39 protein-coding genes, 1 tRNA gene and 1 rRNA gene (1 of these 41 cut by a window edge) are annotated in these 48,219 nt (G+C 40.7%); 24 read left to right on the top strand and 17 right to left on the bottom strand.

The window, feature by feature from the left end:
• Positions 1-93 (bottom strand): 16S ribosomal RNA (locus V7K50_RS23475); the annotation flags it as partial.
• 670 nt (positions 94-763) lie between these two features.
• Between V7K50_RS23475 and rsmA the strand changes: the two genes are divergently transcribed.
• The 6 genes from rsmA to V7K50_RS23445 all read left to right on the top strand — a co-directional run bounded on the left by rsmA (position 764) and on the right by V7K50_RS23445 (position 5,466).
• A complete protein-coding gene (gene rsmA / locus V7K50_RS23470; RefSeq protein WP_334964228.1) occupies positions 764-1,612 on the top strand; it encodes a 16S rRNA (adenine(1518)-N(6)/adenine(1519)-N(6))-dimethyltransferase RsmA in 849 nt (282 codons plus the stop codon).
• Between the two features lie 93 nt (positions 1,613-1,705).
• Positions 1,706-2,680 carry a 4-(cytidine 5'-diphospho)-2-C-methyl-D-erythritol kinase gene (gene ispE, locus V7K50_RS23465; protein ID WP_334964226.1) on the top strand — a complete coding sequence of 325 codons (975 nt, stop codon included), beginning with the start codon at positions 1,706-1,708 and terminating at the stop codon, positions 2,678-2,680.
• A 157-nt stretch (positions 2,681-2,837) separates the two neighbouring features.
• A complete protein-coding gene (locus tag V7K50_RS23460; RefSeq protein WP_334964224.1) occupies positions 2,838-3,167 on the top strand; it encodes a DUF3082 domain-containing protein in 330 nt (109 codons plus the stop codon).
• 296 nt (positions 3,168-3,463) lie between these two features.
• Positions 3,464-4,069, top strand: a complete 606-nt coding sequence (locus V7K50_RS23455) for a sporulation/spore germination protein (RefSeq protein WP_334964222.1) — start codon at positions 3,464-3,466, stop codon at positions 4,067-4,069.
• A 172-nt stretch (positions 4,070-4,241) separates the two neighbouring features.
• A tRNA-Gly gene (locus V7K50_RS23450) sits at positions 4,242-4,313 on the top strand.
• 934 nt (positions 4,314-5,247) lie between these two features.
• Complete coding sequence (locus V7K50_RS23445; protein WP_334802008.1) at positions 5,248-5,466, top strand: hypothetical protein; 219 nt, start codon at positions 5,248-5,250, stop codon at positions 5,464-5,466.
• 580 nt (positions 5,467-6,046) lie between these two features.
• Here the strand turns inward: V7K50_RS23445 and ftsH3 are convergent.
• From ftsH3 to V7K50_RS23425, 4 genes are all read right to left on the bottom strand, one after another.
• Positions 6,047-7,888 carry an ATP-dependent zinc metalloprotease FtsH3 gene (gene ftsH3, locus V7K50_RS23440; protein ID WP_334964220.1) on the bottom strand — a complete coding sequence of 614 codons (1,842 nt, stop codon included), beginning with the start codon at positions 7,886-7,888 and terminating at the stop codon, positions 6,047-6,049.
• 111 nt (positions 7,889-7,999) lie between these two features.
• Positions 8,000-8,794, bottom strand: a complete 795-nt coding sequence (locus V7K50_RS23435; RefSeq protein WP_334964218.1) for an aminotransferase class IV — start codon at positions 8,792-8,794, stop codon at positions 8,000-8,002.
• A gap of 17 nt (positions 8,795-8,811) precedes the next feature.
• Positions 8,812-9,237 (bottom strand): GNAT family N-acetyltransferase, encoded by a 426-nt coding sequence (locus V7K50_RS23430; protein WP_334964216.1) that lies wholly within the window; start codon positions 9,235-9,237, stop codon positions 8,812-8,814.
• A 23-nt stretch (positions 9,238-9,260) separates the two neighbouring features.
• Entirely contained in the window at positions 9,261-10,049 is a 789-nt protein-coding gene (locus V7K50_RS23425; RefSeq protein ID WP_334964214.1) for a hypothetical protein, read from the bottom strand.
• 336 nt (positions 10,050-10,385) lie between these two features.
• Between V7K50_RS23425 and V7K50_RS23420 the strand changes: the two genes are divergently transcribed.
• The 5 genes from V7K50_RS23420 to V7K50_RS23400 all read left to right on the top strand — a co-directional run bounded on the left by V7K50_RS23420 (position 10,386) and on the right by V7K50_RS23400 (position 15,035).
• Positions 10,386-10,859: a hypothetical protein gene (locus tag V7K50_RS23420; protein WP_334964212.1), complete on the top strand. Its 474-nt coding sequence runs from the start codon at positions 10,386-10,388 to the stop codon at positions 10,857-10,859.
• Between the two features lie 102 nt (positions 10,860-10,961).
• Positions 10,962-11,813: a hypothetical protein gene (locus V7K50_RS23415; RefSeq protein ID WP_334964210.1), complete on the top strand. Its 852-nt coding sequence runs from the start codon at positions 10,962-10,964 to the stop codon at positions 11,811-11,813.
• Positions 11,810-12,760 carry a hypothetical protein gene (locus tag V7K50_RS23410; protein ID WP_334964208.1) on the top strand — a complete coding sequence of 317 codons (951 nt, stop codon included), beginning with the start codon at positions 11,810-11,812 and terminating at the stop codon, positions 12,758-12,760. Before V7K50_RS23415 ends, V7K50_RS23410 begins: the two co-directional genes overlap by 4 nt.
• A gap of 302 nt (positions 12,761-13,062) precedes the next feature.
• Entirely contained in the window at positions 13,063-14,118 is a 1,056-nt protein-coding gene (locus V7K50_RS23405; protein WP_334964206.1) for a glutathione S-transferase family protein, read from the top strand.
• 32 nt (positions 14,119-14,150) lie between these two features.
• Entirely contained in the window at positions 14,151-15,035 is an 885-nt protein-coding gene (locus V7K50_RS23400; RefSeq protein WP_334964204.1) for an aspartoacylase, read from the top strand.
• 220 nt (positions 15,036-15,255) lie between these two features.
• Here V7K50_RS23400 and V7K50_RS23395 read toward each other — a convergent pair whose 3' ends face one another.
• Positions 15,256-15,660, bottom strand: a complete 405-nt coding sequence (locus tag V7K50_RS23395) for a response regulator (protein ID WP_334964202.1) — start codon at positions 15,658-15,660, stop codon at positions 15,256-15,258.
• A gap of 141 nt (positions 15,661-15,801) precedes the next feature.
• Positions 15,802-16,197, bottom strand: coding sequence for a PPC domain-containing DNA-binding protein (locus V7K50_RS23390; protein ID WP_334964200.1), 396 nt, complete (start codon positions 16,195-16,197; stop codon positions 15,802-15,804).
• A 134-nt stretch (positions 16,198-16,331) separates the two neighbouring features.
• Here V7K50_RS23390 and V7K50_RS23385 point away from each other — a divergent pair, with 134 nt between their 5' ends.
• From V7K50_RS23385 to V7K50_RS23355, 7 genes are all read left to right on the top strand, one after another.
• Entirely contained in the window at positions 16,332-18,731 is a 2,400-nt protein-coding gene (locus tag V7K50_RS23385; protein WP_334964198.1) for a dynamin-like GTPase family protein, read from the top strand.
• Positions 18,732-18,919: 188 nt separating this feature from the next.
• Positions 18,920-20,917: a GAF domain-containing sensor histidine kinase gene (locus V7K50_RS23380; RefSeq protein ID WP_334964196.1), complete on the top strand. Its 1,998-nt coding sequence runs from the start codon at positions 18,920-18,922 to the stop codon at positions 20,915-20,917.
• 143 nt (positions 20,918-21,060) lie between these two features.
• Positions 21,061-22,080 (top strand): S66 peptidase family protein, encoded by a 1,020-nt coding sequence (locus V7K50_RS23375; RefSeq protein WP_334964194.1) that lies wholly within the window; start codon positions 21,061-21,063, stop codon positions 22,078-22,080.
• 344 nt (positions 22,081-22,424) lie between these two features.
• Entirely contained in the window at positions 22,425-24,044 is a 1,620-nt protein-coding gene (locus V7K50_RS23370) for an NAD(P)/FAD-dependent oxidoreductase (protein ID WP_334964192.1), read from the top strand.
• Positions 24,045-24,153: 109 nt separating this feature from the next.
• Complete coding sequence (locus V7K50_RS23365) at positions 24,154-24,531, top strand: DUF1823 family protein (RefSeq protein WP_334964190.1); 378 nt, start codon at positions 24,154-24,156, stop codon at positions 24,529-24,531.
• 579 nt (positions 24,532-25,110) lie between these two features.
• Positions 25,111-26,769, top strand: coding sequence for an alpha-amylase family glycosyl hydrolase (locus V7K50_RS23360; RefSeq protein ID WP_334964188.1), 1,659 nt, complete (start codon positions 25,111-25,113; stop codon positions 26,767-26,769).
• A gap of 362 nt (positions 26,770-27,131) precedes the next feature.
• The gene (locus tag V7K50_RS23355) at positions 27,132-28,190 is read left to right on the top strand and encodes a 3-deoxy-7-phosphoheptulonate synthase (RefSeq protein ID WP_334964186.1); all 1,059 of its coding nucleotides are present in this window, start codon (positions 27,132-27,134) and stop codon (positions 28,188-28,190) included.
• Between the two features lie 124 nt (positions 28,191-28,314).
• On the opposite strand, the gene V7K50_RS23350 is transcribed toward V7K50_RS23355, so the two are convergent.
• Positions 28,315-28,818: a 2TM domain-containing protein gene (locus V7K50_RS23350; protein WP_334964184.1), complete on the bottom strand. Its 504-nt coding sequence runs from the start codon at positions 28,816-28,818 to the stop codon at positions 28,315-28,317.
• Between the two features lie 416 nt (positions 28,819-29,234).
• Between V7K50_RS23350 and V7K50_RS23345 the strand changes: the two genes are divergently transcribed.
• Both V7K50_RS23345 and V7K50_RS23340 read left to right on the top strand, forming a co-directional pair.
• Positions 29,235-29,951, top strand: coding sequence for an ROK family protein (locus V7K50_RS23345; RefSeq protein WP_334964182.1), 717 nt, complete (start codon positions 29,235-29,237; stop codon positions 29,949-29,951).
• Positions 29,952-30,526: 575 nt separating this feature from the next.
• Positions 30,527-30,811: a hypothetical protein gene (locus tag V7K50_RS23340; protein ID WP_334964180.1), complete on the top strand. Its 285-nt coding sequence runs from the start codon at positions 30,527-30,529 to the stop codon at positions 30,809-30,811.
• Between the two features lie 327 nt (positions 30,812-31,138).
• Here V7K50_RS23340 and V7K50_RS23335 read toward each other — a convergent pair whose 3' ends face one another.
• The 4 genes from V7K50_RS23335 to V7K50_RS23320 form a co-directional block, all read right to left on the bottom strand.
• Positions 31,139-33,889, bottom strand: a complete 2,751-nt coding sequence (locus V7K50_RS23335; RefSeq protein ID WP_334964178.1) for a DUF3769 domain-containing protein — start codon at positions 33,887-33,889, stop codon at positions 31,139-31,141.
• Positions 33,890-34,186: 297 nt separating this feature from the next.
• The gene (locus tag V7K50_RS23330) at positions 34,187-34,303 is read right to left on the bottom strand and encodes a photosystem II reaction center protein I (RefSeq protein WP_041566417.1); all 117 of its coding nucleotides are present in this window, start codon (positions 34,301-34,303) and stop codon (positions 34,187-34,189) included.
• A gap of 370 nt (positions 34,304-34,673) precedes the next feature.
• Positions 34,674-35,369 carry an acyltransferase gene (locus V7K50_RS23325; RefSeq protein WP_334964176.1) on the bottom strand — a complete coding sequence of 232 codons (696 nt, stop codon included), beginning with the start codon at positions 35,367-35,369 and terminating at the stop codon, positions 34,674-34,676.
• Positions 35,370-36,082: 713 nt separating this feature from the next.
• Complete coding sequence (locus V7K50_RS23320; RefSeq protein ID WP_334964174.1) at positions 36,083-36,211, bottom strand: hypothetical protein; 129 nt, start codon at positions 36,209-36,211, stop codon at positions 36,083-36,085.
• A gap of 748 nt (positions 36,212-36,959) precedes the next feature.
• On the opposite strand from V7K50_RS23320, the gene V7K50_RS23315 reads away from it, so the two are divergent.
• Positions 36,960-37,283, top strand: coding sequence for a hypothetical protein (locus V7K50_RS23315; RefSeq protein WP_334964172.1), 324 nt, complete (start codon positions 36,960-36,962; stop codon positions 37,281-37,283).
• A gap of 564 nt (positions 37,284-37,847) precedes the next feature.
• Positions 37,848-40,412: an alpha-glucan family phosphorylase gene (gene glgP / locus V7K50_RS23310; protein WP_334964170.1), complete on the top strand. Its 2,565-nt coding sequence runs from the start codon at positions 37,848-37,850 to the stop codon at positions 40,410-40,412.
• Positions 40,413-40,933: 521 nt separating this feature from the next.
• Here the strand turns inward: glgP and V7K50_RS23305 are convergent.
• From V7K50_RS23305 to V7K50_RS23290, 4 genes are all read right to left on the bottom strand, one after another.
• Positions 40,934-41,644: a YdcF family protein gene (locus V7K50_RS23305; protein ID WP_334964168.1), complete on the bottom strand. Its 711-nt coding sequence runs from the start codon at positions 41,642-41,644 to the stop codon at positions 40,934-40,936.
• A 44-nt stretch (positions 41,645-41,688) separates the two neighbouring features.
• On the bottom strand, positions 41,689-42,171 hold the full coding sequence (locus V7K50_RS23300) for a pentapeptide repeat-containing protein (protein ID WP_334964166.1): 483 nt from the start codon (positions 42,169-42,171) through the stop codon (positions 41,689-41,691).
• A gap of 67 nt (positions 42,172-42,238) precedes the next feature.
• Positions 42,239-44,005 carry an ABC transporter permease subunit gene (locus tag V7K50_RS23295; RefSeq protein ID WP_334964164.1) on the bottom strand — a complete coding sequence of 589 codons (1,767 nt, stop codon included), beginning with the start codon at positions 44,003-44,005 and terminating at the stop codon, positions 42,239-42,241.
• A 43-nt stretch (positions 44,006-44,048) separates the two neighbouring features.
• Positions 44,049-44,999, bottom strand: coding sequence for an ABC transporter ATP-binding protein (locus tag V7K50_RS23290; protein ID WP_334964232.1), 951 nt, complete (start codon positions 44,997-44,999; stop codon positions 44,049-44,051).
• A gap of 229 nt (positions 45,000-45,228) precedes the next feature.
• Between V7K50_RS23290 and V7K50_RS23285 the strand changes: the two genes are divergently transcribed.
• On the top strand, positions 45,229-45,837 hold the full coding sequence (locus V7K50_RS23285; protein ID WP_334964162.1) for a hypothetical protein: 609 nt from the start codon (positions 45,229-45,231) through the stop codon (positions 45,835-45,837).
• 491 nt (positions 45,838-46,328) lie between these two features.
• The gene (locus V7K50_RS23280) at positions 46,329-48,110 is read left to right on the top strand and encodes a M61 family metallopeptidase (protein ID WP_334964160.1); all 1,782 of its coding nucleotides are present in this window, start codon (positions 46,329-46,331) and stop codon (positions 48,108-48,110) included.
• A gap of 21 nt (positions 48,111-48,131) precedes the next feature.
• On the opposite strand, the gene V7K50_RS23275 is transcribed toward V7K50_RS23280, so the two are convergent.
• On the bottom strand, positions 48,132-48,219 hold the 3' portion of the coding sequence (locus V7K50_RS23275; protein WP_334964158.1) for a hypothetical protein. 80 nt of this gene lie beyond the right edge of the window; the window shows 88 of its 168 coding nt (coding positions 81-168); its start codon lies beyond the right edge, outside the window; its stop codon occupies positions 48,132-48,134.

Raw genomic sequence — 48,219 nt, 5'->3', positions numbered from 1 at the left:
TCCGCCACTAAATCCCGAAAGATTCCGTTCGACTTGCATGTGTTAAGCATACCGCCAGCGTTCATCCTGAGCCAGGATCAAACTCTCCGTTTTGTTGTGTTTCGAGTTTGTGGCTCTGAAAAAAATATTTTCCAGAATCCTATTGACAATTTCGATTATCTTTTTGGGAAATCCCAAAACTAAAATCTTTTGACGAGGATTGGTTTTTTTCTTAAGCTTTCAAAGTATTATGTTTTTTAGGTTCAGCGGTCGTTTGCGTTCTTTCGCTTCCCGACTTAACTAGAGTAACTAGTCATCCCCTAGTTTGTCAAGGGGTAAATTTATTTTTTTTTCTAAAAGGGCAAATCCCTTGACTGGCACTACTTTCAAGTCAATGGCTTGAGCAACGGGAGGGAGGCAAAAATAAAGTGGCTAAACTTGACTGTGTGAATAATGCACGTTGCTTGTCCATAAATGGGATCTGATGCAGGTTGAGTGATTATCGAGAAAGTCAGGAGGTGGCCTTCCTTGAGGGATTTATCCTGAATCCAAATGCTCAAACTAACTATATATAAGAGCATAATTGTTGCGGAGCTTGCGGTTTAAGACTTCCATCCCATAGGTGGAGCTTATATGGACATTTACGCGATCGCCACCTGTGCATTTCTAGAGCGTTCGGAATGGAAGATAGGCGTTACAGTGAGTCTAGCGCTGTAGAGGGGCTTCAAAATTTATCATGAATTTTTGAGAAAAAGCTAAAAACTAGACTAGGCAATAAATACAGATGATCCGACCGCGCAAGGTCTTTGCTCAACATTGGCTCAAAAGTGAAAAGGCGCTCAACGCAATTATTCAAGCAGCAGAGTGTACGGAAAGCGATGGCTCCGCCAACGCCAAAGGCGATCGCATCCTGGAAATTGGCCCCGGAACCGGGATTCTGACTCGTCGTTTATTACCCTTGGTGCAATCTCTGATTGCAGTTGAAATAGACCGCGATTTATGCCAACTGTTGTCAAAGCAGCTTGGTAAGACTAAAAATTTTTTACTGCTGCAAGGCGATTTTCTCAGTCTAGATTTACCATCTTATCTGGCAGCCTTTCCCAATTTCCAAAAGCCAAATAAGGTAGTAGCCAATATTCCCTACAATATTACGGGGCCAATCATTGAGAAACTACTGGGTACGATCGCTAACCCCAACCCCGAACCATTTGACTCTATTGTATTGCTGGTACAAAAAGAAGTAGCAGAAAGGTTGTATGCTAAAGCAGGATCAAGAGCTTTCGGAGCGTTGAGTGTGCGGGTACAGTATTTGGCTGAGTGTGAGTTAATCTGCACAGTTCCAGCGGCCGCATTTCAGCCACCGCCAAAAGTTGATTCAGCAGTGGTGCGATTGCGCCCCCGAAAAATCGAAATACCAGCACTTAATCCCCGACAGTTAGAGAATTTCTTAAAGTTGGGGTTTGGTGCCAAGCGCAAAATGTTACGAAATAATTTGCAATCAGTTATAGAACGCGATCGCTTGAGCCACTTACTGGAACAATTAAAAATAAATCCCCAAGCTAGAGCCGAAGACCTCAGCGTTCAGCAATGGGTAATTTTAGCGAATGAGTTAGGAGTTAAGAGTGAGGAGTGAGGAGTTAAGAGTGAATATGTAGATGATTGCTTTGATTCAAAACCCAAAATTCATCCATTCATAACTAGCAACCCATAGCTTCTACCTTTCAAAATGCGTTCCTACAGCCTAATTGCCCCTGCTAAAATAAATTTGTATCTGGAAATCATTGGCGATGCCTCTGGCGGGCTACGCCAACGCTCCGATGGCTATCATGAGTTAGCCATGATACTTCAAAGTATTGGACTTACAGACCATATTGATGTGCGTTCCATCAGCACTGAGAATATCTGTGTTCACTGCAACCACCCACAAGTACCGACGGATAAAACTAATCTGGCATACCGCGCAGCCGAATTAATGGCGAGGCAATTTCCTGAAGCCTTTGCTAAATATGGGGGCGTGGAGATTACTATTAACAAGCAGATTCCTGTCGCTGCTGGGTTAGCTGGGGGTTCGACGAATGCAGCAGCTGTGTTGGTGGGGATAGATTTACTGTGGAAATTGGGGCTAACTCAGTCAGAATTAGAGGAGTTGGGAGGTACACTCGGTTCAGATGTACCATTTTGTGTAGCGGGTGGAACTGCGATCGCCACAGGTAAAGGTGAGCAGCTTTCTCCCCTGCCAAGTTTGGATAGTATATATATAGTCTTAGCAAAATACCGCAGTCTGGAAGTTTCTACCGCTTGGGCATACAAAACCTATCGACAGCAGTTTGGTCATTCTTATATTAGAGATAGCGGCAACTTGGAAGCGCGTGCTAATGCAGTTCATTCAGGAGCAATAGTGAAAGCTATCCTGGATAAAGATGTGGGAGAAATTGCCCAAAAACTGCACAATGATTTAGAGCGGGTGGTATTGCCAGTCTATCCCCAAGTTTTGCAACTGCGAGAAGTGTTTGCAAATCAAGAAGGTGTTTTAGGAACTATGATGTCTGGTTCTGGACCAACTGTATTTGCTCTTTTTAAGTCTCAACAGGAGGCTGAACAGGTTAAGCTGCAAGTCAGAGAAGCAATTATTGATGAAGACTTAGAATTGTTTGTGACTCGGACAATTACACATGGGATTCAGGTAGCATCTTCGGTTTAAATAAATTTTTCTCGTTAATGGAGTATAAGGAATAAGCTGATGAGTTTTTAAGTTGCATAATTCAAATCGCTAGTAAAGATGCAGAAATGCAATTTGAATGACGGTTACCTGATGACAGTAATTATTCTTAATACTTCAATTCCAAATCTAAAATGTTATGAATGACCAAAATCTAACGCCACAAACAGATACTAAAGAACAGGTTACAGCGAGTCCGTTACGCTGTTTTGCTGGGGCGGTGATTTCGGGAGGAATGGGATTTGCAGTGTATTCGCTGATGATTGCGATCGCAACAAATTTTGCTACTAAACCTATTCATTCAATTAATCCATTGGTGGTGAAGATTTCTTCTGCTGTCCGTACTCTGGTTGTTGGTGTATTTGCTTTAGGAAGCGTGATATTTGGTATAGTGGCAATTGGTTTGTTGGCTTTGGGAGTGCAATTATTAGTGCAGCAATTGATCAAGCAAAAAAGTAGTGAAAACTAGTAATTTGCTTTAGAGTAAACAACCTAAAGGCATAACTAGGCGATCGCAACTACAAAGCTTGGGCATTATCGTCGTTAGTAAGTCTGACTTTTTTACACACACTTATTTATACCTTGTAGTTAAAGCTGGTATATATGCCATTATACTTGGTGAGTCTCTCTGTATAGTATTATCCTTGACTTTAACAGATTTGGGGTTGACACTTTATAGACTGGCTCAATATTCAAAAATTTATGCGGAATTGATACCAGCGACACTGAAATTGATAGCAGCAACATTATTTATAAGCAAAAATTATGAACACAACCAAGAAATATTTTTTACCTCTTATTTTTGTGATAATGGTCGTCAGCCTAGGCAGTTGTAGTTCTAACCCCATCGCTCGTAATATTGATAGCGGAACGCCATCGCCTGCCACAACACCGCCGAATAGCTTATCATCTCAGACTCCCAGCCAAATTCCTAGCATAGCTCAGTTGAGAGAAAAATCTCCTAATCAAAAATCTCCTAAGGAAAATACGCCCTCGCCATCAACTTCTGAAGCTACCATTAGCAAAACTACCAGTGTCACACTATACACAAGTGATACTCAATGTCAAAAACTAATTCCAGAAAAGGTTTCAGTACCAGCTGAGGAACCAGTGACAAATGTAGTGAGTAAAATTTTAGAAAAACGAGATACAAGCGACTTTAGCCTGTCTGGGTATCGTGTCAACATCAAAAATGGCATTGCTACAGTTGATTTGCGAATATCTCCTGAGTCAAAGCGGCAAATAGCTTCTCTTTCTAGTTGTGAACAGTTTGCTCTGTTTGGCAGTCTTCGTAAAACCCTAACGAGTAATGCCCAATGGAATATTAAAGAGGTTCGCTTTACCGAGCGAGGAGAGGACATTGTTCTTTAGTTAAATATGGTAGTAAGTGCCGTCATCAGATAGCTAAAAAGATTTCCCAATCTGAACACACTGACAGAACTCATACATCAGCAGTTGCCCCATCAGGTATGTTGTAGCCAATTGAAAACATCTGTAAATAGTGGTATGGTTAACTTTAATGCTAAGTTTATGGCAGCAATTAGCGGGTGTAATTCAGTGGTAGAATGTCACCTTCCCATGGTGAACGTCGTGGGTTCGAGTCCCATCTCCCGCTTTAAAATCTACGTGGTATTTATTACTCGAAATCGAGTTTAGTGGAACTTGCAGCTTATATTAGCATCCGCTTTAAAATCTACGTAGTATTTATAGGAATCATATTTGATTTCTGAAAAAATCTCAGTAGTCTTGTAGTGTTACGGCTGACCTAACGCACCATCCGAAGGTTTTGGTGCGTTAGCCTACGGCATAACACACCCTACGTATATTTCAAAAATCAAATACTAGTCCTATATTACTCCAAATCGAGTTTAGTGGAACTTGCAGCTTATATTAGCATTCCCGCAAAACCCAGTAGGTGCGAACATCTTTGCATTGGTTCCAACTTCGAGCCAGGGTGAAGGTCATTCTCGGCTACGCAAACGGAGCTTTCCTCCGTGGGCTAAGAGAAAATTAAGGTTTTTTAACCCAGGGGGGTGGGTTTCGCCTGTGTAGACGAGCCAGTGGGTTGGCTGGCTCCGCCGATTTGTTCGCGTAGCCTCTCTTTTTGGGAGAAGCAATTGGCGTTCGGTTTCTAAACGCCCTTTTAACGTTAAGTTGACACCTATGAGAGATGTACGCCCCTACGAAGTGAAGTATCCATGCAATTAAAATCTGAGGATTTTATTGAAATGCATCTATCCTATAGAGGATTTTCTAAGAAGTATAAATAAATATTTATATAGTTATTTAAAGATAATGTAATCTCAGCATTCAAACGCGACGCTGTAAATCTCATAACTCAACGCATTACCATCTTTCAGAGGTAGCAAAACCAAAGGAGGAATGTCATGATTATGAGATGTACCTTTGGGCAATGATGTCAAGTAGGTGAAATATTTATTAATATTATTAATAGGAAGTGTAAATTCAGCGTCAGGAGTCCGAGAAAATTCCTAATGGCAGGTATTTCGCATCAATCACCAGATTCTTCACTAACGGAGCAGAAGATCATGAACGACCAGCAACCATCAGACTCTAATAAATTCGTCGGAAATCTCAAGAATGGGATTTGGCTGTTTGGGCTGTCATCCTGGGTATTTGGCATTACCGATCGCAGTATTGCTTCATTTGCGGATGGCTATCTATCTGCTTTGGATTTGACGCAACTATTCACGGCGGCGACGTTCTTTGTGGCGTGGCTATTTTTGAAACCGACATCCAGAGTTTAAGATCGGCGACTGGTTGAGTATCCAGTCACTTTTGACGATAGTCTTAGTAAAGAATTTAGAAAGTTATCTATTTGATCGCCATAAGGGGTGCGGCACAGAATGCATAGATTCTTTTGCATTGATTACAATCAGGGTAATTCGTGAAATCTCCGAATTACCCTGATTTCTAGTTTTACCGAGAGAGAATCAGGATCTATACCAAGTTTGGGCAACCTGAAAATTTTTCTAATTTTCCGAAATTGATTATCCTCAAGTGGTAGTCTCTATTAGACTAACGATTTATACTGAAACTCTATAACGAACCTTCGGGGAATATAACCCCATTTTGGATTAAAAGCCCAGTCTTTATGGCTGGGCTTTTGACAAGGAACTTAAAATAATTCGTAATTCGTAATTCGTAATTACGTTTTGTTACGGGGATTTAGCTTAGGCGTTCAATTCGCGCTGCCTTTAGAGACAGGGGACTTAAACCCCCAAAGTTCCTTAAAAAAATTGGGATAACTCTGGGAAATCCCAGAATCACCCCGAATTTTAAAAGTTAGAAGTTAGGAATTTTTTTAACTCATCACTTCTGATTGAATTAGGCAAAGGCGGCGGTTGTCACATCGTTATTCGAGAGAATTTCTTGCAATTCCTCGGCATCTACTGTTTCTTTATCAACCAACATTTGCGCTATCTGATCTAAAATGTGGCGGTTACGCACCAAAACTTCTTTAGCACGTGTATAGGCTACATCTACAAGTTTGCGGACTTCTTCATCAATGGCGGCGGCGGTTTCTTCAGAAAAATCACGCTCTGACATGATATCTCGTCCGAGGAACATATTACCTTGTTGACGACCAAGGGCGACTGGTCCTAAGCGATCGCTCATGCCAAATCGGGTGATCATCTGACGGGCAACCCGGGCTACTTGTTGGAGGTCGTTAGAAGCACCTGTGGTAACTTCTTCTTCACCAAAGATTAATTCTTCAGCAATCCGACCACCCAAAGCCACAGCCATCTGATTTTCTAGATAAGCACGGCTGTATAAACCAGTGTCCATCCGGTCTTCGCTGGGGGTAAACCAAGTTAAACCACCTGCACGACCCCGAGGGATGATACTAATCTTCTGCACAGGATCGTAGTCTGGCATTAAAGCACCAACTAAGGCGTGACCAGCTTCGTGATAAGCTACCAAGGTTTTGCGCTTTTCGCTCATTACTCGGTCTTTCTTCTCTGGCCCAGCTAATACGCGATCGATCGCGTCATTGATTTCATCCATCGAAATTTCAGTCAAATTCCGGCGGGCTGCCAGAATTGCGGCTTCATTCAACAGGTTGGATAAATCTGCGCCAGTAAATCCAGGGGTACGACGGGCGATTTTATCCAAGTCCACATCTTTAGCCAAGGTTTTGCCACGGGCATGAACCTTGAGAATTTCGCTGCGTCCGGCATAGTCGGGACGGTCTACCACAACTTGACGGTCAAAGCGACCAGGACGCAACAGGGCTGCATCTAGGACATCAGGACGGTTGGTAGCGGCAATAATGATGATGCCAGTGTTGCCTTCAAAGCCGTCCATTTCTGTGAGCAACTGGTTGAGGGTTTGTTCCCGCTCATCGTTACCACCACCTAAACCTGCACCTCGTTGACGACCTACAGCGTCAATTTCATCGATGAAGACGATACAAGGAGCATTGGTTTTAGCTTGTTCAAACAAATCGCGGACGCGGGATGCACCCACACCGACGAACATTTCCACAAATTCCGAACCGGAGATGGAGAAGAAGGGTACACCAGCTTCACCAGCAACAGCACGCGCGAGGAGGGTTTTACCGGTACCAGGAGGGCCAACTAACAACACACCTTTAGGAATTTTTGCACCAACGGCGGTAAAGCGATCAGCGTTTTTCAGAAAGTCTACGACTTCGTTTAATTCCAACTTGGCTTGGTCGATACCAGCGACATCGCCAAATGTCACTTGAGTTTGTGGTTCCATTTGGACTCTGGCTTTGGATTTGCCAAAGTTCATCGCTTGGCTACCGGGGCCACTTTGAGCGCGACGTAGTAAGAAGAATAAGCCAACCAAAAGCAATACAGGGAAAAATAAGCTGCTCAGTGCCTTAAACCAAAAGCCTTCATCGGTTTGGGGCAAAACAGAAATATCAACGCCATTTGAAGACAGAGTATTGATCAGGTCTGGATCGTTAACTAAGGTGACAATCCGTTTCGCTGGGTCATATTTGGGTGTAACCAGTGCTGTAGAACGATCTGCACTCAAACTGACTTTTTCGACTTTGCCTTGTTGAACTTCTTGAATAAACTTACTGTATCGCCATGTCTCTCTGCTTTGGGGTTGTTTGTCAAAAAATGCTGTTCCCAGCGCAATGACGACAATAAACAGCAGCGCGTACAGCCCTGCATTTCTCCATTTTTTATTCACTAAAGTCTATCCTCCTGTATTTTTCGCGCCATCGCTTACCGTCTCTGCTCGGAAAGGTCATTATTAAGAATTATGTTAACTTATCTTAAGTGTAACAAGTTGCCGTGGCTGTCATCCGACAAAAAGCTCCCTGATTTGCCCAAAGCTAGGATGGTAGGGATTATATTGTAGCGACCCGGAAGGCTGATGCACGGTATGAATGGGAATAATTTCCACGACACTATTAGTGTAGGCGATCGCTTCAAATCTCTGGACTAACTTGACGCTCCAAGTTTCTTCTTGCACAGGCTGCTGCTGGTTTTGCAACCAGTTTACAAGTTGCGATCGCATAATTCCCGGTAAAATTCCTGCCTTTTTTGGCGGCGTGTACCAACTGCGATCGCACCACCCCCAAAGGTTGCCTGTGCTGGTTTCTAGCCAATTTCCTTGAACATCCACTAATATTGCTTCTTGAGCATCTAAACTAGTTTTTGCCAACCAAGCACTCAAATAGTTTCCAGTTTTATGAGAGGGGAGAGCGCGAGAAAATTCTGAACTAGCAACGGCGCATATTATACCACCTTTTTGTTTTTCTGTCAAATTATCTGGTAAGAATCTGCCTGTTATCCATTCCCGTCCATCAGGAAAGATGGTAATTCTGAGAACGGGGAAGTGTGTGAGGAGAATTTGGGCACCTTGACGCAGACGGTTCCAATCTGGTTGCTGCCAACCAAAAGATTGTACTGAGAAGAGTAAGCGATCGCAATGTGCTTGCCAATTCGTTAAATTACTATCTAGCGAGTTCTGATAAACCCGCAATGTTGTAAAAACAGTTGCCCCATAAAGTAAACCCGGATCGTTAATATCTAATTCTAGAGTTTGAGAGTGAACTAATTTACCGTCATACCAAAAAATATTATTTTTCACAACATGATTGTTTCTCGCTACAACTCTATTGAAAAGTGATGACTTGTAATGCTCATACGCTGTATGAGATAAAACCTGTGAGCGGCAAATCGCTGAACACCAGAATCAAGACTCAGGTGTTTACATTCATGATTTCTGGCATATTCAATTAGCCACTGAAATAACTGTTGACCGTAGCCATGTGACCGCTTAAACTCATCAACAACCAAATCATCAATATATAAAAACCTCCCTGATGATAAACAATTATAAATGCGAAATCCAGCGATCGCTACGGCTTCTTTTTCTACTTCCAAGAATACAAGTTGATATCCTTCTTTCATTTGATATCGAACTTGTTCTACAAACTTAGACTGGATAATCTGAGGGCGTAGCTGGGAAATAACTGGAAAACACCCTAATATTTGAAAGTCCGATTCTGCCAATTGGATTGACACTAGCATTACTCCAGAAATTACGAATTATTCTAATCCTTTTGGGGAAATAAAATTTTATGAGCGCCTTCAGGAGTTGTAATTACTTTTCCTCCCAAAGCTTCAATTTCCCTAATTGCTCGTTTCCGATTTTTCTCATCAACTTGATTATTTAAAACCATTGACCAGCTAGAAATTTGAGCATATTTACTGTGAGGGTTTCGAGTCAGAAATTCAGCAGTTTTTTGGGAAGTATTAGCGATCATCTGACTCTCTGGATCGGAAAATTTACTAGCCCAGGTTGCCGCCATTGCAAAAGAATGTTGGGCAGCTTTAGCATTGCCTAAAAATAATAACTCATCAACTCCTTTATAACGCCAGACGTAATAAGACTTTTCGGGAACCCAAGGAGATAGTGATTTTAAGCCTTTTTCTGATATTGCGATCGCCCGTTCTGGCATGGCAGCATACAATGAAGTACTGACAGAAAGACTCTGATAGGCTGCTAAAAATCGCGGGTCACGTTCTAGAATAACTTCAAAATATTCTGGACTTAAACTGTAACCTGTTTTATCCCGAACTTCATCGTCTCCGAAATATTGTGAAAAATCAAGATATACTAAATCTGCAATCAAGTTATTATAACCAAAAGTAGGCATTTTTTGGAGAAAATCAAGACGGATATTTTCAGCTTTTATTTCTTTCTCTAGAGTTTCTATAGAGGCAGATTTTTTGCTACTTATCAGTTTTTGCAATTGCGGGAATTGAATCAACCCAACTCCTAATACACAGGCACAAATTACAAAAGGTGTAACAATGGCTTTACGCGATAACAACAACATATTTTTATTGTTTTTCCAGGGATAACGAACTCATTGTATACAATGTACTTATTCTAAAAGTACCGTTTTTGACTGCTAACTAAGTACTTTTTTATACAAAAATATGCACTTATGCTAGTGTATACTTTGCGCCACCTTGTTTGCAATAGTAGATAAATTATTTTCTCTTATGAGATGAAATTAGCTCCGGGAAATCCCAGCTTGATTTTTATTGATAAATACTTTCTTCAATGATTAAGTTGTTGAGATTTTGCTTAGTTTTATTAAGTAAAGACGGGAGAATTTTAAACATCATCTACAATGAGACATTGTTGAGATTTAAACCTTCAGAAAATTATGGTAAATACCGCAAATCCGATAATTACGGATAACTTAGAAAGTAATAGACTAGCTATTAGTACAAAAAATAGTGATTTCAGAACAATAGTTACTAATCTTAATGCTGATAAAAAGGGACTGGATGTTGACCAAATTATTGATGCTATTAAAACAGCAATAGTTGAAGTTGTTGATTTAAAAATTACCACTTGGGTTGTAGATTCATCTGAGCAGTCACAAAATGAGATAACATCGGCAGATCCCAAACCAGGTAATCGAATATATACCCGAATTAATCTTGTTAATGGCGATATCGACAATGAAATTGGTAGTCAATTTACTGATAGTGGTACTTATAAAGAAATTCGGGAATTTCATTTAACTCAAATTAAAGACGGTCGAGAGATCATTCACAAGAACATAGAAAGTGTAGAAAAATTGTATAAACTTTTTATGGAAATTGTGAAAAATCGCAAAAAGTCAGAAATTTAAGTACTAGTTTGGGAATTGCGCCTAATTTTTAGGTTTATTTGCTTCTACCTATCATATAGAAGCCTAAAGCAATCTTGGTCAGAATTATAATAGGGTTACACTATGTCTAATGATATTCAAACTAAAGACCAAAATGGTACTAAACATCCAGATATTCAAACCCAAGCTAGAAGCTTGATCAACAATTTAGTATCATCTGTACAGACATTAGTTTCTGACATCACAGCTTTAGAAGTGAATACGATGGTTGTGGATAGGATTAATGCTTCCAAATTTAATGCTTGGGAGGCATATCAAGAAATTTATTCTATACATGATCCAGATTACTTTGATGCAAAAGATATTCCAGAAGAAGGTTATCAAGCTCAAGAACTACGTAAGCGTTATAGAAGTCTATTCGACCAAATTGAAAGAGAGTATTTTTACCTTCTTCTTGAGGAGGGTTCAGATTTTTATAATCCCCAGGATGAGAGGATAAAACGATATCGTCGGAGGCTTGAATATGCGAAGCAACATCAAGAAAATCTAGTTGAAAGCGATGAAGAAAATGTGAAACTAGCTGAACCAATACTCCCGGCTCCAACTCCCGTTCTTGATGACAAAGATAGTAACAAGCAAGAAGATTGGATTGACAATTTTAAAGAAATTCAAAGGCTTTTAAATAATGCTAGATTTGTTCGTACCCTACGTAAAATGTATGAGCTGAAAGCTGCACTTGATAGTAGTAACGTTAAAAGTACTAAAACTGATATTATTTATGCTCAAACTGTCATGCAGTTAGATGGAGATATTATCACTCGTTACCATAAAGAGCTTTTTAATCTATCTGAAGAAGCAAAGAATTTAATTATTAATACACACCATGAAGGAGTGGTTTCTGGGGAGAAACAGTGGCGTGGAACATTTAGTTTTTTGATTAATTTGATAAAAGGTATCGCAAATTTATCTCAATGATGAACGCCGATATAATAAAAAAAGGTAATAATCAAGCTGATGTTACGCTCTCGATTTCTCTACAAGTTCCTCAGGGCGATCGCTTGGAACTGAAGGTTGAGCAATCACAGTGTAGTTTCTACCTTAATGAGACAGTTGTACAGCAGATTCAGCAAGCACAAAAAACTGGTCTTTCTCTGTACATTCCACCCAAGTTGGTAATTCCTTTCTGGTATTACACTTGCTTCAGCAATAATGATGTACTTGTCAAGAAGAAAGAAACTATTGAAAAGCAGTTTAATCAAGCTTTTTACGTTATTGTTATAGTTAATATTTTAAAATTTTTTCTGATTAAAAACACAACAGGTAAAACAACCTTCCAGCCGGGAATCACCTTTAATTCTTACTATAAGCAAACTCAATCATCTTCAGATAGTTATGAAGAAGAAGACATCATTTTGCAAAGCGCTATCCTTATTCATGGTGATATATTTCACAAAATCAAGTTGGATTTTATGGAAAATTCCAACTGTTCAATAATTGTATCGGCTCATTATTGGCTGACAGAACAAATACTAAGTTCTTTTCGGACTAATCTAAATCTGCTAGTTTGGGAGCTAGCTTCGCTGCTTCCTGCTGCTTTAGTAGTTTACAATCTCTATTTACCAAATTGGGTACTATCAATATTTGCTTGGATAGGCTTCACTGTATTATTTGTGACTACTCGCTATTTTCTTGTCAATCAACTCCAAAAACGCACTTCTATCAACTCTAAATCTATAAATCGGTTGATATGGACGCTGATTTCTTTTATCCCTAGCGTTGTTGTTGGTGCTACTAGTAGCTTTAGTAATATTAATGCCTTATTATTGCCATTTTTGTCACTTCTTTCACCAAAACTTGCGGAGTATATTTTAAATTTTATCGGGCCACGACTGGGGAAACTGATCATTCGCAGATTCGTGTGATTTTGAATATAGCGGTTCTTATTTGGATGCAATACACTTTGACCTCTCTCCTTTTAGGAGAAAGGCTTTGAATCTTACTCCCCAACGCTCGTAGGGAAGGGGCTGGGGGTTAGGTCTGTATTGCAAACCGAGAAGCGCTATATATCAGAACTTAGACAAAATAATGAAAAATAGTTCAGGCAAAGCGTAGTAGAGTAAAGTAATAAATCTCAAGGTGCGTGTAGATATGGAAACCTACCCGCGATAAATTAAACATCACATCACTGTGGTAATGTCAATCATTCCAAAGCAAGATTGTCGCCATGAGCAACTCAACTCCAATGGATGACGATAAAAATCTCCCCAAGAAAAAGGGCAGGGCACTTCCCCCCAAGCTGATCATTTGGCTGGGAAAATTTGTCTGGACGACTATGTGGCAAATAATGATGTCCAAACTTGCTCCTAGCAATCAGTCAGGAGCATATATTCGTCCTAATAGCCAATTTCGGAATTTCATCGGTATAGAGTCAGGGAATCCACACCCACCAGCATCGGGGCGCTACAAACTCTATGTTGGGCTGGGCTGTCCTTGGGCACACCGAACCTTGGTTGTGCGATCGCTAAAAAAACTCGAAGCGGTAATATCAGTATGTATCGTCTCTCCTTCTCCCATTGAAGGCGGTTGGATATTTAACCAAGAAGAAGAAGGTTGCCGCACATTAGCTGAATTTTATCAACGCGCACAACCAGGCTACACGGGACGGGTTACAGTTCCAATTTTATGGGATAACCAAACAAAAACTATTGTTAATAATGAGAGTTCAGAAATTATCGTCATGCTGAACTCTGAATTTAATGAGTTAGCCGACAATCCGACGTTAAATCTTTACCCAGAAGAACTTAAAGAAAAAATTGACTGGTGGAATGAGAAGATTTATCACGCGGTAAACAACGGTGTGTATCGCTGTGGCTTTGCCCAGACTCAAGAAGCATACAATGAAGCTTGTAATGAACTGTTTGCAACTCTCGATGAGATTGACATAGCATTGCAGACTAATCGCTATCTATGCGGAGAAAATCTCACACTCGCAGATGTACGTTTATTCACAACATTATTTCGGTTTGATAGTGCCTACTATGGGTTGTTTAAGTGCAATAAGCAGCGAATTCGAGACTATCAGAATCTCGGAGCTTATCTGCGTGATTTGTATCAGCTTCCAGGTGTGGCTGACACTTGCGACGTAGAAACGGTGAAGCGGGACTATTACGGGAACCTATTCCCACTCAATCCCGGCGGGATTATTCCTAATGGGCCTGATATGTCCTATCTTAATCAACCACACGATCGCGATCGCCTCGGCAAAGTTAATGCTTCATAAAGTACTCGCTGCATTGTAGAGTTGGTGTAATTGTGAACCAGATTAATCGAGTTGCAATTGTTGGCGGAACTCATGGCAATGAATTTACAGGGGCTTACCTGATCCAAAAATTTGCCCAGTTTCCCGATTTAATTACTAGAGCAAGTTTTGAGACAGTCACCCTGTTAGCAAATCCTAATGCTTTTGCAGCAGCGAGGCGATATATAGAGAAGGATTTAAATCGCTGTTTTCTTAAGCAAGACTTACAAGATCCGACTCTGAACAGTTACGAAGAATTGCAAGCTAAATTAATCCAGAACACCCTCGCATCAAATAGGGATAAACAAGCAGATTTCATCTTAGACTTGCACAGCACTACAGCTAACATGGGTCTGACAATTATTATAGACAACGGTCATCCCTTAAACTTAAAATTGGCTGCTTATCTGAGCCATGTCAGTCCTTTAGTGAGGATTTATCGCTGCTCTTTTAAATCAATTGAAGAAAACCCATTTGTAAATTCTCTCTGCGAATTAGGCTTTGCGATCGAAGTTGGCCCCATTGCCCAAGGTGTTTTAAAAGCAACGCTATTTCAGCAAACAGAAGAACTTGTTCATGCGGTTCTGGACTACCTAGAACAGTTTAACCAAAGTGAAATTCCGTCAACTAACGAAACATTGATTGTCTATGACCACTTATCAACAGTGGATTATCCAAAAAAGCCTGATGGTACAATCTTTGGGATGATTCACCCAGAGCTTCAGGATAAAGATTATCAAGCCTTGAATCCAGGAGATCCAGTTTTTATAACTTTTAATTATAAAACAATTGTTTATGAGGGTACATCTACCGTTTGGCCTATTTTTATTAATGAGGCTGCTTACTACGAAAAGGGAATTGCAATGTGTTTGACTCAGAGGCAGCAAATCAATATCTAGGATGTGGAGATTTTTTTATAGTCGCTTTTTATTGAGAGTAATAATATATAGGAATCCGGTTTGATTTCTGAAAAAAATTAAGTATTTGTAGGGTGCGTTATGACTTTAGTCTAACGCACCAAACCCTTGAAAATGGTGCCGTACTCTCGGCGATAACACACCCTACGTGTTGTTCAAAAATCAAATAGTAATCCTATAAATTAGGTGAAAATATCATCTATTACCAATTACAAGAAGCAAATAAATTAGCGACAATCTCAACTAGTTCTCCTGGAGAGACTGGTTTAGATACATGAGTCTGAAAGCCAGCTTCCAAAGCGCGAATCCGATTTTCGCTATCGCTATAAGCAGTTAAGGCAATAGCTGGAACTTGTCCACCCATATCTGGCTTTAGCGCCCGTATTTTTCGGATAAAAGTATAGCCATCTTCACCAGGCATACCTATATCACAAATTAAGACATCAGGTTGCAATTGGGGTAACACTTCCCGTGCTGCTGGCGCTGATGGAACTGCTACAATGGTGGCTCCATCTGCTTCTAATACTGTAGTAATAAAAAAGCGAATATCATCATCATCTTCAACTACAAGAATATTTAAGCCAGCAAGAGGCAGAGAAGGTTGCATAACAAATTACATTTTAATTTTGTCTGACAACAATGCCGACTTAAAGATTTTGTTTTACTCTAGCTGTAATCACAACAATCTTGTAGCTAGCAATAGCTTTCAACAATTTTATATTGTATCTCTATACTCCATTATATAATATTAATATTTGTGTATTTCTAGTTCTTGATAACCTGTTTGTTGGTCAAAAATTCTATTAAAAGTAAATTCCTCACTTGCACCAATAACTATTTCAGCAGTTGTGTAAATAATGCATCCATCGTCGAGATGTCCACCGATAGTTTTGCCTTCTCGATCAGAAATAGCAATATGCAAATGCACACCTGTAGTCGCTATTGTACCGTTGAGAGCGATGATTTCAAATTTTTCGGTTAATACTGTACTCGTATCTTGATTAGCAAAGCGAATTTTTGCTTTTTCTAGACTACCAATGGCACTTAATATAAACCCGGCTTTGATGTCTTCCTGTTTGACAAAGTTCTTTAAGCTTTGTCTTAAATCGTCGTGGGGTTTTAATCGGATCGCGAAAACTTTCATTAGTCAATATTCATTAATTAGTTGTTTAAGTAATATCCAGCAATTAACCAGGATGAAATTATCAGGAATTTTACTGAACCGCCAAGACAATAAATATTACTAATATATACATAATTATTGTCAGGATGCCCAATATGTCAGATTTACCGCCTCAATGCAAAAATTTGAAAGAGCAGGTTGAATCTATATTACAACTTTTGCAACAAGAAACAACGCTGCGTTCTCAAGATATTACACCTGTACAAACTTCCTTAAGTAAGGCGATTTCTCCCAAGTTTGAGATTGTGTTTGCAGGTGCGTTTAGTGCTGGGAAATCAATGTTAATAAATGCACTATTAGAAAGGGAATTACTTTACAGTGCAGAGGGACACGCTACAGGTACAGAATGCAAAATTGAGTATGCAGAAGTAGATAAAGAACGTGTTGTCTTGACGTTTTTAAGTGAAGCAGAAATTCGGGAACAAGCAGTTTCTTTGTGTCAGCAGCTAGGATTTAAGACAGTACCTAATATTAACCAAACTGATGTAATTAACTTGCTACGTGAAGGTTCTGAAGTTATTATTCAGCAGGAGGGTGGTGAGAGTAAATCAGAACGTGCAAAACAGGCGAAGGCGTTAATCTTGTTGCTAGAGGGATATATGGCAAACCGCGATCGCATCAACACGGTTAATAATGCTACATACTCAATGGAACAATTTAACTTTTCCAACCTTAAGGAAGCGGCTGGATATGCCCGTCGTGGTAGTAATAGTGCAGTATTGAAGCGGATAGAATATTACTGTAATCATCCTCTGCTAGAAGATGGAAATGTAATTATTGACACACCTGGCATCGATGCACCAGTAGAGAAAGATGCACAGCTAACTTATGCCAAAATTCAACATCCTGATACCTCGGCGGTGGTGTGTGTGCTAAAACCTGCTGCGGCGGGTGAGATGACAAAAGAAGAAACAGAACTTTTGGAACTCATGCGGGAGAATGGGGGAGTACGCGATCGCGTTTTCTATGTCTTCAACCGCATCGATGAGACTTGGTACAATACCCAGCTACGGCAACGATTAGACGATTTAATTAGTGGGCAATTTCACAATACAAGCAAGGTTTATAAAACTAGTGGATTATTAGGATTTTACGGCAGTCAGATTAAACAGACAAGTGGACAAGATAGATTTGGTTTAGATTCTTTCTTTGCTGAAAGCGTCAAAAGTTTAGACAGTCAAGAAGAAACACCACAATTTGTCTATGCGTTTAACAACTACTGTGTAAATTCAGGGAAACTTGCATCCACTAAATTCCGTGTCTCTGTCAACGGCTTTGAAACCCCAAATCAAAATTATGTGCGGATTCTGGGAGATTGGGGAAATGAACTGATAGAAAAGCTAATTCAAGATAGTGGTACTGAAGAATTTCGCACAGCTATTACTCGCTATCTGACACAAGAAAAACGTCCCCAATTATTTAAAAATCTTGCTGATGATTTGGAAGATGTTTGTATTAAACTGAAGAAACATTATCAGAGTGTCCAACGCAATTTAGATAGTCAGCCTCAAGAAATTGAGACGATGAAGGCGCAAGAGTTGCAACGCCTAAATCAGCAACTTCAGCAAATTGGTAGAGAGTTTAGTGAGCATATCACAGAAGAAGTTAACCAAATAATTAATAATTCCTGTGATGCTTTTGAAGCAGATTTTAAGCAGTTGCAATCACGGATGATTCGCCGTCTAGATGAATTGCTAGATACTTTTTCTGTAGCTGATGCTTATCGACGCGCAACCATTAGCCATCCTCGCAATGCTACAGCACCTTTAATTGCGATTTTAGTAGAGGCATTTTATTATTTAGCAAATCAATTAGAAGATATTCTGATTGAATCTTCTCAGCAAGTAGTTGCAAGTTATTTCCAGCGATTGATTGAAAAGATTCGGAAGTCAGAATATTATCGTCAATTGTATCGTTTATTAGATCATGATGGTGGAATTGAACAAACAATAAAGACTGTCGAAAAAGTAGTTACTCAAGCATTACTGAGTGCTGCTAGTGTAGAGTGCGATCGCTTTGTGCGAGAAAGTCCCAGATTTTACGATGAAGGCACTTTTTCTATATATCAATTTCGCCAGACTTTATCACAAACTTCTCAAGGTTACGACGCTGAAAGTATTGTGGAAGCAGAGCCAGCAATTAGGCAGTTATTGAAGTTAGATTTTGAGCCAAAAGTTTCTCAAACTATTCGTAAATCTTTCCGTCAAACCATTAATCAAACTCTTAAAACTCAGTTGTTGCCAATGGCAGATCAGCAAGCAGATGAAATTTTGCAGCAATACCCACAGGCGCGTGCTTATTTAGAGAAAACATTAGAACAAGAAGCTGAAGAAAAAATTGCGAACAATCGCCGATTATTGAATGTTGTTGAAGAAAATATTGCCGCATATAATTCAGCAGTTTTCAGTATTAATACTTGTTTACAGGCGATGCAATTATATGACAATCTTTTGCCTGTAATTGGTAATACCGATTTATATAGGAATTCAGTTTAGTTTTTGAAAAATATTAAGAGGAAATACGTAGGGTAAAATATGTCTAACAACTGAAAATGTATTTTACCTGCTCCCTACTTTATCTTTGATTTATAAACATTCTGTTTTCTTAAATTTATTAAGAGCAGGTTAAACTTAAAGCTTTTTTATGTGATCATTAGATACACACATAAAATAACACTTTGTTTATGAACTTAAATTTAGAAACATCAAGCAAAACAACTGAGTCAAATAACAACTGGTATAAAAATGATAATTCATCAATGAGTTTCAGCTATCAAGCAGCAGTCAATGCACTAGGACAAAAAGCACTTTCAGGGATTGAATTGTTGTATTTGTTCCAAGACGCAGTTGTTTCAGTAGCTCAAATACTTAACATCAAATATAGTCGAATTTGGCAAATACTTTCAGATAGTAATTCTTTGTGTCAAGTCGCTAGCAATGGGGAAAAACCTTTAGAAACAGACTCTGCTGAGATTAATATCAAAACTAATCAGCAAGTACAAAAATTTTTGGAGAATACTCAGCCAATTATTAAGCGCAACACGCCCTATTGTCACATAGATGATTTCACTATTCCTTCTCCTCCAGATAGCGTTACTGGTTTGAGTGTGCTAATTCCTGGTGCAACTAAACCTTTAGGTTTCCTAGAAGTATATGCTACCGAGGAAAGGAATTTTTCTCCTGACGATATGCATTTTTTGCAATGTGTAACCCATATCTTAGCAACAGCGATTGAACGCAAGCGTTCAGAAGCCTTAATGTACACCCAAAGTAAAATTTTAGAACAAGTGACATTTGGAGTTAACCTATATGAAATTTTTAATAACCTTTGTATTTTGCTAGAGCAAGAATTACCAGGGGCGTATTGCTCAATTTTAGTTGTAGATCAAGAAAATCAACGACTACGGGGAGGAGCCGCACCAACTTTACCACAAGAATATGCTAAGGGTGTTGATGGTTTGATGATTGGTGAATGTTCTGGTTCTTGTGGAACTGCTGCTTATAGAGGAGATTCAGTATTTGTTACTGATATTGCTACTGATGTTTTATGGGCTGATTTTCGAGATTTCGCTTTGAGTTACAATATTAGAGCTTGTTGGTCATCACCTTTTACTTCACAAACTGGTGAAGTTTTAGGGACATTTGCTATATCTCATAAATCCCCTTGTCATCCCACTCCCCATCATCTAGAAATTCTAAAAACAGCCACCCATATTGCTAGTATTGCAACAGAAACTGTCAGAGCCGCAGAAGCTTTGCAAAAGGCTAACAACGAGTTAGAACAAAAAGTTGCAGAACGAACAGCTGAATTAAGAAAGGCTCTGTTTGATTTACAAGAGACACAAGCCCAACTGGTTCATAGTGAAAAAATGTCCAGTTTAGGACAAATGGTAGCAGGGGTTGCCCATGAAATTAACAATCCCATTAGTTTTATTGCTGGGAATCTCGAATATGCAAATCAGTACATCAATGATTTACTAGATTTAATTGCAGTTTATCAAGAGCAATATCCCCAGTTAAATCCGAGCATAGCAGCCAAAATAAAAACTATTGATTTAGAGTACTTGTGTGATGATCTACCTAAGTTAATGACATCTATGAGAGTAGGTAGTGAGCGAATTACAGAAATTGTTTTAGGCTTACGGAACTTCTCACGACTAGATGAAGCAACAATGAAGTCTGTGGATATTCATGAAGGCATAGATAATACCTTGATGATTCTGAATCATCAGTTGACACAACCCAACAATTTACCTGACATCCAGATAGTTAAGGAGTATGGTAAACTACCCAAGTGTAAGTGTTATGCTAACCAGTTGAATCAGGTTTTTATGAATATTCTTAATAACGCGATTTATGCCTTAAAGGACAATATGCAAAATTTGCAGTCGGCAAATCAGATGCCAATTATTCAAATTCAAACTTTCCTTATAGATAAGGAGACGATTTTGATTAGTATCAAAGATAATGGCTCTGGTATGAATTCAGAGGTTCAGGAACACATCTTTGATCCTTTCTTCACTACTAAACCTGTTGGTCAAGGAACTGGCTTAGGGTTATCAATCAGTTATCAGATTGTTGTCGAAAAGCACCAGGGAAAACTTAGTTGTATCTCTGCATTAGGTAAGGGGACTGAGTTTAAAATCGAAATTCCTATTCAGATTTTAAGTAGTCAGCAATAACATCAATATTTTATTCTCTATTAATGCTATTTGATTTTAAAAAATCGAAAGCTTTTGATTCCTGACTTCTTCAATAAGTCAGGAATTTTGTTGTTGTTGAACTCATATTAATAAGACAGTCCCTACTCCCCAACTCAGTGATTATGACTATCAAACGTCGGGAATTTCTCACAACCTGTGGACTTGCTACCTTCGCTACCCAGATACCATCATTTACCGCCCAAGGTAAGCCATCCCCAAACACCATCTGCAAGCCGCCCCGCCTGCAAGTTGGGGATACCGTAGGATTGATTTCCCCTGCGGGTATCGTTGATGCTAAAGACATCGAAGCAGCACAGCAATCAATTGCACAGTTAGGGTTAAAAGTCAAGCTGGGGAAGCATATTTTAGACCGTTACGGCTATTTAGCAGGTAAAGATGCCGATCGCGCCGATGATGTAAACTTGATGTTTAGCGATCGCACCATCAAAGCAATTATTCCCATGCGTGGAGGTTGGGGCTGTAATCGCATTTTACCCCTACTCAACTACTCGCTAATCCGCTCCCATCCGAAAATTATCATCGGTTACAGCGATATTACGACGCTGTTGTTAGCAATTAATGCCCGTAGTCAAATGATTACTTTTCATGGGCCAGTTGCTACGTCTACCTGGAATCAATTTACAGTGGATTACTTCAAGCGCATCCTATTTAATGGTGAAGCAGTAACTATGCAAAATCTCAACCCTAGCGAAGTGCGGGTGGAGATAATAGCACCGGGAAAGGCGAGGGGTAAACTTGTGGGTGGAAACTTGTCAGTGCTATCAGCGATGGTGGGTTCACCTTACCTACCTTCTTGGAATAAAAGCATTCTGTTTGTGGAAGAAGTTGGCGAGGATGTTTATCGTGTAGATAGGATGCTGACGCAGTTAAAAACTGCTGGGATACTTAATCAAATTGCTGGCTTGATCTTTGGGCAATGTACTAAGTGTAGTCTTGGGGATGAACCATCATTTACTTTAATGCAAGTCTTGCAAGACCACATACTTCCTTTAGGTATTCCTGCTTGGCATGGTTCAATGATTGGTCATATTAAGGATAAATTTACTTTACCAATTGGTGGGGAAGTGGAAATAGATGCTGAACTTGGGACAATCCGAATGTTAGAGGCGGCTGTTAAATAATTTTGGATTTTGGATTTTGGATTTTAGATTTATTCACCTAGCTTAATACGCTTGGGTTAATTCATCTCTTGCACCTAGCCCTAGCGATTAGAAATCGCGGCTATACAAACGAAGTCCGCCTACGCGGACTAATAAATTAAGGTTTTCAACCCGCGCAGGCGGGTTTTGCCTGTGTAGCCGCGATTTCTAATCACCTGGTGCAAAATATAAGTTAAGGCTTAACTCCTTGTCAAAGTTAATTTTTTTTAACGAACCGCAAAGGACGCAAAGGAAGAGAAGAAAGAAATCCAAAATTAGCTGATTTTGATTAATATTTTGATAGATAGTATGAATTTCTCCTCGCTATGTTACGACTAACAGAAGTAAAGCTCCCGCTCGATCATCCTGAAGATGAGATCAAGTCTGCCATCCTCAAAAAGCTGCAAATCACAGACGAAGATTTGATCGGCTATTCTATCTTCAAGCGTAGCTATGATGCCCGTAAGAAAGGAGAGATTACCCTTGTTTATATTCTAGATGTAGAAACTACTCAGGAAACTCATCTACTCAAGCGTTTGAAAAAAGATCCTCATGTGATGACTACGCCAGACATGAGTTATCGCCCAGTGGCACAAGCACCGAGCAATTTGAAGATTCGCCCCATCGTGATTGGTACTGGGCCTTGTGGCTTATTTGCGGGTTTGATGCTGGCGCAAATGGGCTTTTGTCCCATCATTTTAGAACGTGGGAAAAAAGTTCGCGATCGCACCGTTGATACTTTTGGCTTTTGGAAGAAAAAATCAGATTTCAACCCAGAATCAAATGCCCAGTTTGGCGAAGGTGGGGCAGGTACATTTTCTGATGGCAAACTCTACAGTCAAGTCAAAGATCCTCAGCATTATGGACGTAAGGTGTTGACCGAATTAGTCAATGCGGGAGCCTCACCAGAAATTCTCTATATTAATAAACCGCACATTGGCACCTTCAAACTAGTCGGAATCGTCCAAAGTATGCGTGCCCAAATCGAATCCCTGGGCGGTGAAATTCGCTTTCAAAGTCGGGTGGAAGATATCAACATCGAAAATGGACAGGTGCGGGGAGTCACCCTTGCCAGTGGGGAATATATCGCCAGCGATTATGTAGTTTTGGCGGTAGGTCACAGTGCCCGCGATACCTTTCAAATGCTATTTGATCGTGGGGTTTACATAGAGGCAAAACCTTTTTCCATCGGCTTTCGGGTCGAACATCCCCAGTCTCTCATCGACCAATGTCGTTTCGGCGCTCAAACTGGTCATAAGCTTTTAGGTGCTGCCGATTACAAACTGGTTCACCACTGCCAAAATGGTCGTTCCGTCTATAGTTTTTGTATGTGTCCGGGGGGCTTGGTGGTTGCAGCCGCATCAGAACCGGGGCGACTTGTCACTAATGGCATGAGCCAATATTCTCGCAATGAGCGTAATGCCAATAGTGCGATCGTTGTGGGCATCACACCCGAAGATTATCCAGGTAATGCCTTGGCGGGAATTGACTTCCAACGGCGCTTGGAAGAACGGGCTTTTGAATTGGGCGGTGGGACTTATGAAGCGCCAGGGCAGTTGGTGGGAGATTTTCTCAACCATCGCCCTTCTACAGCATTGGGCACAGTTAAGCCGTCTTATACACCGGGGGTACATTTGGTTGATTTGAGTCAGAGTTTACCAGATTATGCGATCGCCGCCATCCGTGAAGCCCTTCCCGCTTTTGACAAACAAATTAAAGGTTTTGCGATGAATGATGCCGTGTTGACTGGGGTGGAAACCCGCACATCATCACCGATTCGGATTAAACGCAAAGAAGATTATCAGAGTTTAAATATAGTCGGTCTTTATCCGGCTGGGGAAGGCGCGGGATATGCAGGGGGAATCCTCTCGGCTGGTATCGATGGGATTAAGGTGGCGGAAGCGGTGGCTTTAAGTATTTTGCAAAATTGTGATCGTCAGCCCTAAACCAGAAAAAATCGGTCAGGTGGTTACCACAACATTGCTAACAGTTGTTAACAAAACTGCTGTAATTTAATCAGTAGTCGATTTTTCAACTTAGAATTTTGAATTTATTATGTCTAACCTACCACCACTCAATACAGAAACAATTTGGGCAATTCTTGACGAGAAACTTGATGATGCCACAGTTAACGAATTGCTATGGCATTATTTAGGCTATAGCTTTGATTCCTCAATTGGACAATGGGACACTAGCCAAGTTGCACCAGAATGGCAGAATGAGTACCCACAACCACCAGATTTCATTGAATCTCGTCCCGCAACAGTCAAGTTGACTCGTTCCATTCCTGCTGAAAATAAACAAATGCTAAAAGAAAAACTGGGCTTCAAAGGGTACAAAATTGGTGAATTTGGGCCTCGTCAAACTCGCAGGGCAACGGCGGCGAATTGGTTATTAAGTTATCTGCAACAAACTAACGGCAAAATAGATTAATTTTATCAGGAGATATTTGGCAAAAAATATCCTAGTTTTACCGAATATCTGCTGTATGAGAATTTCATAAAAAACTATTAGTTTATTGCAGTTGTATCCAATGGTATTTAAAAATATTAGTTTTAAGTAGGTAGGCGTAAATAAATTAAAGTTTGTAGTAAGGACTTTAGTCCTGATAATTGTTCTTTTGAGCGATGAATCGCTCACTACGAACTAGGATTTTATTTTATGTTTAATTACAGCAGATTTCAGCTAAATGAAGTACATCTATAAAAGCCAAAACCTTGTAGAGACGTAGCAGTGCTACGTCTCTATGTGTATTCGATTAAAGCGCACTCTGCTGTATGCCTACCTACTTATAGGCAAAATTTACAATATAGCAAATCTATCTATTAGTCAATTAATAAATGCTACAAAAAGCTAAAAACAAAAGAAATACAGTTAATTTTTATAAAGTATTTATCAATTATTCCTGAAGATAGAAGCGCTCGTGATCTAATTATTTCTCTAGAGCGATTTGCAAATTCAATTGACCATCAGAGAATACTTCTATCAACCCTTGATATTACAAACACTTCTATGGCAAAGCCAATTGAATTTAATTTATTTGCACCTTACAACAAAGGAGCCGCATTAATTGGTTCTTTTTCCGATTGGCAAGAAATCCCAATGGAAAGAGGTGATGATGGTTATTTCCGTACAAGTGTTGAACTAGAAGATGGCGTTTATAAATATAAATTCCGCGTCCAGTCAAATTCATGGTTTTTTGAACCAGAACAATGGGTTGAGGTTACAGACCCCTGTGCAACTGATATAGATGAACTGAGTGGAAAAGATGATGGTGTTATCCGGGTCAAAGATGGCGAAAGGATAACTGATACATACCTTTGGCAACATGATGATAAACCTTTACCTGCTGACCACGAATTAGTAATTTATGAATTGCACGTCGGAGACTTTTCTGGTGGTGAAGATGATCCTTATGCACGAGGTAAATACAAACACATCATTGAAAAGTTAGATTATTTGTCTGAACTGGGAATCAACGCTCTTGAATTGATGCCACTTAAAGAATATCCTGGTGATTATAGCTGGGGTTATAATCCACGCCACTTCTTTGCAACAGAATCAAGTTATGGTTCGACTACTGAGTTGAAACAATTGATTGATGAGTGTCACGCCAGAGGTATTCGTATAATTCTTGACGGAATTTATAACCACTCAGAAGCATCTGCTCCCTTAACACAAATTGACCACGATTATTGGTATCATCATGAACCTCGTGACCCTGATAATAACTGGGGGCCTGAGTTTAATTACGAACATTATGACGAAAAATTAAAGATTCATCCAGCGTGGAAATTTACTGGTGAGGCAATCCGTTTTTGGATATCAGAATATCATCTTGATGGTATTCGCTATGATGCAGCACGGCAAATTGCTAACTATGATTTCATGCACTGGATTGTTCAGGAAGCCAAAAAAACTGCTGGTGCGAAGCCTTTTTATAACGTTGCAGAACACATTCCTGAAACTACCAGCATTACCAATGTAGATGGGCCAATGGATGGTTGCTGGCATGACAGTTTTTATCACTGCATTCTAGAACATATATGCGGTGATACATTTGATTTAGAGCGTCTAAAAGATGTCATTGACTGTAAGCGCCAAGGCTTCTTGGGTGCCACCAATGTAGTAAATTACCTTACCAACCACGACCATAACCATGTCATGGTAGAACTGGGGAACCGTGAGATTTTTAACGAAGAAGCCTTTAGGCGGGCTAAGTTAGGAGTAGCCATCCTAATGACTGCTGTTGGCGTACCCTTGATTTGGATGGGAGAAGAATTTGGTGAATATAAACCTAAACAACCTGAATCATCAAAAATCGATTGGACGCTGTTAGGAAATGATTTAAATCGTAGTTTATTTGAATCCTACAAAGGCTTAACTAACCTGCGTAAAAATAATCATGCTCTCTACACAGAAAATATTGACTTTATCCACGAAAATGCCGATACAAAAGTATTAGCTTATACTCGTTGGAATGATCAAGGTTCTCGTGTAGTCGTAATAGCAAATTTCTCAGAAAACTTCTTAGCTGGCTATCATGTTCCTAACTTTCCTAGCCCTGGTACATGGCACGAATGGACAGGCAATTATGATATCGAAGCTGGTGACGATGGCATCATAACTGACTTGGGACCATACGAAGCCAAAGTTTTTGTATGGCAGTAATGATATACACTACCACTGAGTCAGTATAGCAATAGCAAGAAAAAGGGGGAAAATATTTCCCCTTTTTCAGTTATTATTTTATTCAAGTACAGTGTAATTTAGGACTAGCCCTTTCAAGGTCACTCAGAAAATCTCTGATTTCCTCTCTTTGCCTATGTAGTTTAAAAGTAATTTATCTAACCTTATTAGGCGCAGAGAACACAGAGTTAAGAGGGATTCTTTGACAAAATTTTTTACCCATATTGAAAGGGCTACTCCTATAATTATAAACTCGTCAAGCATAAAACAGGTTGTTTTAAAATCTGATAGGTTTGTGTTACACTTCTCATGAAGTGCGTATGTAAAACTGCCAGAGCATCACCATGCACAATAAATTATTTAATAGTAATATCGACAACGCTAACATCGAGAACGATCGCATCTTGTTAACTCCCAATGAGGTCAAATCAAAATTACCTTTAACACCATTAGCCGAACAAAGAGTTTTAGAATATAGGCAAGAAATAGCACATATCCTGGATTTTCAGGATCGCCGAAAATTTATAGTAGTTGGACCATGCTCAATCCACGACCCCAAAGCAGCGCTCGAATATTCTGAAAGATTAAAAATATTGGCCGAGCGAGTTGAAGATAATCTGCTATTAATTATGCGAGTGTACTTTGAAAAACCAAGAACAACCGTAGGCTGGAAAGGGTTAATTAATGATCCAGATATGGATGATTCTTTCCATGTAGAGAAGGGTTTATTAATTGCACGAGATCTGTTATTAAAAATTACAGAATTGGGATTACCTGCTGGCACAGAAGCACTCGATCCAATCATACCTCAATATATTAGTGAACTGATTACTTGGTCAGCAATTGGGGCACGCACGACCGAATCACAAACTCACCGCGAAATGGCAAGCGGACTTTCCATGCCTGTGGGTTTTAAAAACGGTACTGACGGCAATATTCAAGTAGCTTTGAATGCCCTCCAATCAGCGACAAACCCGCATAATTTTCTGGGAATTAATCAAAACGGACAGGTCAGCGTCTTTCAAACTAAAGGAAATGGCTACGGTCACGTAATTTTAAGGGGAGGTACTCAGCCCAACTTTGATGCAGCAAATGTCAAATTGGTAGAAGAGAAATTAAAACAGGCAAATTTACCACCGAGAATTGTTATTGACTGTAGCCACGGCAATACTAATAAAGACTACAAATTACAAGGTGCTGTCTTAGAAAATATTATTCAGCAAGTAGTCGATGGTAATACATCTATAGTTGGCATGATGCTGGAATCCCATTTGTATGAAGGTAGTCAACCAATTACTGGTAAACAAGATGAATTAAAATATGGTGTTTCTGTAACTGACAAATGTATTAGCTGGGAAGAAACCGAAAAAATTATTTTGGCTGCTCACGAAAAACTTAAGTAAAGATCAATGATTAGGTAGTAAAGGTATAATATCCTACCTCAACGCCCCTGAATATACTCGTAACCTCCTGTATCATTTCTACGTTTGTATGTTGACGATTTGCTTGCTTAAGCAAGCAAATCTACTAAGCCTGCAATACCTTAAACCACTTATTCAAAACTGTACTGATGGTTTTCTTAATCTGATGCTTACGACTCCACTTCTGGAATGCCATTTCATACTCTTCGCCTTTGATTTGAAAGGTATTCCAGACATCAAGACCTACAGGCAATACGCAGAACAGTGAAATGTACAGCGACCAAGAAATTCCGCCACCAGTGATGAAATCTACTAGTATTAAAAAGCCATTGAAAATTGCATAATTACCTAGACGCTTCTGAAATTTTCTGATGCGGTAAGCGTCAAAGGCTTTTCGCTGTTGGACTTGTCCCTGTTGTACTAACCAATCGCGTTCTGCTAATTTTAAAGACTCTGGTGAAATTTCTAACTCAGCAGCAATTTCTAATATCTGCTCATAAGAAAATTCTGTGTCTTTGTCATCAGCTTGACGAGCGATCGCTAAGTGCAGTATTTGTTGGACATCTTCTTGGCTATAAGAGCGGATGCTTTGAGTTTCAAAGGCTGTCATAATTCTTTCTCTTATATTACTTTTAATAGAAATTTGCGGCTCGATAGATTTTAAGCAGTTATGCCACTACTATTCCCCTTACCCTTACATTAGCAAATCTAGATGCTGTCCTGCATCTAAATGTATTGGATTTTTAACTTTGGACATGGGGTATTGGGCATGAGGCAGGAGGGAGAAGTTCTTTAATTTGGAATTTGGAATTTGAAATTGATTTCTACCCACTCCCCCTCAATAGACATCTTCAGAAATTAAATATGCGTCACCCAGAACCCTTGTAGAGACGTAGCAGTGCTACGTCAAAACAATTCTTTTTCGGAGATGTCTAATATAAAGACTCTCCAAACATCAGGATATTATCAGATGCGGCAGAGCATAATTAATAACGAAATAACAAGCATTAACAAGGATGTCATTCAATGGTTGAAGAAAATGGATCGATTCGTACCCTATCCGTTGATATTGGCGGTAGTGGCGTTAAGGCTATGGTTTTGGATATTACAGGGAATCCGGTAACGGAAAGAGCGCGTTTAAATACACCCCAACCTGCTACACCAGAGGTTGTAATTAATGCAATTGTTGTGTTGGCAGCCGCTCAAGGTGAATTTCATCGCGTTTCGGTCGGTTTTCCTGGTGTGGTGAGGTGTGGAGTCACAGAAACGGCGGTAAACTTACATCCCGATTGGATCGGATTTGATTTGGAAACAGCATTATTAAAACACTTAAACAAGCCTGTGCGGGTGATTAATGATGCAGATATGCAGGGATTGGGAGCGATCGCAGGTAAAGGTGTAGAATTGGTGATTACTCTGGGTACAGGGTTTGGTTCGGCTTTATTTGTAGATGGTAAACTAGTGCCAAATATGGAAATGGGGCATCATCCATTTCGCAAAGGAGAGACTTTCGAGCAGCAATTGCAGCGTGCAGAGTTAGAAAAAATTGGTGATAAAAGATGGAATAAACGTTTAGAAAAAGCAATCGCATCCTTGCAACATCTGTTTAATTATGATTACCTTTACATTGGCGGCGGGGAAGCTGTGAGAGTAAATCTTCAGCTACCTTTAAATGTCAAACTCATCCCCAATATCACTGGTTTATTAGGTGGTATTGCTTTGTGGCGAGATGAGAAAAGGTAAAAAGTTTTTCAGTATCCTCAACTGGGCGTACTAAGGGATGTCTAAGGGCAGGCTACGCCTAAGCGTATTTTATTAAGGTGCATCCTTTTTCAAAATTATCCTCGTTAGAAAACAATACGCTTGGGTTAAGCAAAGCACAACCCAACAAAGCCTCGATAATGTTCTGACTTTTCACGGCATCTGGAAAACCTCTCTCTAAATCTCTCTCCTTAAAGGAGAGAGACTTTGAATTTTCCCCCTTCCCGGTCAGGAAGGGGGTTAGGGGGTTAGGTTTTTGGTGGACTTTTCCACATAACGTGAAAAGTCAGGATAATGTTGGGTTTCCTTCCTCAAATGCCACATGCTTCTCCCTTGGCGCTAGCCTCTCACGGATGGGAGAAGACCGCGCTGGCTCCCCAGCCTACAGAATTTCAGGTTTTTGACGCGAACCCAAGGGTATTGCGTTATAAAACTTCATTACGAATTATATTAATCATTTTTATTTATGATTTTGAGCAGAAATTATATTAGCTAGTATTGATACTTTCCCTTAAAGTTAAATGAGCAATTTTGAATACACGTATAAGATATTAATCATGGAAAATATTAATCCCATTCCAGAAATACTTGGTGAAACAACCGACGTGGAATCTTGGCTGATTCGAGCTGGGCTAAGATTTTCAGACTTAGGTAACGATGCCGCCAGTATCGCAATCCGCAAGCAATGGCGAGAGTACCAAGCCGCAGTTCAAAGATGCTGTGCAATCCTACACCAACCACCGTCAGGTGTTCAACTAAGCGGTGACTATGCCAACCTGAGAATACCTGGTGGTACATCAACCAATTCTGCAATCAGCTGTCAACTTTTCCCAAGTCCTTAGACTGGGGAAAAGTTGACACTCTCAGCGTCTAAAGACGTTGAGATTCTTGAATCTAAGACATAATTTGCTCAGTTTGGTTGACGCCAAACTGAGTACAGACTTTATCGAACAGAATAAAGGCGTCAGTCGTCAGAATTCAGCAATGAATTCTTTCCGACTGGTGGATGAATAACCGGCGTTTTTGCACCTCCACCAAATTGAAAATTTGGTGGTCAACAAGAAAGTCGCGGGTCTGAATCCCCGACTGATTTATTCTGACCGGAGGCGGAGCGTCTCCGGCTCCGCTCCTGAATTCTGACTTCTGGATTCTTCTTCAATACTCTTTGACTAATTACCCTGTTGCACGCCGTTCACTACTGGCTTAACTTCTGAAAATGGATCAGTACCGCCACCCCAGTTAAAATCACTAATTCTGATGCTGAAGCCGCCTAACTCCAGCACCGGATTGTAACGTAAGGTGATACCATAGCTGCGACGGCTATATTCCAAAATATAGTCGGTGCTAGTTTGTATACCAGTATCCAAGTTAATAGATGTTTGAAAGCCCAAGCGAAAAGGGCCGTAGATTTGCTGTGATATCCCAGCGCTCAACACTTTGTTATCAACGGACCGATCAAACAAAAAGGGTGATAATCCGTTATTTAAGCCTTGAGAATAACTAATATTAAAAGCGGTATAGTCTAAATAGGGTCGAGAAAAATGACCAATTTGACCTTGTAAGCCAATAGTACCAGTTAAGGTGCTTTGGTTATCACCACTGCTGTAATAACTGCTAGTGCCTGTAACACCAGCGATCGCTTGCAAGTAAGGAACTACAGGGTTAGCCGTGTATCGTAATCCCTCAGTGGCAGTGGGTGGTAATGGTTTTCCCCGCCACAGTAAAAACCCGCGACTGAGAGCAACGCTGCCTTGTAAACGACTTAATGAGATGCGATCGTTTTCCCGTACTGGTTTTAGTAAGTCTTGGCGATCGGTGTTGGCATCGATATACTGGGCACTTGCCTGATAGCTAAGGTTGATGCCACTTTTTCCTAAAGGAATTACAGGAGAGGTAATAATGCCACCAAAACTGCTCTGGACAGTTTGAAAGCCAAGACTACCGTTGTAAAGGCGATCGCGGTAGTTATATTGCACATTCAATGTGTGGGGGAGGGAAGTGCCTATTGTCTGACGCAATCCCACATTCAACCGCAAATTGTCTTCGATCTGGTTCAAGTCAAAACTGGTTAACTCCCCAGTCCCCTCAAATAACGTTCGTGGACTCAAAACAGAATTTATTTTTGTCTTCACAGCAAACAGTGCGCCTAAGTCACCCGTGCCATCTTGCACAGCTCTCTGTACTAACAACTGGGGCGTGATCGTCCAGCTAGTCTTGTCTGTAGTGATTACTGGAAAGCCATGCTCAATATACAAACCACCCCGCTTATCTCCATCATAGCCGGGGGAGACTATTGCAGGTGTAACGTCCCGCTCCCGACGATCAATAGTCTGCTCATCCAGTGGAATTGGTAAGGAGAGCTTTTGATCTAATACCAAACGCTGTCGCTGTGTCCTGATGCGGTCTACCAAGGGTGTCTCTCGCGTCAGAGTTACTTTATCTGCGCGTAATTCCAGTTCTGGCGGCGAAAAAGGATCATTGGTGATACGGACATCCTTTGCTTGCCAGCCTTGCGGATAAAAGTCAATGTGTTCAGCTTCAAACCTGAGCCGATTAACTGCACCCCCTGTTTTTGATACCGGGATGTTGCTAGCATCTGCCTGACCACCAAATGCCACATCAAGTCCTCCAGGACTGCTCACACCAGAAACGGGCTGATTTGCTCTAATGCGATCGCTGGGCGGACGTTTTGGAACTCCACCAGCAGTTACATCTGTGGGTAAAAAAGCAAAATCTGTTTGGGTTGAAGGTACATAAATTTCTCCTCTACCATTTTCCAGTTCCCCGCTATCTTGAACAAAGTTATAGGTAAAGCGTTGTCCACGTAGTATCTGATTGCCTCTTGTTAAAGTTACGTTGCCTTCTCCCGCAGCGATCAAGTTATCCAAATTGACTTGCAAGCGATCGGCATCCACTACCGCCCCATCAAATCGCACAACTACATTACCTACAGCTGTAATAATTCGCTGTTGCTCGTCATATTCTTGCCGATCTGAAGTAACTTCCACAGTTCTCGGTCTGGCTGGCTGTGTGGTAGCTGGGGCAGTTGTACCAGAGGGTTGACTTTGTGGCTGATTAGTGGTGCTTCCCTGTGGTGTAGGCGTTGGTTGTTGGACTTGGGACTTGAATTCTACAGTGATGGGCGTTGAGGGTTGGTTTGTCGGGTTACGAGACTTGAATTCTATAAAATTTTGTACTGATTGAGAACTCGGTGCAAGATCAGTAGTAGATACAGAAATATTGTCTCTTTTTGGAGACTCTTGTGTAGTAATATCACCTTGCTGTTTTTCTTGGGTTAACTTCTCAGCGACAATTTCCGCCTTGGACTCGACTAACTTGTGGCTATTTGTGATCGGGGCAATTTCCAGAGGAGGCGGAGATTGGGCGACAAGGGGATTTGGGGAAACTGTATAGCTAAAGATACCAGAATCCACAACGCCTTCCCTTGGGATTTTCCGTTTACGCAGGGCTGAAATTAGGAGAAGTTGCGATCGCTCGATGCCGACGCTCGGACTTGTCTTTGTATTTTCTTGCTCTTGGCCATTAGAGGTTGTAACCTTTTGTGTGGGATAACCAACTACAAGCGGTTGCCCCAAAAATGCAGCACTTCTAGAACCTCTGAGTGGGGAAGTTTCTGGTGGGAAGGTTTCTGGTGAATGAGGTACAGAGGGAGTTTCGGCAACTACCAAGTTATCTTGGGTTGAGTTGAGCAGAGTTCGCAATGGCGGATCACTCTTGGTGTTACCCGCAATTGCCAACTGAGCCAAATTCTTGGGCTGTTTGGATTTGTCTGTCTTTTCGTGTATTCCAGTATCTACACCTGAAAGAAATTTTGTATCACTAGCAGATGAGGCGGGATTTACAGGTTGTAAAGATTCGACGATAGGAGGCGGATCGGGCGGCAGAACTGGATGAAGCATATTTGAGCAAAATCGGGCTAACAAACAGCCAAATGACGGACGGAAGGATAAACATACATTTTGCCTTCCGACTGTCGCCTTCTGCCACTTCTAGCAAGCCACTTATAGGAAGAAACTTACTACGCAAAAGTTTACAGAACTTACGCAAACAATAGTCGAAACCCTGGTTTTCAGATGTAAGAGCAATTCATGAATTGCCCCAAGGCGCGTGTAGTTTTGCGTAAGTCCTAGTTGAGTAAGTATCCGTGGCGTTTAGTATCTTCTGCCTTTCGGAGTCGCGGATGATTTATCGCCCTTTTACTCTAAGTCCCGACGACCGGGGTTACGAGCTGGATCGTTCGACAAAAATCCAAAGATGAAGATAGTTACGAAGAAGGCAACAACAATATAAACAGCGATTTTTAAAGTCAGCATAGAAATATCTCCAACGGGTAAAACAAAGAGAGCTTTTCTTTCAGGATCTGCCATGCAGAAAAGATGGCTACTTTATATTACCCAAATCTCGTCCCTTTTTTAGAGGACTCTGGGGATTAGGGACTGGGGATTAGGGACTGGGGACTGGGGACTGGGGACTGGGGACTGGGTATTAGAGTGTGTGTCTACCCTACTGTTATTGAGAATGGTGCAAGATGTCAGTTGTCTGACTTTTAAATGACCCTAATAAATAACTCAGAGACTATTGACTCTTGTGACGTTGACTGACGACAAAGGTTTCCCAAAAAAAGGTATAGGTTAGAGGTTACAGAAAATAATCCCCAATCCCTAATCCCCAATCCCCTATTTCTCAGCTTGAAGTAATGCTTAAGTCTTTGCCAACTCGGTTTTTGATTACTCGTGCAGGTATGCCTACAGCAACGGAGAAAGGAGGAATATCTCTATTGACAACTGCTCCCGCACCAATAACGCTGCCTTTGCCAATAGTAACGCCATCTAATACCGTTACTCCATGCCCTAACCAACAATCATCCTCGATCGCAATTCCTTTCCGAGTCACGCCTTGGTATTTAATCAGCTCCATCGGATCGGCAAAATTATGATTATTGGCATATATCCCTGAGTGGGCAGCAATCAAGCAGTGTTTACCAATTTTAATGTCTCCTGGCCCCTCAATACACACGTTGGGAGCAATAAATGTGTCTTCATCAATATGTATATACGTATCTTCCAAAGACCCGATATCAACGTTACGCTCAATAGCGACTCTATTTCCTACATGAATTCTATTATTTTTGTGTCCTCTAGCATCCATCCGCACACCTTTAAAAATATAGACTCCACTGCCGATCTCAATACAAGAAGTACCGTTAAATTCAACACCATTCTGAATATACACTTGGCTGCCTATCTGGGCAAAAATACTCCGATATCCCATATTACGCAACTTTGTCCCTAGAAGAAGTGTTGGGATATCTCCTAACACCGTAGTTACTAAAAGTTCTTGCACGCGCTGCAATTTTGAAAAATATTCCTTGTTATGCATGGTTACATATCTCTTCAATCAATTGTTGTTGACAGTGTTAAAAGTTGTTTTGGCTGTATCCTAATCTTCTGCAAATACCAACCGTGTTAGTATTTATTAGCACAGTAATCAAATGGCAGTATTACCTAAATTTCCCAATATTTTAGATGGTTTTTAAACTGTTGAAAAACCAAAGTTTGGCTTCTTTTTTACCAGAGTAATTAACAAAACAATTTCAGTGCATTGCCGGATCAAAGCTCAGACTATAGCGCTAGAGACCTAACCCCCAAGCCCTTCCAGCAAAATTTAAAGCCTCTCTCTTTTCCCTTTATAGGAGAGAGGTTTGGAGAGCTAAAAGTTTGATTGCAAGTTTCATCTAGTCAAAGCTTTTCAAGAGAGAGAGCAGAATGTATTGGATACAAACGAGCATAGACGCGGAGCGGCTTGTCGTCAGACATCGCTATATGAAATTGTCCCATCAGACAATTTACTGTTTTGATTATCCGGCAAATTTGCAAAGCTTGTTATGCAACTAGGTATAGAGTTTTTTGCCTTGAGGCTACTTCTCCTGAGGCGGTTTTAGTCTTTTAAAACAACTCAGTTACCCAAGTTATTTTGCAACAAAAAATACATTTAACTAGACTATTTGAAAGATTTAGATAAATTTTATGCCTAGCATGATAATGTAATTATTGTTGGATTTATCTGGGTATTTTTGCCCAAATAAAATCCAATTAGGGTGGATTATCTCCCACATCAGCCATCACATTGAAGTTAACCATCGGTGCAAACAAGTAAGCGCTTCCCCGACTGCTATGACGACTTTCTTGCAACGAATTTCTAGGGTATGCTGCTCCAATCATGTTGCACACGGATGATTTACAGGCTAACCAATTCACGTTTGTAATTAGGTGAATGGTTTCTAATAACAATTGCTTTTAACGATAACACATTTTATTTTTAGTGGAACACTCTCATTAACAATTCAAAATTCAAAATTCAAAATTCAAAATTAAAGACATTTCAGACGAAGAGGAGCAACTCCAGGGGATTTAAACCCCGACTGAAATGGGTGCTACATATAGATGTAGGGGTCTTAAACCCTTTAATTTACGATAAATAAGTTGATTTGCCGGTTGTTTGTTGATGAGAATTGTGGAAATAAGTTAACTTTTTTACTGGAGCGATGCCTAGGTTGGAGAAAGCCTAAGTTACTATGAAATAATTTTATACACTTAGATAAAATCCCTTGGTTATGAGGAATAAAAAATGCTGTAAGCGGTTAATTGGCATTTTTGTATATATTTCTACCGTTGCTTGTCCAAGTAATTTTATGATTAGGCATTAAACTCAGAATGATATCTACTATACTGATGACACCCTATTCTTGAAAAAGCTAAGATGTTTTTCTTCGCTATAAATTATATCTAAAAATTTGTAAATCACCCATTCGGGTGAGCCAAGCGGGTGATGCGTGCTTGGCACTACTCATTATAAATTTTATTGAAGGAAAGCTAAAACGTAGCTTAATTTTCAGGATAAGCCTACAAAACAAGATCAAATTGCCCAAATTGAGGTATCGGTTTTTAACTCACACACTTGGTTCAAATTATGGCTTTAATTAAAGAAATTGTGCAAGAAGCTCTAACTACTGGCTATCTAAGTGTTGTAGCGGAAGATAAACTGCGATCGCAGCTTCAAAGTAATTATGACTCAGAAGACCTAGATGCCTGGATCATTTTACAGCGAGCTATTGGAGCCGGTGGTGTCAAACAAGAGTCCCGCCGAAAAAAAGCTTCCCTCACTCCTAAAGCCAAGGACGCTTCATCGAGTATCAAACTTGCTTATCAAATGGCGGCGGAAATTGCTTATGCAGCAGCCGTAGCTTTGACAATGACAAAAAATACTAAAGATCAACCTTCACTAGGTGCATAAAATAACACGTTACTAAGTTATTTTCTGCTTTAGTGTCAACATTTAATACCAAGTAGTTAGCGTCGGCGTAGCCCAACCCAGGCATCGCCTTTCCTGGTTAACTGCTTGGTACTGTTTTTACCAAGCCAACGATATATTAAGTGACTCATCACCTTAAACTAACCTTAATCTCACACGGCTTTTTTCCCAGCGTAAATTTATTAAGAAATAGTTAAATTTTTAACCTTCCTGGACACAGCTATGAGGAATTTTCACCCTTAGCCAAGACCTGAGAATTGATCCCCGAAAGCAATACTAAAATAAATATAAATTATTTATTCAAAACTAAATTTTTTTTAGTGATATATGCCAGTAAATGATTAAATCTTAAAATACCAAGTATATGGCTGAGTGTGAGGCATAAAATTAGAAACACCTTGGTGTAAACTTTAGCAACGAGGTTAAAAAGAATTCTCAATGTTTAACAAAGTCATCGCTTTTTCACAAAGTACAGTGTGAAGAATTGGCAACATTGGTAAAGAGAGTAAACAATAACCATAGCTAAACTTGGAGTTTTGCCAACCTATGCAGCCAATTCGCACATTTAACGTATCTCCTTCACTACCGCCGCGACTGGAACCACTACGGCGGCTAGCATATAACTTGCACTGGGATTGGAACGTTGATACTAAAGATTTATTTCGTCGCTTAGACTCCGACCTATGGGAGTCTAGCCATCATAATCCGGTGTTAATGCTGGGTACTATCTCTCAATCGCGGCTTCTGGAAGTTGTCGAAGATGAAGGCTTTCTAGCGCAAATGGATCGAGCTGACCGTCAGTTAGAAGATTATTTGCAAGAGCGCACTTGGTATCAGAAACAACGGGAGCAAAAACCAAAGGAATGCTACGCCTATTTTTCGGCGGAATTTGGACTTGTAGATTGTTTACCCGTCTATTCTGGGGGCTTGGGCGTTTTAGCGGGGGATCACCTGAAATCTGCCAGCGACTTGGGGCTACCCCTTGTAGGTGTAGGTTTACTGTATCAGCAAGGCTACTTTGCTCAGTATCTCAATGCCGACGGCTGGCAGCAAGAACGCTACCTGAGCAATGATTTCTATAATATGCCTTTGCATCTAGAGCGTAATGCCGATGGTTCAGAACTACAGATTGCGGTAGATTATCCAGGACGCAAGGTGTATGCCAGAGTTTGGCGCGTACAGGTAGGAACAGTGCCCCTGTATTTGATGGACACCAACATTGAACCCAACAACACTTACGACCACGACATTACAGATCAGCTGTATGGTGGCGACATCGATATGCGTATCCACCAGGAAATCATGTTGGGGATCGGTGGTGTGCAAATGCTCAAAGCTTTGGGGTTGAAAGTCACCGCCTACCACATGAATGAAGGCCATGCCGCCTTCTCTGCCCTAGAACGCATCCGTTTGCTGATTCAGGAAGAAGGACTGAATTATGCACAAGCTAAACAGGTGGTGGCTTCCAGCAATATATTTACCACCCACACGCCAGTACCAGCCGGAATTGACTTGTTCGCCCCCGACAAAATTTTGTACTACCTCGGGTACTATGCAGAGATATTTGGGTTGCCCAAAGAGCAATTTTTAGGACTGGGGCGCGAGAATACAGGCGATTTATCTGGGCCTTTCAGTATGGCGGTGCTGGCGCTGAAAATGGCAACATTTTCTAACGGTGTCGCCCAACTGCATGGCGTAGTGTCACGGCAAATGTTCCAAGGCTTGTGGCAGAAAGTGCCAGTAGAGGAAGTGCCGATCGCAGCAATTACTAACGGTGTCCATGCTCGGAGTTGTGTGGCGAAATCGACTCAAGAGTTGTACGATCGCTACCTAGGGCCAAACTGGTCATCAGCACCACTAGATAGCCCATTGTGGGAGCGGATGGAGGCCATACCCGATGAGGAGTTGTGGCGCAATCACGAACGCTGCCGCTTAGACATGGTTCTGTATGTGCGCGAGCATTTGGTCAAACATCTGCGCGATCGCGGTGCTTCCGCGTCCGAAATTTTCCAGGCACAAGAAGTTTTAGATCCTTACGCTTTCACCATTGGTTTTGCTCGTCGCTTTGCCACCTACAAACGCGCCACTCTCTGGATGCGTGATTTGGATCGCATTAAACGGCTTTTACTAGCTAACAAAGACCGAAAAGTGCAATTCGTGATTGCTGGTAAGGCACATCCTAAGGATATTCCTGGCAAAGAACTAATCCGCGATATCAATCACTTTATCCGTGAACAACACTTAGAAAAACAGGTAGTGTTTGTTCCCAATTACGACATTCATATTGCCCGATTGATGGTTTCAGGTTGCGATATTTGGTTAAATACACCGCGTCGTCCACGGGAAGCCTCTGGAACCAGTGGCATGAAAGCCGCAATGAATGGATTGCCGAATTTAAGTGTACTAGATGGCTGGTGGGATGAAGCTGATTACGTCCGCACAGGCTGGGCAATTGGACATGGAGAGAATTACGACGATCCTAACTACCAAGATGAAGTAGAAGCAAATGCTCTTTATGAGTTGTTAGAGAAGGAAGTTGTACCGCTATTTTATGAACATCGTGACAGTGATGGCTTGCCCCGTCCGTGGGTTGCCAAAATGAAAGATGCAATTCGGTTGAATTGTCCTTTCTTTAATACAGCGCGGATGGTAGGAGAATATGCTGGGAGAGCTTATTTCCCGGCTAGCGATCGCTATCATACCCTGACTGCTGATCACTATGCTCCAGCTAAAGAACTAGCAGCTTGGAAAGAAAAACTGGGCGAACACTGGTTCGACATCAAGATCAAAGATATTGATGTATCAGCAGTTTCAGACATTGAGGTTAACCAAACCGTTGCGGTCATTGCCAAGCTTGACTTAGCAACTTTGACGAATAATGATGTGCAGGTGGAGCTATATCAAGGTGCGATCGATGCGAATGGTGAGATTGTCAACGCTGTACCAGTGGTGATGGATTACCAAGGTGAGGATGCACAGCAATTGAGTATTTACACAGGTAATATCACCTATACCGCTTCTGGTTTGCAAGGCTTATCTTTGCGTGTATTGCCGAAAAATAAAAATCTGGCTAATCCTTATGAACCAAGATTGATTGCTTGGGCAGAATAAGAGGGCTAAGTAATTTTTGAATACTCAAGACTAGGCGTTGCTGATTTAAGTTTAGCAACGCCTTTTATTTTGCAATGCAGTCATGCCCTACAAATAACTGTTGCTAGAATTACGAAGAGTTATAACCCCAAAATTCTTTCAACGATTGGGTTCGCCCAAAGTGATAAAAGAGAGTTAACTACAAATTCACAACTGAAAGCTACTACAAAAATCGATCCTTAACGACCTGAACAACAATGTTAACGGCTTTGACAACTCCGATGATGTGATCAATGGTCAGGGGGGTAATGACAATATTGTGGGGAGCAGTGGGAACGATATCTCGATGTGGTGAAGTGGGCGCGAGGGAGGGGCTTTGCCCCGTTCCTCTGGACTCCCGGAGCAATGCCAGTTGTTGACCGAGCGCTGTACAAATCCCTTGATGGGGCCAACTAGAGACGGGAGGGGCGCTCAGTCACTGCTTCGCTAGAACTGGCTTGTGTAAGAAAACCAGCTAAGAAACGGCGACTTGGTAAAAGCTGTCAATCGCTTTTGGTAAAGGTTTCAGGTAGCCACGACTGCGAAACTTCCTTGCGCGGTCGCAGCATCTGTTGTTGAGTCAATCCATAGGATTTTGAGTATCCATCAAATGCTAATCGAGTCAACACGTAATTTTCCCATTGACCTATGAGCAATTGCCAAATCCATGCTGCAACGGGTACTTCGCACTTCACAACTTGATAATCGATGCCTATGTGGGACACTATAAATGCAGTACGCCTGACATGGTATGGCGACGTAACAATCAAAGCCGAAGACCAGTGATTCTTAAGCATGATCTTGCTTGCATTGAATAGATTCTGGTAAGTATTTCTTGCCTGTGTGTCTGTCACTAAAACACTTCTAGGAACTCCTATAGAGTGGGCGAAATTTGCCATCACATCGGCTTCAACATAGTGATTATATACGGCTGCACCTGAAAACAAAATGTATTTTGCCCGTCCAGTGTGAAAAAGTTCTACAGCTTTGAGAACTCTTTGCCGCGCAATCTCACCAATACTGCCGTCTGAATTTGCTGGGTTGCCAAGTACAATGATGACATCGAAGGTTTTGCGTTTCGAGTTGACCAAAGGTGCTTGACAGAAAAATAGAGGAACAATATTAATGACAAGCAGTGAAATTGGTATCGTCAACAAAATCAGTATAACGAACCATAGTGCTGCTCGATAAATTATTCTAGATTTCCATCGCATTCTCTTAACTTGCACATTTTAGAACGGTTAAATCAGTCATTTTCTCAAGAATTAAATATAGCTTTGCGTAGTTGTAAATCTTGACGTTGTAGATTGCTTAAACCAGTCCCTACGCCAAGCTGACACTTATCTACTAAAGTTTCTAACCAAATAGTCTCGTTAAGAGTTGCACCTCCTAAATCTGCATTTCTCAAGTCAGCTTTGGTAAAATTTACAAATAAAAGGTCTGCATCGATTAAACTACTACCTTGGAGATTTGCTTCTGATAAGTTTCCTCGAATCAAGTTTACACCATCTAAAATTAAACCAGATAAATCTGCTCCTACAAGATTAGGAAACTTTAACTGACTGGGATATTTAAAAAACCGCATTATACAGATTATATTTGCTTCATTTAACCGTATTTTTGTTAAAAAATCATAACGAGCTATGCCCAGTTGCTTAAGAATTTGTAGACGCTGTGGGGGACTTTGTTCTAAAAAGTGGATGGCTGTATAGCGTAAATCTTGAGTAGGGATATTTAACATTATTCGGAAATTTTAACGATGTTAGATCCCCGACTTCTTTAATAAGTCGGGGATCTATGGATCTAATTTAACGTCCTACTAACAATGCTTTCGTAGCAGATTCGCCCGCTAATCTCACGCGCCTTGCTAACTGGAAGTTTAACAACGCTAGAACACTTAACTCAGCGAGGAATGCCATAAAAATTGTTGTCACCCCAGAGTATTCTATAGCTGCCCAAGGAAAAGTTGAAAATAACCAGACAGTAGGATATTTCGATGGGGCAATGTCAATAAATTGTAGAATCATCGGTGGTAGAAACATTGCTGTACTTAAAGTTCCAATTGCCCAGAAAGAACGCTTGGGAGTTTTTAGCAAAAGTATTAATTGGGCGATGGTAGCGCAAATCATCATTAAGCTGATAGACAAAGCTATAGCTAAAAGTACTTTAAACCTGTCAATATCATTACTCAGCCAAGTTTGGCGATCGCTTGCATCAAAAACAGATGTAAGTGAAATCCAAACTAGCCAGGGGATAGTAACAATCGTCAGATTAATAGCGATCGCCACGAGTGCAGGGCTTTTTTCAGCCGAAATTAGCTCCTGCCATAATTTTTTCCGGCTAGAAACTCCTTGATATCGATATCTTGCCCAATCTTGTACATCTTGACGGTGAGGGGAAAGAACGACAATTAAACTTAAAATCAACAGGCAGTTGTACACTGCCAGCAAAACGAGATTTCCCGCAACCCGTTCATCCCATCTTTCATTATTTAGACTAATTTGTACACTAAATCCCCACATCATCAACTGGCAAAACGCTACTAAAAAATAACTTTGTTCCTTGCTGATTATTGACGCTTGAGGATTAAGGAAACAACGTTTAACAGCTTGGAAAATACCGTAACTACATAATCCAAAGTTCAGCAAGTGAAAACTAACAACACTAACAACACTTGTCCCTAATGGTAAATAGAAAAACTGCAACTTTGTCAAGGGAGAACCATCGGATATATGAAACAAGTTGGGAAAGAGATAATTTGTTACATCCCAAGGATTAAAGAGTCTAAGCCAAGCCGTTGAATTGTTTAAACTGTTGTTATAAGACGATGCAAAAACCATCGTTGTGAACAGAAACAGGAAAACTGCACCACTCCCTAACCAAGGATGAAAACCGCTAAACCAACGACTATGTAAGCCAAATAATAGTGCCGCACTGTAGAAGAAAATACAGCTAGCAGCAAGAATTGCGTAGTAACTTAAAATGTGATCAAAGGCAATTTTGGCAGAAAGCCCAGCCCATAAATGTAAAGGAAGTGTTACTAAGATAATCAGATAAATTAAACTCGGAACTCCTAGTAACTTGCCAGTCAAGATAGTTGTTTCTGATTGGGGACTGAGACGGATGAAATTCAGCGTACCGCGAGTTTCTTCTTTGGCTAAATCGTTGATTAACAAATAGGTTCCGGCAACTAATAGTGTAAATATAAAAATTACACTAAATGTTAGGAAAATATATTCCCAATGGTCTCGCCACCACAACTGGGAATTAATTTGATTTGGGGGGCAAAAATTATTTGATAAGAAATCATTGAAGTCTGCAATTCTAGACTGATCTGATTGCTCGAAAACCTGGTTTTGTTGTTGTTGATAGAGTTGATACGAACTACAGTATGTACCAGTTAGCGAGTATCTATCATCAGGAAACTCTCGTAACTGATATAAAAAAACTACCACTTGCAGTAGCAAAGATGTTGCAACTGCGATCGCTACATTAAAAAACTTCAGCCGTCCTTTGAGTTCCCGGAATAGTTGCGGATTCCAATCGCCGATTTGCTCTATTAAATTGGGCATCATAGAAAAAAATCTCCAAAAATGGGGAGTGATATTTATTGACGTATTAAGATGCTTGTTTGTGACCTAATTTTAAGAAAATACTTTCTAAGTCTTCTTGTGTACAATGAAAATCAGTCAGAGGAATGCCTGCTTTGATGAGCGATCGCAACAACTCAGCACTATCTTCATCTTTGCCCGAAAAATTCACCCGCACGCTATTTTTTCCTGATATTACCTCCCACTCTTCTACTAAAGGATGATGTTTTAGTTCGTTCAAAAGCGTCTCTAGGTTCCCCAAAGTTGACAACACAATTTGTTGATGGGCTAAACGTTGATAAAGTTGCTGTAGGGAAGTACTCTCTACCAAAAAGCCAAGTTCCATAATTCCCACAGAAGTACAGAGTTCAGCTAAATCACTGAGAACGTGGGAAGAAATGATCACAGTCATCCCAGCTTCTTGCAAAGCCTTAATGATTTCCCGAAATTGCATCCTAGCAATGGGGTCAAGCCCAGAAACAGGCTCATCTAGTAATAGTAAAATTGGTTCGTGGATAATGGTTCGCGCTAAACTTAAGCGCTGCTTCATCCCCCGCGACAGAGTAGAAATCTGACTATGGCGTTTATTCCCAAGTTGGATTAGTTCTAAAACCTCATGTAAGCGTTGAGTGCGACGTGGTTCTCGTAAACGATACAGACGCGCAAAATAATCTAGGTAGTCCCAGACTGTTAAATCCTCATATAGCGGGTAGTCATCAGGTAAGTAGCCTAGACGACGCTTGAGTTTGGGGTTACTCTTGTCACGGAGTAGGCGATCGCCATTAATATAAATCTCACCTGTAGTTGGTTCCTCAGCAGTCGCCAACATACGGATGAGAGTTGTTTTACCCGCGCCATTCGGCCCAATTAGTCCATATACTTCCCCCGCCTGAATTTCTAAATCAACATCATTGACAGCAACGTGTCGGTCAAATTGCTTAGTTAATCCACGAGTGCAAATTGCTAATTCTTTTACCATTGCTGCTGGGGTGCGGCTTGAGATTAACACTTAAACTAACCTCTTTCTACAGCTTTTGTCAGTCTGGTTTCAAAAATTGAAACTGAACTTTTGTAAAGTCGCTTTGCGTAATGAGCATTATTTACAGACTTCATCAAAGCTTTAAATAATACCAATATTTAAGTTTTGCTACTGGGAATACTAAAGCTAGAAATCTCTAGGTCTTCTCAGTTAATCAGGTAAAAATTGTATGGATTTTGAATCGATTATGAATATGCCTGTTATCGGGCAAACTATTGCTTATGCTATTGACGATGGTAGGCAATGGGGACTATGTTTTGCCAACAACTTTTATTGGGTAGGTAATAGAGATAACATTGCAAACTTGATGATATTAGAGTCAACCGTTTGGTCAGTAGGCAATGGTATTTTCAGTGGATTCATAGGACTAGCCGGAATACCCACTGATATTGGGATTACTTTGTATTCAAATGTGAAACTAGCATCAGCTCTTTTTACCCTTTATGGCATTGATATAAGAAACGAATCTGCGCGACTACTAGTTTTAGCTGCTGCGGCTGGAGTGAGTGTATCTGAACTGGCTAATCAATTAGGAACTAAAGTAGGCTCACAAGCTATTCAAAAAGCTTTAATGTCTATTCCTGGTAAAACTTTTGCTGAGATAAACAAAGCTTTAGGAATTAAATTAATCTCCAAAGCAGGCGAGAAAACTTTAGTCAACGTAGCAACAATGATGCCTTTTATAGGGTCTGCTGTCAGTGGTACAGTAAATGGTGTAATGATGAATGCTTGCGGATATTCGGTGATTGCCTTCATAAAGGTTTGGAATAGGTCATAAATTAGTAAAAGTAGCAGAGGCAAATGGCACTAAGTTAAGATACAGCCCTTGCCCCTACTGGTTCCCAGCCTCAAGGCTGGGAACCCATTCTGAGAGGCTCCGCCTCCTCTTTCTTGACCGGAGGCAGCAGCCCCTCGGAATACATTCCCAGCCTGGAGGCTGGGAACCAGGCTAATCCGGTTTGATTTGTGAAAAAAATTAATTATTTGTAGGGTGCGTTATGACTTTAGTCTAACGCACCATTTTCAAGGGTTTGGTGCCGTACTCTCGGCGATAACACACCCTACGTGTTGTTCAAAAATCAAATAGTAATCCTATATTTCCGACAGTGCTGGGATAACATTATTAATCCCATTACCAGATGAACCGCTAATTGCATAACGCTATTCGGGAATTTGATACCCAGCCGCAGCAAAGAAAAGTCAAAAGTTAAAAGATAAATTTGTCATGATGGTAAAAATCACCCATCTACTATTAACTCAGCACAGAAGATGACTGAAGCAACAGCAACTCGTCGCCACACCTACATCCAAGAAACCGAGCCAACGATTCATTACCTGGTGGCAATGTCCCAACCAGAAACCCATTTGTTTGAAGTGACTTTACACCTTGTAGATTATCCCTCACCGATTCTCGATTTAAAACTGCCAGTATGGACACCCGGTTCCTACTTAGTCCGGGAATATGCCAAGAACTTACAGGATTTTGTGGCTTTTGCAGAGGATAAGCCTTTACCTTGGCGGAAAATCAGTAAAAATCACTGGCAAGTAGACAAAATAGGTGTTTCAGAATTAACTGTACGTTACCGCATTTTTGCCAATGAGCTATCAGTACGGACAAATCACTTAGATACCAGCCACGGTTATTTTAACGGTGCGGCACTATTTTTTAGAATACCAGGTTGGGAAAAGCAACCCATTCGCGTCACCATCGTACCATCACGCCCAGAATGGCAGATAACTACTGCTTTGCCACCTGTTGATAAAGAAACAAATACTTTCTTAGCTGGCGATTTTGATACTCTTGTTGATACTCCCTTTGAGATTGGTAGCCACCAATTATATAAATTTGAGGTTTTGGGAAAACCCCATGAACTAGCAATCTGGGGACAAGGTAATTTCCAAGCCCAGCAGTTAATTGCTGACATTCAAAAAATCGTCGAGGTACAAGCGCAGATGTTCGGCGGTTTGCCATATCAACGATACGTGTTTCTGCTACATTTATTTAGCCAAGCTTTTGGCGGCTTAGAGCATAAAGATTCTTGCTCTTTGATTTATCACCGTTTTGGGTTTCGCGCTCAGGATAAATACGATCGCTTTCTCCAATTGGTAGCACACGAGTTCTTTCACTTGTGGAACGTCAAGCGAATTCGCCCAAAAGCATTAGAGGTTTTTGATTACGATCAAGAAAACTACACACCATCATTGTGGTTTTGTGAGGGTACTACTAGCTACTATGACTTGTTAATTCCTTTACGGGCAGGAATTTATGATGTTAAGTCGTATTTGAATAACTTGGGCAAGGAAATTACCAGATATGAAACGACACCAGGGCGCAAGGTACAACCCCTTTCCGAGTCGAGTTTTGATACCTGGATAAAACTCTATCGCCCGGATGCCAATAGCGGTAATTCCCAAATGTCCTACTATTTAAAAGGAGAAATGGTATCGTTATTGCTGGATTTACTGATTCGCTCTATTCACGACAATCAGCGATCGCTAGATGACGTAATGCTGAAAATGTGGCAGCAATTTGGTCAAGCTGAAATTGGTTATACCCCAGAACAGTTGCAGGAAGTTATAGAATCTGTTGCCGGCATCGATTTGACTGATTTCTTGAAACGCTACATTGATGGCACTGACGATTTACCCTTTAATCAGTATTTAGAACCCTTTGGCTTGCAGTTGGTAGCTGAACACCCGGAAGAACCTTACTTGGGTGTGAGAATAAATACAGAGAATGGGCGGGAGATGATTAAGTTTGTGGAAACTGCATCACCTGCACAAGTAGGGGGAATTGATGCAGGTGATGAGTTGTTAGCAATTGATGGGATTAAGTTAGCGGCGGGTGGCTTAAGCGATCGCCTGAAAGATTACCAACCAAACAATAAAATTGAAGTTACACTTTTCCACCAAGACGAACTGCGTACTTATTCAGTCATCCTCGCATCACCACATCCCACTCGATATCAAGTAAAACCTGTTGAGCATCCTAACTCCACACAACAGCAAAACTTTGCTGGATGGCTGGGGGTTGCGATCGCAACTGTTTGATTAGTCATTAGTCATTAGTCATTAGTCTGGATAAAGGGCATTGGGCATTGGGCACTTGTACTGCCCTTCTCTACGAGACGCTACGCGTAGCTTGCTTCCACGAAGTGGT

The organism is Nostoc sp. (assembly GCF_036917135.1).
Taxonomy (GTDB): Bacteria; Cyanobacteriota; Cyanobacteriia; order Cyanobacteriales; family Nostocaceae; genus Nostoc.
The sequence above is the reverse complement of the archived record's forward strand: the minus strand, read 5'-3'. Positions and strand labels throughout refer to the sequence as shown.

Excerpts from the sequence above, each read along its gene's own strand:
- V7K50_RS23395 (WP_334964202.1), bottom strand. The coding sequence starts at position 15,660 with ATGCAACCTTCTCTGCCTCTTGCTGGCTTAAATATTCTTGTAGTTGAA.
- V7K50_RS23390 (WP_334964200.1), bottom strand. The coding sequence starts at position 16,197 with ATGAAAGTTTTCGCGATCCGATTAAAACCCCACGACGATTTAAGACAA.
- V7K50_RS23365 (WP_334964190.1), top strand. The coding sequence starts at position 24,154 with ATGTCTAACCTACCACCACTCAATACAGAAACAATTTGGGCAATTCTT.
- V7K50_RS23430 (WP_334964216.1), bottom strand. The coding sequence starts at position 9,237 with ATGCTAGTGTCAATCCAATTGGCAGAATCGGACTTTCAAATATTAGGG.
- V7K50_RS23445 (WP_334802008.1), top strand. The coding sequence starts at position 5,248 with ATGAACGACCAGCAACCATCAGACTCTAATAAATTCGTCGGAAATCTC.
- V7K50_RS23455 (WP_334964222.1), top strand. The coding sequence starts at position 3,464 with ATGAACACAACCAAGAAATATTTTTTACCTCTTATTTTTGTGATAATG.
- V7K50_RS23280 (WP_334964160.1), top strand. The coding sequence starts at position 46,329 with ATGACTGAAGCAACAGCAACTCGTCGCCACACCTACATCCAAGAAACC.
- V7K50_RS23315 (WP_334964172.1), top strand. The coding sequence starts at position 36,960 with ATGGCTTTAATTAAAGAAATTGTGCAAGAAGCTCTAACTACTGGCTAT.
- V7K50_RS23375 (WP_334964194.1), top strand. The coding sequence starts at position 21,061 with ATGACTATCAAACGTCGGGAATTTCTCACAACCTGTGGACTTGCTACC.
- V7K50_RS23425 (WP_334964214.1), bottom strand. The coding sequence starts at position 10,049 with ATGTTGTTGTTATCGCGTAAAGCCATTGTTACACCTTTTGTAATTTGT.
- V7K50_RS23420 (WP_334964212.1), top strand. The coding sequence starts at position 10,386 with ATGGTAAATACCGCAAATCCGATAATTACGGATAACTTAGAAAGTAAT.
- V7K50_RS23285 (WP_334964162.1), top strand. The coding sequence starts at position 45,229 with ATGGATTTTGAATCGATTATGAATATGCCTGTTATCGGGCAAACTATT.
- V7K50_RS23300 (WP_334964166.1), bottom strand. The coding sequence starts at position 42,171 with ATGTTAAATATCCCTACTCAAGATTTACGCTATACAGCCATCCACTTT.
- V7K50_RS23370 (WP_334964192.1), top strand. The coding sequence starts at position 22,425 with ATGTTACGACTAACAGAAGTAAAGCTCCCGCTCGATCATCCTGAAGAT.
- V7K50_RS23460 (WP_334964224.1), top strand. The coding sequence starts at position 2,838 with ATGAATGACCAAAATCTAACGCCACAAACAGATACTAAAGAACAGGTT.
- V7K50_RS23345 (WP_334964182.1), top strand. The coding sequence starts at position 29,235 with ATGGTTGAAGAAAATGGATCGATTCGTACCCTATCCGTTGATATTGGC.
- ispE (WP_334964226.1), top strand. The coding sequence starts at position 1,706 with ATGCGTTCCTACAGCCTAATTGCCCCTGCTAAAATAAATTTGTATCTG.
- V7K50_RS23355 (WP_334964186.1), top strand. The coding sequence starts at position 27,132 with ATGCACAATAAATTATTTAATAGTAATATCGACAACGCTAACATCGAG.
- V7K50_RS23385 (WP_334964198.1), top strand. The coding sequence starts at position 16,332 with ATGTCAGATTTACCGCCTCAATGCAAAAATTTGAAAGAGCAGGTTGAA.
- V7K50_RS23380 (WP_334964196.1), top strand. The coding sequence starts at position 18,920 with ATGAACTTAAATTTAGAAACATCAAGCAAAACAACTGAGTCAAATAAC.
- V7K50_RS23335 (WP_334964178.1), bottom strand. The coding sequence starts at position 33,889 with ATGCTTCATCCAGTTCTGCCGCCCGATCCGCCTCCTATCGTCGAATCT.
- rsmA (WP_334964228.1), top strand. The coding sequence starts at position 764 with ATGATCCGACCGCGCAAGGTCTTTGCTCAACATTGGCTCAAAAGTGAA.
- V7K50_RS23330 (WP_041566417.1), bottom strand. The coding sequence starts at position 34,303 with ATGCTGACTTTAAAAATCGCTGTTTATATTGTTGTTGCCTTCTTCGTA.
- V7K50_RS23350 (WP_334964184.1), bottom strand. The coding sequence starts at position 28,818 with ATGACAGCCTTTGAAACTCAAAGCATCCGCTCTTATAGCCAAGAAGAT.
- V7K50_RS23320 (WP_334964174.1), bottom strand. The coding sequence starts at position 36,211 with ATGATTGGAGCAGCATACCCTAGAAATTCGTTGCAAGAAAGTCGTCAT.
- V7K50_RS23305 (WP_334964168.1), bottom strand. The coding sequence starts at position 41,644 with ATGCGATGGAAATCTAGAATAATTTATCGAGCAGCACTATGGTTCGTT.
- V7K50_RS23295 (WP_334964164.1), bottom strand. The coding sequence starts at position 44,005 with ATGATGCCCAATTTAATAGAGCAAATCGGCGATTGGAATCCGCAACTA.
- V7K50_RS23340 (WP_334964180.1), top strand. The coding sequence starts at position 30,527 with ATGGAAAATATTAATCCCATTCCAGAAATACTTGGTGAAACAACCGAC.
- V7K50_RS23290 (WP_334964232.1), bottom strand. The coding sequence starts at position 44,999 with ATGGTAAAAGAATTAGCAATTTGCACTCGTGGATTAACTAAGCAATTT.
- V7K50_RS23405 (WP_334964206.1), top strand. The coding sequence starts at position 13,063 with ATGAGCAACTCAACTCCAATGGATGACGATAAAAATCTCCCCAAGAAA.
- V7K50_RS23360 (WP_334964188.1), top strand. The coding sequence starts at position 25,111 with ATGGCAAAGCCAATTGAATTTAATTTATTTGCACCTTACAACAAAGGA.
- V7K50_RS23325 (WP_334964176.1), bottom strand. The coding sequence starts at position 35,369 with ATGCATAACAAGGAATATTTTTCAAAATTGCAGCGCGTGCAAGAACTT.
- V7K50_RS23415 (WP_334964210.1), top strand. The coding sequence starts at position 10,962 with ATGTCTAATGATATTCAAACTAAAGACCAAAATGGTACTAAACATCCA.
- V7K50_RS23410 (WP_334964208.1), top strand. The coding sequence starts at position 11,810 with ATGATGAACGCCGATATAATAAAAAAAGGTAATAATCAAGCTGATGTT.
- glgP (WP_334964170.1), top strand. The coding sequence starts at position 37,848 with ATGCAGCCAATTCGCACATTTAACGTATCTCCTTCACTACCGCCGCGA.